Origin of the sequence: Janthinobacterium agaricidamnosum NBRC 102515 = DSM 9628 (genome assembly GCF_000723165.1) — a bacterium.
GTDB lineage: Bacteria > Pseudomonadota > Gammaproteobacteria > Burkholderiales > Burkholderiaceae_D > Janthinobacterium > Janthinobacterium agaricidamnosum.
Window position 1 is genome coordinate 5,807,919 of record NZ_HG322949.1, and the last position, 56,629, is coordinate 5,864,547.

Annotated in this window: 54 protein-coding genes (2 of these 54 only partly in view); 25 read left to right on the forward strand and 29 right to left on the reverse strand. The window is 61.9% G+C overall.

Going from position 1 to position 56,629, the window contains the following annotated elements:
* Positions 1–41, forward strand: the final stretch of a protein-coding gene (locus tag GJA_RS25125) for a LysR substrate-binding domain-containing protein (RefSeq protein WP_038497842.1). The gene continues 841 nt to the left of window position 1, outside the view; only the last 41 of its 882 coding nucleotides appear in the window; the start codon falls outside the window, past its left edge; its stop codon occupies positions 39–41.
* Here GJA_RS25125 and GJA_RS27925 read toward each other — a convergent pair.
* Both GJA_RS27925 and GJA_RS28560 read right to left on the reverse strand, forming a co-directional pair.
* Complete coding sequence (locus tag GJA_RS27925) at positions 7–168, reverse strand: hypothetical protein (protein ID WP_156484101.1); 162 nt, start codon at positions 166–168, stop codon at positions 7–9. The two genes, GJA_RS25125 and GJA_RS27925, sit on opposite strands and share 35 nt — an antisense overlap.
* The gene (locus GJA_RS28560) at positions 147–278 is read right to left on the reverse strand and encodes a hypothetical protein (protein ID WP_277914412.1); all 132 of its coding nucleotides are present in this window, start codon (positions 276–278) and stop codon (positions 147–149) included. Before GJA_RS28560 ends, GJA_RS27925 begins: the two co-directional genes overlap by 22 nt.
* A gap of 300 nt (positions 279–578) precedes the next feature.
* Between GJA_RS28560 and GJA_RS25135 the strand changes: the two genes are divergently transcribed.
* A complete protein-coding gene (locus tag GJA_RS25135; RefSeq protein WP_038497844.1) occupies positions 579–3,455 on the forward strand; it encodes a TonB-dependent receptor domain-containing protein in 2,877 nt (958 codons plus the stop codon).
* A 76-nt stretch (positions 3,456–3,531) separates the two neighbouring features.
* Here the strand turns inward: GJA_RS25135 and GJA_RS25140 are convergent, their stop codons facing one another.
* Complete coding sequence (locus GJA_RS25140) at positions 3,532–4,773, reverse strand: MFS transporter (RefSeq protein ID WP_038497847.1); 1,242 nt, start codon at positions 4,771–4,773, stop codon at positions 3,532–3,534.
* Positions 4,774–4,880: 107 nt separating this feature from the next.
* Here GJA_RS25140 and GJA_RS25145 point away from each other — a divergent pair, with 107 nt between their 5' ends.
* A complete protein-coding gene (locus tag GJA_RS25145) occupies positions 4,881–5,771 on the forward strand; it encodes a LysR family transcriptional regulator (RefSeq protein WP_038501117.1) in 891 nt (296 codons plus the stop codon).
* On the opposite strand, the gene GJA_RS25150 is transcribed toward GJA_RS25145, so the two are convergent.
* Positions 5,768–6,496, reverse strand: a complete 729-nt coding sequence (locus GJA_RS25150) for an SDR family oxidoreductase (protein WP_038497850.1) — start codon at positions 6,494–6,496, stop codon at positions 5,768–5,770. The genes GJA_RS25145 and GJA_RS25150 overlap by 4 nt on opposite strands.
* Before the next feature lie 124 nt (positions 6,497–6,620).
* On the opposite strand from GJA_RS25150, the gene GJA_RS25155 reads away from it, so the two are divergent.
* A complete protein-coding gene (locus GJA_RS25155) occupies positions 6,621–7,511 on the forward strand; it encodes a LysR family transcriptional regulator (RefSeq protein WP_038497851.1) in 891 nt (296 codons plus the stop codon).
* 19 nt (positions 7,512–7,530) lie between these two features.
* Here GJA_RS25155 and GJA_RS25160 read toward each other — a convergent pair whose 3' ends face one another.
* Together GJA_RS25160 and GJA_RS25165 are read right to left on the reverse strand one after the other, a co-directional pair.
* Positions 7,531–9,489 (reverse strand): T6SS effector phospholipase Tle3 domain-containing protein, encoded by a 1,959-nt coding sequence (locus GJA_RS25160; protein ID WP_038497854.1) that lies wholly within the window; start codon positions 9,487–9,489, stop codon positions 7,531–7,533.
* A gap of 6 nt (positions 9,490–9,495) precedes the next feature.
* Positions 9,496–10,092: a T6SS immunity protein Tli3 family protein gene (locus GJA_RS25165; protein ID WP_038497857.1), complete on the reverse strand. Its 597-nt coding sequence runs from the start codon at positions 10,090–10,092 to the stop codon at positions 9,496–9,498.
* 268 nt (positions 10,093–10,360) lie between these two features.
* Between GJA_RS25165 and GJA_RS25170 the strand changes: the two genes are divergently transcribed.
* The 9 genes from GJA_RS25170 to GJA_RS25210 all read left to right on the forward strand — a co-directional run bounded on the left by GJA_RS25170 (position 10,361) and on the right by GJA_RS25210 (position 18,544).
* Complete coding sequence (locus GJA_RS25170; protein ID WP_038497860.1) at positions 10,361–11,773, forward strand: HAMP domain-containing sensor histidine kinase; 1,413 nt, start codon at positions 10,361–10,363, stop codon at positions 11,771–11,773.
* Positions 11,770–12,315: a hypothetical protein gene (locus GJA_RS25175; protein ID WP_038497862.1), complete on the forward strand. Its 546-nt coding sequence runs from the start codon at positions 11,770–11,772 to the stop codon at positions 12,313–12,315. Before GJA_RS25170 ends, GJA_RS25175 begins: the two co-directional genes overlap by 4 nt.
* Before the next feature lie 8 nt (positions 12,316–12,323).
* Positions 12,324–13,703 carry a sigma 54-interacting transcriptional regulator gene (locus GJA_RS25180; RefSeq protein WP_144241636.1) on the forward strand — a complete coding sequence of 460 codons (1,380 nt, stop codon included), beginning with the start codon at positions 12,324–12,326 and terminating at the stop codon, positions 13,701–13,703.
* Between the two features lie 220 nt (positions 13,704–13,923).
* The gene (locus GJA_RS25185; protein ID WP_038497868.1) at positions 13,924–14,283 is read left to right on the forward strand and encodes a BON domain-containing protein; all 360 of its coding nucleotides are present in this window, start codon (positions 13,924–13,926) and stop codon (positions 14,281–14,283) included.
* Positions 14,284–14,434: 151 nt separating this feature from the next.
* A complete protein-coding gene (locus GJA_RS25190) occupies positions 14,435–15,460 on the forward strand; it encodes a bile acid:sodium symporter family protein (protein ID WP_051781317.1) in 1,026 nt (341 codons plus the stop codon).
* 103 nt (positions 15,461–15,563) lie between these two features.
* Complete coding sequence (modA, locus tag GJA_RS25195) at positions 15,564–16,322, forward strand: molybdate ABC transporter substrate-binding protein (RefSeq protein ID WP_038497872.1); 759 nt, start codon at positions 15,564–15,566, stop codon at positions 16,320–16,322.
* 3 nt (positions 16,323–16,325) lie between these two features.
* The gene (gene modB / locus GJA_RS25200; protein WP_038497876.1) at positions 16,326–17,006 is read left to right on the forward strand and encodes a molybdate ABC transporter permease subunit; all 681 of its coding nucleotides are present in this window, start codon (positions 16,326–16,328) and stop codon (positions 17,004–17,006) included.
* A gap of 40 nt (positions 17,007–17,046) precedes the next feature.
* Positions 17,047–17,748 (forward strand): ATP-binding cassette domain-containing protein, encoded by a 702-nt coding sequence (locus GJA_RS25205; RefSeq protein WP_038497879.1) that lies wholly within the window; start codon positions 17,047–17,049, stop codon positions 17,746–17,748.
* Positions 17,732–18,544 carry a TOBE domain-containing protein gene (locus tag GJA_RS25210; protein WP_038497882.1) on the forward strand — a complete coding sequence of 271 codons (813 nt, stop codon included), beginning with the start codon at positions 17,732–17,734 and terminating at the stop codon, positions 18,542–18,544. Before GJA_RS25205 ends, GJA_RS25210 begins: the two co-directional genes overlap by 17 nt.
* 8 nt (positions 18,545–18,552) lie before the next feature.
* On the opposite strand, the gene GJA_RS25215 is transcribed toward GJA_RS25210, so the two are convergent.
* The 3 genes from GJA_RS25215 to GJA_RS25225 all read right to left on the reverse strand — a co-directional run bounded on the left by GJA_RS25215 (position 18,553) and on the right by GJA_RS25225 (position 23,619).
* On the reverse strand, positions 18,553–22,029 hold the full coding sequence (locus tag GJA_RS25215) for a response regulator (protein ID WP_038497885.1): 3,477 nt from the start codon (positions 22,027–22,029) through the stop codon (positions 18,553–18,555).
* A gap of 158 nt (positions 22,030–22,187) precedes the next feature.
* Positions 22,188–22,973 carry an alpha/beta fold hydrolase gene (locus GJA_RS25220; protein WP_038497888.1) on the reverse strand — a complete coding sequence of 262 codons (786 nt, stop codon included), beginning with the start codon at positions 22,971–22,973 and terminating at the stop codon, positions 22,188–22,190.
* 202 nt (positions 22,974–23,175) lie between these two features.
* Complete coding sequence (locus GJA_RS25225; RefSeq protein ID WP_038497891.1) at positions 23,176–23,619, reverse strand: MarR family winged helix-turn-helix transcriptional regulator; 444 nt, start codon at positions 23,617–23,619, stop codon at positions 23,176–23,178.
* A 180-nt stretch (positions 23,620–23,799) separates the two neighbouring features.
* On the opposite strand from GJA_RS25225, the gene fnr reads away from it, so the two are divergent.
* Entirely contained in the window at positions 23,800–24,558 is a 759-nt protein-coding gene (gene fnr / locus GJA_RS25230) for a fumarate/nitrate reduction transcriptional regulator Fnr (protein WP_038497894.1), read from the forward strand.
* On the opposite strand, the gene GJA_RS25235 is transcribed toward fnr, so the two are convergent.
* The 13 genes from GJA_RS25235 to GJA_RS25295 form a co-directional block, all read right to left on the reverse strand.
* On the reverse strand, positions 24,545–25,099 hold the full coding sequence (locus tag GJA_RS25235; RefSeq protein WP_038497897.1) for a FixH family protein: 555 nt from the start codon (positions 25,097–25,099) through the stop codon (positions 24,545–24,547). The genes fnr and GJA_RS25235 overlap by 14 nt on opposite strands.
* Positions 25,100–25,111: 12 nt before the next feature.
* Entirely contained in the window at positions 25,112–26,503 is a 1,392-nt protein-coding gene (gene ccoG / locus GJA_RS25240) for a cytochrome c oxidase accessory protein CcoG (RefSeq protein WP_038497900.1), read from the reverse strand.
* A gap of 23 nt (positions 26,504–26,526) precedes the next feature.
* Complete coding sequence (gene ccoP / locus GJA_RS25245; RefSeq protein ID WP_038497903.1) at positions 26,527–27,438, reverse strand: cytochrome-c oxidase, cbb3-type subunit III; 912 nt, start codon at positions 27,436–27,438, stop codon at positions 26,527–26,529.
* On the reverse strand, positions 27,431–27,622 hold the full coding sequence (locus GJA_RS25250; RefSeq protein WP_038497906.1) for a cbb3-type cytochrome oxidase subunit 3: 192 nt from the start codon (positions 27,620–27,622) through the stop codon (positions 27,431–27,433). The genes ccoP and GJA_RS25250 overlap by 8 nt, the downstream gene beginning before the upstream one ends.
* 1 nt (position 27,623) lies before the next feature.
* Positions 27,624–28,238, reverse strand: a complete 615-nt coding sequence (ccoO, locus tag GJA_RS25255) for a cytochrome-c oxidase, cbb3-type subunit II (RefSeq protein ID WP_038497909.1) — start codon at positions 28,236–28,238, stop codon at positions 27,624–27,626.
* A gap of 16 nt (positions 28,239–28,254) precedes the next feature.
* The gene (ccoN, locus tag GJA_RS25260; protein WP_038497912.1) at positions 28,255–29,682 is read right to left on the reverse strand and encodes a cytochrome-c oxidase, cbb3-type subunit I; all 1,428 of its coding nucleotides are present in this window, start codon (positions 29,680–29,682) and stop codon (positions 28,255–28,257) included.
* A 141-nt stretch (positions 29,683–29,823) separates the two neighbouring features.
* Positions 29,824–29,994, reverse strand: a complete 171-nt coding sequence (gene ccoS / locus GJA_RS25265) for a cbb3-type cytochrome oxidase assembly protein CcoS (RefSeq protein WP_038497914.1) — start codon at positions 29,992–29,994, stop codon at positions 29,824–29,826.
* Position 29,995: 1 nt separating this feature from the next.
* A complete protein-coding gene (locus GJA_RS25270; protein ID WP_038497917.1) occupies positions 29,996–32,434 on the reverse strand; it encodes a heavy metal translocating P-type ATPase in 2,439 nt (812 codons plus the stop codon).
* On the reverse strand, positions 32,431–33,195 hold the full coding sequence (locus tag GJA_RS25275) for a sulfite exporter TauE/SafE family protein (RefSeq protein WP_038497920.1): 765 nt from the start codon (positions 33,193–33,195) through the stop codon (positions 32,431–32,433). The genes GJA_RS25270 and GJA_RS25275 overlap by 4 nt, the downstream gene beginning before the upstream one ends.
* Before the next feature lie 9 nt (positions 33,196–33,204).
* Positions 33,205–34,641 (reverse strand): oxygen-independent coproporphyrinogen III oxidase, encoded by a 1,437-nt coding sequence (gene hemN / locus GJA_RS25280; protein ID WP_038501123.1) that lies wholly within the window; start codon positions 34,639–34,641, stop codon positions 33,205–33,207.
* Positions 34,642–34,666: 25 nt separating this feature from the next.
* Positions 34,667–36,316 carry a methyl-accepting chemotaxis protein gene (locus tag GJA_RS25285; protein ID WP_038497924.1) on the reverse strand — a complete coding sequence of 550 codons (1,650 nt, stop codon included), beginning with the start codon at positions 36,314–36,316 and terminating at the stop codon, positions 34,667–34,669.
* 158 nt (positions 36,317–36,474) lie between these two features.
* A complete protein-coding gene (locus tag GJA_RS25290) occupies positions 36,475–38,583 on the reverse strand; it encodes an EAL domain-containing protein (protein WP_038497927.1) in 2,109 nt (702 codons plus the stop codon).
* Between the two features lie 121 nt (positions 38,584–38,704).
* Positions 38,705–39,652 (reverse strand): DUF808 domain-containing protein, encoded by a 948-nt coding sequence (locus GJA_RS25295; RefSeq protein WP_038497929.1) that lies wholly within the window; start codon positions 39,650–39,652, stop codon positions 38,705–38,707.
* A gap of 255 nt (positions 39,653–39,907) precedes the next feature.
* On the opposite strand from GJA_RS25295, the gene GJA_RS25300 reads away from it, so the two are divergent.
* The 8 genes from GJA_RS25300 to lipA all read left to right on the forward strand — a co-directional run bounded on the left by GJA_RS25300 (position 39,908) and on the right by lipA (position 47,642).
* Positions 39,908–40,543 (forward strand): LysE family transporter, encoded by a 636-nt coding sequence (locus tag GJA_RS25300; RefSeq protein WP_038497932.1) that lies wholly within the window; start codon positions 39,908–39,910, stop codon positions 40,541–40,543.
* Between the two features lie 112 nt (positions 40,544–40,655).
* Entirely contained in the window at positions 40,656–42,389 is a 1,734-nt protein-coding gene (locus GJA_RS25305; RefSeq protein WP_051781318.1) for a DUF6600 domain-containing protein, read from the forward strand.
* A gap of 422 nt (positions 42,390–42,811) precedes the next feature.
* Positions 42,812–43,741, forward strand: a complete 930-nt coding sequence (locus tag GJA_RS26380; RefSeq protein ID WP_051781319.1) for a hypothetical protein — start codon at positions 42,812–42,814, stop codon at positions 43,739–43,741.
* Between the two features lies 1 nt (position 43,742).
* A complete protein-coding gene (locus GJA_RS25315; RefSeq protein ID WP_038497934.1) occupies positions 43,743–44,534 on the forward strand; it encodes a hypothetical protein in 792 nt (263 codons plus the stop codon).
* Positions 44,535–44,587: 53 nt separating this feature from the next.
* Positions 44,588–45,352 carry a hypothetical protein gene (locus GJA_RS25320; protein WP_038497937.1) on the forward strand — a complete coding sequence of 255 codons (765 nt, stop codon included), beginning with the start codon at positions 44,588–44,590 and terminating at the stop codon, positions 45,350–45,352.
* A 146-nt stretch (positions 45,353–45,498) separates the two neighbouring features.
* Complete coding sequence (locus tag GJA_RS25325) at positions 45,499–45,774, forward strand: DUF493 family protein (protein ID WP_038501132.1); 276 nt, start codon at positions 45,499–45,501, stop codon at positions 45,772–45,774.
* A gap of 112 nt (positions 45,775–45,886) precedes the next feature.
* Complete coding sequence (gene lipB / locus GJA_RS25330) at positions 45,887–46,591, forward strand: lipoyl(octanoyl) transferase LipB (RefSeq protein ID WP_038497939.1); 705 nt, start codon at positions 45,887–45,889, stop codon at positions 46,589–46,591.
* 22 nt (positions 46,592–46,613) lie between these two features.
* Positions 46,614–47,642: a lipoyl synthase gene (lipA, locus tag GJA_RS25335; protein WP_038497942.1), complete on the forward strand. Its 1,029-nt coding sequence runs from the start codon at positions 46,614–46,616 to the stop codon at positions 47,640–47,642.
* A 130-nt stretch (positions 47,643–47,772) separates the two neighbouring features.
* Here the strand turns inward: lipA and GJA_RS25340 are convergent, their stop codons facing one another.
* Entirely contained in the window at positions 47,773–50,010 is a 2,238-nt protein-coding gene (locus GJA_RS25340) for a ShET2/EspL2 family type III secretion system effector toxin (RefSeq protein WP_081905572.1), read from the reverse strand.
* 361 nt (positions 50,011–50,371) lie between these two features.
* Here GJA_RS25340 and GJA_RS25345 point away from each other — a divergent pair, with 361 nt between their 5' ends.
* Positions 50,372–51,034, forward strand: a complete 663-nt coding sequence (locus tag GJA_RS25345) for a uracil-DNA glycosylase (RefSeq protein WP_038497948.1) — start codon at positions 50,372–50,374, stop codon at positions 51,032–51,034.
* 18 nt (positions 51,035–51,052) lie between these two features.
* On the opposite strand, the gene GJA_RS25350 is transcribed toward GJA_RS25345, so the two are convergent.
* Positions 51,053–51,607: a helix-turn-helix domain-containing protein gene (locus GJA_RS25350; protein WP_038497950.1), complete on the reverse strand. Its 555-nt coding sequence runs from the start codon at positions 51,605–51,607 to the stop codon at positions 51,053–51,055.
* Positions 51,608–51,684: 77 nt separating this feature from the next.
* On the opposite strand from GJA_RS25350, the gene GJA_RS25355 reads away from it, so the two are divergent.
* Positions 51,685–52,206 (forward strand): GNAT family N-acetyltransferase, encoded by a 522-nt coding sequence (locus tag GJA_RS25355; protein WP_038497953.1) that lies wholly within the window; start codon positions 51,685–51,687, stop codon positions 52,204–52,206.
* A 61-nt stretch (positions 52,207–52,267) separates the two neighbouring features.
* Here GJA_RS25355 and GJA_RS25360 read toward each other — a convergent pair whose 3' ends face one another.
* From GJA_RS25360 to GJA_RS27930, 5 genes are all read right to left on the reverse strand, one after another.
* Positions 52,268–54,457: a TonB-dependent receptor gene (locus tag GJA_RS25360; protein ID WP_038497955.1), complete on the reverse strand. Its 2,190-nt coding sequence runs from the start codon at positions 54,455–54,457 to the stop codon at positions 52,268–52,270.
* 79 nt (positions 54,458–54,536) lie between these two features.
* Positions 54,537–54,830 (reverse strand): hypothetical protein, encoded by a 294-nt coding sequence (locus tag GJA_RS25365; protein WP_038497960.1) that lies wholly within the window; start codon positions 54,828–54,830, stop codon positions 54,537–54,539.
* 99 nt (positions 54,831–54,929) lie between these two features.
* Positions 54,930–55,742 (reverse strand): helix-turn-helix transcriptional regulator, encoded by an 813-nt coding sequence (locus GJA_RS25370; protein ID WP_038497963.1) that lies wholly within the window; start codon positions 55,740–55,742, stop codon positions 54,930–54,932.
* Positions 55,732–56,262 (reverse strand): YbhB/YbcL family Raf kinase inhibitor-like protein, encoded by a 531-nt coding sequence (locus GJA_RS25375; RefSeq protein ID WP_038497965.1) that lies wholly within the window; start codon positions 56,260–56,262, stop codon positions 55,732–55,734. Before GJA_RS25375 ends, GJA_RS25370 begins: the two co-directional genes overlap by 11 nt.
* A 140-nt stretch (positions 56,263–56,402) precedes the next feature.
* Positions 56,403–56,579, reverse strand: a complete 177-nt coding sequence (locus GJA_RS27930; protein WP_167541075.1) for a hypothetical protein — start codon at positions 56,577–56,579, stop codon at positions 56,403–56,405.
* Here GJA_RS27930 and GJA_RS25380 point away from each other — a divergent pair.
* Positions 56,578–56,629 carry the beginning of a PaaI family thioesterase gene (locus tag GJA_RS25380; protein ID WP_038501134.1) on the forward strand. Its footprint extends 371 nt past the window's final position, so only the first 52 of its 423 coding nucleotides appear in the window; it begins with the start codon at positions 56,578–56,580; its stop codon lies off the right edge, out of view. The genes GJA_RS27930 and GJA_RS25380 overlap by 2 nt on opposite strands.

Consider the following 56,629-nt stretch of genomic DNA (forward strand, 5'->3'; position numbering starts at 1 on the left):
CCCAAGTCATCGCGGCGCGGGCACGGCATACAGCCGCATGAACAGCGCCACGCCGCGTTCGACGCGGCGGCGTACTGCGTCGGCCGACATCGGTGCGCGCGCCCGCAGATTGATTTCCAGGCTGGCAAAGCCATGCCAGATGCCGGTCAGGTCGGCGGCCGCGTCCATCGGTGTATCGGCGGCGATGTGGCCCTGCCCGACGCGATCAGCCGGTCCCAGCCGGTCAGCTGGCGCTGGCTGGCGAAGTCCATATGGCGCAGGCCGAATTCGCTAATCATGCTTTTTTGGAAGGTAATTCTATATATGCGCGCCTACCGCATGTGTTACTTTTTCGAAAAAGTTATCAGCATTTTTACAACAGTCAACAGATTCATTGATGTAAAAAACTGTAATTATTTTTTACAAATTTGACAAATAGGCATCTACAGTGTTTTGATTGTCCCCCTCAAGGACAAGCCCATTGTTTCTTCTTGAGAATAGCCGCGAAAAAGCGGACACACGGGTAGGGAACCAGGATTTTGCACAATAATTTCCGTTCTCGGCATTATCAAAACATTATGTTGTAGATGGAGAAGTGAGTGAAGAACATCGCATTCAAGCGCAGCGTCGTTGCCGTCGCGCTGACCCTGGGTTCGTCCCATGTCGTCATGGCCCAGGCTAGTCCGGCGGAGCCGGCGGTGCACAAGGTTTTTGTCACCGGTTCCAACATCAAGCGCGCTGAAAAGGAAGGCTCTTCGCCGGTGCAAATCGTCGGCGCCAGGGACATCGCGACCACCGGCGCGACCACCGTCGCCGAATTGCTGCACTCGATCCCGGCCTTCGGTTCCGGCGCCAGCGTCGACGTGATCGACGGCGGCTTTTCGCGCGGTGCGGCCACCGCGTCGCTGCGCGGCCTCGGTTCGTCCTCGACGCTGGTCCTGTTGAACGGCCGCCGCATCGCCGCGTCCGCCTATGCCGATCCGAACCAGGGCAAGTCGGCGGTGTACGACTTGAATGCGATCCCGCTGTCGGCCATCGAACGGGTGGAAATCTTCAAGGACGGCGCTTCGGCCGTGTACGGTTCCGACGCGATCGCCGGCGTGATCAATTTCATCACCAAGAGCGATTACCGCGGCCTGGAAATGAGCGCCAGCATCAGCGCCAATGGCGACAATGCATTCGGCCGCAAGAACGCCAGCGGTATTTTTGGTTTCGGCAACCTGGCGCAAGACGGCTACAACGGTTTCATCAGCTTCGACGTAGCCAAGCGCGACCGTACCGCGATCAAGGATGTCAAGGGGATCGAAGCGGCCATGTACGCCGACATCAACGGCCGCCTGAATCCGTATTCGAGCAGCTTGAGCAACCAGCCGTTCTTTTATCGCGAAGTACGGCCTGGCGCTTTCGCCACCTCGCTGAGCCAGGGCAAGGACATCATCAACCGCAGCAATTGCGATCCATCGCAGCGGCTGGTCGGCAACGCGGCGGCGCACAACCTGACGGCCACCGATCCATTGATCGGCCGCACCTTCTGCAACTACGACATCGACGATTACGCCGAAGCGCAAGGCGCCGGCAAGGACGCCAACCTGCTGTCGCGCGTTACCTTCGACCTGACGCCCAACGTCACCGCCTTCACCGAGGCCTCGTACAGCCGTTCCGAGCGCACTTATACCGGTGCCCCGCGCACGTTCCGCAGCACCTCCTCGTCCACCGCCTACAGCTTGAGTGGCTTGCCGCAGCAATTCCAGATCATCTTGCCGATCGGCCATCCGGACAATCCCTTCACCGCCGCCAACGGTTATGCCCCGTCGCGCTCGGCGGTCGGTTACCGCTTGCCTGGCGCCGCGGGCAACGACAACTTGAACCAATCCTACCGTCTGGTGGCCGGCTTGAAAGGCAGCAGCGGCGCGTTCGACTGGGAAACCGCGGTCTTGTGGAACCGTAACGAGCGTACCGAGCATTACAACGGCTTGCTGTACAAACCGACGCTGCAACGCATCATGACCGAGAACCGCACGCTGGCCGAAACCGCGGCCGATCCGGGCGCGACCTACAACGCGACCAACCAAGGTTTTTCGCAAACGACGCAAATCGACGCCAAGGCATCGACGGCTTTCGGCCAGCTGGCCGGTGGCCAGGCCGGCCTGGCGTTCGGTACCGAATTGCGTCAAGAGAAAATCGGCCTGACCCCGGACCAGGCCACCCAGGATGGCAAGATCGTCGGCCTGGCCAACTCGCTGGCCGATGGCCAGCGCAATGTCAGCTCGGCCTTTGTCGAATTGCGTACGCCCTTCGCGAAAAACTTTGAAATGGATTTTGCCGGCCGTTACGATAAATACCAGGGCATGAAAATTAACTTCGTGCCGAAAGTGGGCGCCAAGTGGACCGCGACCGACAAGATCGCCGTGCGTGGCACCTGGGCCGAAGGTTTTCGCGCACCTGCGCTGACCCAGATTTCGCCAGGCGGCGTGCAATCGTTCTCGACCGTAAAAGACCCGATCCGTTGCCCGGATGGCGTGAATCCCTTGCCAGGCGCCGAAAAAGTGGATTGCTCCGGCAAGAGTATTTCCGGCTTGTCTTCGGCCAACCCGGACTTGACGCCTGAGAAATCGAAGAGCATGTCGCTCGGCCTGATCCTGGCCCCCGCGACCAACATCGACGTGCTGATCGATTACTACCGCATCAAGAAAGTCGACGAGACCGCCTTGCTGGGCGCCCAGTTCGTGATCGACCATGCCGACCTGTTCCCTGGCCGCGTGGTGCGCGACACCAGCCCTGGCGGTTTCGTGACCGACAAGAATGGCAATCCGATCCCGAACTCGGGCCCGCTGCAACAAGTGAACCGCACCTACGTCAACCAGGGCAGCACCCAGGTCAGCGGCGTCGATTTCGAAGTTGCGATGCGTAATTCACTGGGCGAATACGGCAAGCTGAGCACCAGGCTGAACTGGAGCTACCTGATGGAATTCCGCCGCGCCGAACGTCCGGGCGCTGTCGCGGCCAATACCGCCGGTTACAACGGCGGCCTGTCCGACTGGTCCACCTCGGTGGGCGACAATCCCAAGAACCGCGGCAATATCTCGACCACCTGGACCCGTGGCGACCATGCGCTGACCGGCTCGATCGACTATGTCGGCCCGGTCTCGCTGCTGCGCCGTAGCGACAACACGGTGACGTATCCAGTCGCTTTCTGCCACTACGGCGCGGGCCAGCCAGCCGGTTCCCCTAGCTTGGGCGGTATGCCGAAGTTCTCCAACTACATCAGCAACTGCGATGTGAAGAGCTGGACCACGCTGGGCATGAACTATGCCTACACCGGCATCAAGAACCTGACCATGTCGTTTAACATCCGTAACGTGCTCGACACCAAAGCACCTTACGATCCGCGTTATCCTATCGAAGGTTTCAACAGCCAATTGCATAACGCACAAGGCCGTTACTTCCGCGTTAGTGCAAACTACAAATTCATGTAATTCGCCATCAGCTTGACTTGGGCTGAGCAAAAGCCATCCGGATATCTTTCATCCGGATGGCTTTTTTTATATGCCTTTATTGTTTACCAGGTCGCGGAAACAAGGGCCGGGCCAGCAGCGCCAGCAAGCCGGCGGCCAGCCAGACGGCGCCCCATGAAGTCGCCGCCAGCAAATGCGGTACCAGCAGCGGCGTCAGGAAGAAGCACAGATACACCGCCGTGTTGGCCATGCCCAAGGCCGTGCCCGCGCTATTGCTGCCGGCCAGCGTCGCCAGTTCGGTGTACGCCACGCCGTGCCATGCCGACACGCAGATTCCGGCCAGCACGAACAGCGCGATCAACAGCCGTGGCGGCGCGGCGCCGCCGGCCACGGCCAGCGCCAGCAGCACGAACGACAGCACCGCCACCAGCACCGACACGCGCAGATAGGCCGGCCGGTTGGCGTGGCGGTCGGTATGGCGTCCGCTCCAGACCCGCATCACCATCGCGCCCAGTTGCAGCGCCACCATGGTGCCGCTGATGCCGGCTATGCCCAGGTGCAAATGGTCGTGCAAGAACACGCTGCCGAACGACAACACCGCAGATTGCGGTGCGCACAGCAGGCCGATGCCCAGCACCACCCGCCACACGCCGCGGTTGCGCAGCGGCGAGACGGCCGGGGTGGGCGGCTGGCCGGCTTGCGCGCCGGCCGCCGGCGTGACATCCGCTGGTTCATGCAGCCACAGCCAGGCGAAGCAGGCCGACAGTCCGCACATCAGCGCCAGCAGCGCATAGACCCACGCAAAACCGTGGTGGGCCGCCAGCCATGGCAGCATTAACGCGCCCAGGCCGCCGCCGAGCGGCACGGCGGTTTGCCGGATGCTCATCGCGAAACCCTGTTCGGACGGACCGAACCAGCGCATCACGGCGCGTCCGCTCGATCCATTGACGCTGCCGCCCAGCAAGCCGAGCAGCGCCATGGCCAGCCCCAGCGCGGCCAGCGAGGTGGCCGGCGGCGCCAGCCACAAGGCCATCATCAGCAAGGTCGCGGCGGTCGACAGCAAGCCGCCAAGCAAGACCGGGCGGTCGCCCCAGCGGTCGCTGGCCATGCCCCACGGCAGCTCTGACAGGGCGACGCCGATGCCCATCGCGCCCAGTGCCAGGCCGAGTCCGGCATTGTCGAGGTGATAGCCGGAACGCAGCCAGATGGCGGTGGTTGGAATGCCGGCCGCGGCGGCGGAAAAACTGGCGTTGGCGGCGACCCCGACGCCCAGTACTTTCCAGCGATGCGCGGCGGCCGGCATGGCCGGGACGGGAATAACGGTAATGCTCTGGTGCATGATGAAAACTTGGGGGAAGTGATTGACCCGGCTAGTGTTACCCAGTAGGATCATTCTGAATATCGGAAAATATTGTAGCGATCATTCGATAAAACAGGACGATGACCATGATGCAGATGAATTTCGACGTGGCCTTCTTGCGCAGCTTTGTCGCCGGCGTCGAGCTGGGCAGCTTCGCCCAGGCCGCCGAGCAGGTCGGACGCTCGACGTCGGCGGTCAGCGCGCAAATCAAGAAACTCGAAGAACAGGCCGGCGTGCCGCTGTTTCGCAAGGCGGGACGCGGCCTGGCGCTGACCGACGCCGGCCACTTGCTGCTGGCCTATGCGCGCCGGCTGGTCGACTTGAACGATGAAGCGGCGCTGGCCTTGCGCGGCATCGAGCTGGAAGGCTGGGTGCGGCTGGGTTTGCAGGAAGATTTCGGCGAAGCCATGTTGCCCGACGTGCTGGGGCAATTTGCGCGGGCGCATCCGAAGGTGCGCATCGAAGCGCATGTGGCGCGCAATTCGGCCCTGTTGGCGGGGCTGGACCATGGCCAGCTGGATTTGGCGCTGGTGTGGGGCGGCGCCGCGCTGCGCGAACAATATCCGTCCGGCCAGACCATCGCGCAGCCGGCGATGCGCTGGATCGGGTCCGGCGCGGCGCCGTGGACTGTTGTGCCGGGTGAAGTGTTGCCGCTGGTCGCTTTCGACCGCGAATGCCAATTCCTGCGCGCCGCCACCGAGGCGCTGGAGCGGGCCGGCATCGCGTGGCGGATCGCGTTTACCAGCCCCAGCCTGGCGGGCTTGTGGGCGGCGGCGGCGGCCGGCCTGGGCTTGACGGTGCGCACTTGTTATGGCTTGCCGGCAAGCGTGCGCGCGCTCGATGGCGCCGCTTGCGGTTTGCCGGCGCTGCCATCGCTGCCGCTGTCGCTGCTGGGTTCCAGTGCGGCCGCCGCGCCGCCGGTCGAGCGGCTGGCGGCGCTGATACTGGCGTCGCTGTCGCCGGGGCGCCCGATTTAAAACGCTTGCGGCGTCGGGCGCAGCATGATTTCATTGATATCGACGCCGCCCGGCTGTTCGATCGCATAGGCCACCGCGCGCGCCATCGCCTCGGCCGGCATGGCGATGTCGTAAAACGCATCCAGCGACTGGCTGCTGCCATACCTGAGTTCGGTATCCACGGCGCCTGGCGAAATCATGGTGGTGCGGATCGTATTGCCCACTTCATAACGCAAGCCTTCCGAAATCGCGCGCACCGCGAACTTGGTGCCGCTGTAGACCGTGCCGCCGGGGCTGAATACCTTGTGGCCGGCGATCGAGCAAATATTGATGAAGTGGCCGCTGCCTTGTTCCTGAAACACGGGCAAGGCGGCGTTGATGCCGTAGAGCAGACCTTTGATATTGATGTCGATCATCGCTTCCCATTCGTCGACCTTACCTTCGCTGAGCGGCGCGATCGCCCTCAGGCCGGCATTATTCACCATCACGTCGACCCGGCCGAAGGTAGCGACGGCGCAGTCGACGAGCTTACTGACATCGCTCAATTTGCGGACGTCGGTGACGGCGACCGCCGCTTTGCCACCGGCGGCGCGGATCTCCCCGGCGATGGTATTGAGCCGGTCGAGCCGGCGCGCACCCAGCACCACCGCTGCGCCGAATGACGCCAGGTGGCGCGCGGTGGCTGCGCCGATGCCGCTGCTGGCGCCGGTGATGACGACGACTTTATTCTGGATAGGATGTTGCATGGGATTCCTGGTCTGACAGTGAAGTAATGCGTTTCAGTCAGTATCGGGGAGCCCCCAACTGCCAAACAATGGAAATGATATGATTTCAAAATTCCAGAATAAGGAACCATGAAAGGATCACCCCATGTTGAACCGGCTCGAAATGCTGCGCATTTTTTGCAGCGCGGCCGATACCGGCAGCTTCAAGGAGGCTGCGATACGGCTCGGCATTTCGCCGCAGGCGGTGACGCGCGCGGTACAGGAGCTGGAACAGTTGCAAGGAGAATTGCTGTTTCACCGCAATACCCGGCAAGTACAAATCACCGCGTTCGGCGAAGCGCTGGCCGAGCGCGCGCGTAGCGCGGTGCAACAGCTCGACGCCTTGTTCGAGCCGCATGTCGACGATGACGAACTGGCCGGACTGGTGCGCATCGCCGCGCCGGCGTCGCTGGCCAAGGCGGTGATCTTGCCGGTGCTGACCAGCATTGCCGCGAGGTATACGAAAATCAATTTCGACTTGCGTCTCAGCGATGAGCGGGCCGACGTGGTCAACGACAAGATCGATATCGGCATCCGCATCGGTCCGCTGCGCGACAACCGCTTCGTGGTGCGGCTGGCCGCCAAGATGCAATTGCGGGTGGTGGCCACGCCGGACTGCATCGCCCGGCACGGTGTGCCGGTCACTTGCACCGACCTGGACCGGGTGCCGACCGCCGCCATGTACGACAGCAATACCGGCCGGCCGTGGCCATGGATATTTGCCGGCGGCCAGCATGCCTTCCCGGACGGCGCGCGCTTCGTCTGCGACGACGCCGAGGCGGAATTGATGGCGGTGTTGGCGGGAATGGCGTTCGGCCAGGCGCCCAGTTTCCTGGCCGACCAGCACATTGCCGCCGGCCGGCTGGTGGCGGTGATGCAGGCGCTCGATCCGGCGCCATGGGATATGTATATCTACCGGCCGCAGCGCGGCCCGATGTCGGCCCGCTTGCGGCTGGTGTTCGATGCACTGGGCGCCGCGCTGGCGCAATGCGGTTGAATCCCTGGTTGAACCGTCGTTAGCGGGCGTCTTTGGGCGCCACTGTTTCGGTATCCAACCCCGCCGGGTAACCTCCCGGCGCCGGCAGTACGCCGTTTTGGTAGTACGGGTCGCTTATTTTCCAGTCCGCCAGATCGAGCAAATATTGCCAGTAATCCGCGTCCCCGAAGGCATGACCTTGGCCGATGGTGAGGTCATAGCTGAGGACTTGCTCGACCGGATGGGCCTGGCCGGGAGCGCTGCCGTAGCGCAGGATTTGGCTGTGATCGGTTTGCGCGATGGGCTGCCCGGCGTATGCCGCGAGTCTGGCTTTGAGCTCGCCCGGGTTTTCCTTGCGCGAGATGGTCTGTCCATCTGCACCGCGTACAGTGATGGTTTGCGGGACATAGTGGCGCGAGAAGGTGGCGAAATCCTCGTTTTGCTCGCTGTCGCCGGCGTCGCTCCCATCGAACCGGACTTGGCCATGCAGGTTGAAGTCTTCGGCGATATGCGCCGGAGCGGGCACGGTAGGGGCATTGATCCACACACGCTCCCTTTGCTTCGGCGTGCCTTGGAGATCGAACACGCCGAGTACCTTCCTGGGCGGCGGATTCCAGAATTCATACTCGGGCTTGCCGTCAAACGTCTTGAGGTAGGAATTTTCCGTCCGCACCGGCGTGCCGTCGGATGAAAGCAAATAGCCGCCCGAGCCGGTACGTACTTTTTCACGCACACGCATTTGCTCATGGAAGTAGCTGAACCAGTAGTTCTGCCGTTCACCGACGGCGGGTGTGCCTAGTCCCCCGCTGTTGCGGGCAAATACGCGCTGATAGACATTGGGCAAGCGATTGGCATGCTCGCTAATGATGCGTTCCGGAATACCGCGCCAGCCGATGCCCTCGACCGCGGCGACGCCGATCACCCGGTCGTGCGGATTGAAATTGACAAACACCTTGCCCCGGTTGTCGCGGCTGGCGTGCTCGCACTGCTGCCATTGGTGGCCTTCGTCGTTGACCTTGGCGGCGCCGATCTGCTGATGCCAGTCATCGCGTTCCGCTTCGTGGTGGACGTGCATGGTCGTTTGGTCCTTGATGCCAACATGCGCGCAATCGGCGTTTTTCTCATCGTCCGCGTAGTCGTCTTTGGCCGCTTTGATCTTGTCGGCGACGGCACGGAATGTTTTCAGACGCGCTTCCCCGCTCTGCACCCCGGACCAGCCATTGGTGGCCGCCAGCCAGTCGGTGATGTTGGTGTCGAAGGCGTACGGCGCACTGTTGAGGATGAGTGTATCCGGCGCGCGGCGCTTGAGGTACAGGATTGCGCACAGGGCGATCATGTTGCCTTGGCTGTGCGCCACCACGTTCAGCGGCTCATTGGGAAAATCTTCGCGGAGGGTGTCGATCAGGTTCGCCAGCCGCCTGGCGGCATGGATGTAGTAGGTGCGTGGCGGCGCATCCTCCAGTTGCCGGTTGATTTCCGGGTTGATCTTTTGCAGATCGAGCAAACCGGCCAGGAGTTTGCGCTTGAACCCGCCCTGCCAAAAGGACAGCAGGTTGTTGGTGCCGTTCTGGAACGGACCGCCGCCCCAGGCGTTATCGGCGGCATGGTAGATGCCGGGGTAGCGCTCCATATCGCCTGCTTGCAGCTTGTAGCCCCAGTAAAACGGAATGATGGGGGAATGCGCATCCGTACCGTCTGTTGCCTTTTTCGCAAATCGTTTCGTTACCGGGTCGAACTTTGCACTTTTCAAGCAATTACGGCCAAGACGCTTATTCAACCCAGCACAAAATTGCTCTGCCGCCTGTTCATACCACTCACCTTCGGAATTGACACCATGTACGAAAATGATGGTGCCTGGCATCAAGTAGGGCACATCCATGATGTGCGTGGTCAGCCGTTCGACCTCGTTGGTTTCGCTCTTGATGTAACGGGCTTGCATCCACTGGGCTTTGCCCTTGTTGGCCTTAACGCGTGGCAATGTGCTGAATTCGTCACCCATGATTTATTATTTCATCCCGTTGGAATTGCAGTGAAAACGTGTGTCGATTGGCTGCCCGGTTGGTTTGGGGAAATTCGACAGCACCCCTTCGCTCCATATCTTGTCTTCATAACCCTCCGTGAGGGCCTGAACTGACGACCTGGCGCCCGCGTAGTAAACCTCACTACGGGCCATGTACACATCGCCGCCGCCAGTCCACCTAGAAATATGAAGTTTCCAAGTCCGACCTGCATCGGTGGAATACGGTAACCTTGAGGTGCACGTGAAACTCGCCCCGTCGCCAGTCTGACACCCGGAACTACTGACAATGATCGGTGCGACCAGATACTGATCATTGGCCGCATCGATGACGAAGGCGCCATCGCTGACGCGGTCCCAGCTTGCCACGTCGGTGTGAATGCCGCGTGCCTGGTCGGTGTAGTACAGCCGTGCTCGCGCGCAGGCCATGTTTTCCAGCGGCACCACCTCAAAATAACGGTTGCCGTCAATCCGGTAAGCCACTTGCGGCGCGGCGACCTGACCGGAATAGCGGACATGGGCTGATTGACCGGTGCAAGCCGCCAGCAAGGCGGCAAAGACCACCAGGCTCATGGTTCTTGTCATGCATTTCTCCTGTTGAGCTGCAATCGTGCAAACGACGCCTGTTGCGACTCCGTTTGTGTGGATATGATTGACGTCCGGGTATGTATATTACTCTGGCATAAAATGAACGACTGCCGGTACAACACAAGACGGTTTCTTGTACTTCCTCAAGCCGATGTTTTCGGGCGCGCGCCCGAATCGGCGAATGTTGTAAGCTCAACGGCGTTGTCGGCCCAGGCGCACCGCCGCGTGCCACACCTATTCCACCCGTATTCCAATAGGCTAGCTCTTGTCCAGACTGTCATTTCGCCAACTGCTGTTCGCCGCCTTCATCCTGATCGCCGGCGTGCTGACCGCCACGTCGGTGCAAGCGTTGCTGACGCTGGAACACCTGGCCCGTCTCGGCCGCGAAACGGCGGCGCAGGCGGTGTTGCTGACCGAACAATCGCAACGCTTGTCGGAACGCACGCTGGCGATGGAGCGCAGCGCGCGCCAATTCCTGGTGCTGGATGACGTGCTGTTTCGCGAGCGCTATTTTTCCGCCTGGGACGATGCGCAAGCAGCGCTGGCGACCTTGAGCGCTGCGACGCCGGACTTTTCAGCGAAACTGCTGGCTGAATGGAAATCCCATGCCGAGGCGGCGTGGACCGTCTTGAAAGCCGGCAAGCGGCGCAACGGTGATGGCCACGCGCTAGTGTCCGCCGCATTCGCCCGCTTGCCGCTGATTAACGACAGCCTGGCGCGGGCCAGCAAGAGCCAGGTCGAACGCCGCAACGATGCGCTGCTGGCCGAGCTGGAATACCAGCGCCGCCTGCTCAGTGCACTGGTCGCCGGCGCGGTGGCGCTGGCCGCGCTGCTGGCCACCGGTTTTGGTTTTGTGCTGTCGCGTCCCTTGCGCCGCATCGAAACCGCGATCGAGCGGCTGGGCGAAAATCGCTACGACCGGCGTATCGAGGTCGGCGGTCCGGCCGACACGCGCCGCCTCGGCCAGCAACTCGATTGGCTGCGCCAGCGGCTGGCCGACCTGGATGCCGACAAGGAACGCTTTTTGCGCCATATTTCGCATGAATTAAAAACCCCGCTGGCGGCGCTGCGCGAAGGCGTGGCCTTGCTGGAAGATGAAGTGGCGGGCGGCTTGAGCGATGGCCAGCGCGAAATCACCGGCATCTTGCGGCAGAATACGGTCTCGCTGCAAACCCAGATCGAAGACTTGCTACGCTACAATACCGCCGCTTTCGAGGCGCAGCACCTGGAGCGCAGCCGCGTCGATGTGCTGGCCCTGCTGCAGGCGGTGGTCGGCGAGCAGCGCTTGCAATGGCAGGCGCGGCGCCTGTCGGTGACGGTGAGCGGCACGGCCGTGCACGCGACGCTGGACCGCGACAAGGTGGCGGCGGCGCTGGCGAATGTGTTGTCGAACGCGGTGCGTTTCAGCCCCGAAGGCGGCGCCGTCGAGTTTGTATTGAGCCGTACCCCGGGCGGCATCGCCATCGATTGCATCGACCAGGGACCGGGCGTGGCGCCGCAAGACGAACAGCGCATCTTTGAACCGTTTTACCAGGGCGCGCGGCAAGCGGCCGGCGCGCGCAACGGCAATGGCATCGGACTGTCCATCGTGCGCGAATATATTAGCGCACACCATGGCAGCGTGACACTTCTGGCGCGCCCGGCAGGCGCCCATTTTCGGATTGAATTGCCCTTATGACGACTAGAATTGTGTGCGGTGTGTGCTGTATTTGCCTGGTGCTGTTGAGCGCCTGCGCGGCCAGGTCGGCCAAACGCGAAGCGGTGGTGGTGCCGTCGGTGCGTACCGTCATCGTGCACGACCAGGCGCTGAACGATCTGTTCGCCTACCAGGCCGGCTTGCGGCTGTTGTCGCCATCCGAACTGGCCAAGACGCAAACAGACATCAACAAGCAGGATGTTTCCGCCAAGGCGGTAGTGCGGCGCGCCATGCTGCTGGCGGCATTGCATGGCAGCGGCGACCTGGGCCGCGCCCAGGGCTTGCTGGACGGCTTGATCCAGTCGGCGGTGGCCGCCGACCAGCCGTACAAGCCGCTGGCGCAATTTCTCAGCAATACTTATGCCGACTTGCGCCGCCAGGAAGACGCGAGCGAAAAACTGAACCAGCAAGTGCGCGACGCGCAGCGCCGCAACGACCAGCTGAATGACAAGCTGGAAGCGCTGAAGAATATCGAACGCAGCCTGTCGGCCCGGCCGTCGCCCTTATCCCCGGTGCCGAAATGAGCGGCGCGATGAACAGCCAGCCACACGTGCTGCTGGTCGACGACGATCCGGATTTGCTGCGCCTGCTGACCATCCGCTTAAACGCCGGCAATTACCGGGTCACCGCGGTCGGCAGCGCCGAAGCGGCGCTGGCGCGGCTGGCGGTCGACTTGCCGGCGCTGGTGATCACCGACGTGCGCCTGCCGGGCCGCGACGGGCTGGCGCTGTTCGATGAAATCCGCCGCCAGCACGCCGCGCTGCCGGTCATCTTGCTGACCGCGCACGGCACCATCCCGGACGCGGTCGAGGCCACCGCGCGCGGCGCGTTCGCCTATCTGACCAAACCGTTCGACGGCAAGCAGTTGCTGGAAAAAGTGGCGCATGCGGTCAACTTGAGCACCACCCCGGCCGCGCCGGCGTCGCCGGATGACAGTTGGCGCGCCGAATTGATCAGCCGCAGCGCGCAGATGGCCGAATTGCTGGCCGAGGCGCGGCTGGTGGCGGCGTCCGATGCCAGCATCCTGATCCGTGGCGCCAGCGGCACCGGCAAGGAATTGCTGGCGCGCGCACTGCACAATGCGAGCCGGCGCAGCAAGGCGCCGTTCATCGCCGTCAATTGCGGCGCGATTCCCGAGCAATTGCTGGAATCCGAATTGTTCGGCCACGTCAAAGGGTCGTTTACCGGCGCGGTGAGCAACCGCGAAGGCTTGTTCCAGGCGGCCGATGGCGGCACCTTGTTCCTCGACGAGATCGGCGACATGCCGTTGCCGCTGCAAGTGAAGTTGCTGCGCGTCTTGCAAGAGCGGGCGGTGCGGCCGGTCGGCGCCAACCAGGTGCAAAGCGTCGACGTGCGGATCTTGTCGGCCACCCATCGCGACCTGGACGTCGCGATGCGGGAAGGCCAGTTCCGCGAGGATTTGTATTACCGGCTGAACGTGGTCAGCCTGACGCTGCCGCCGCTGTCGGAGCGGCGCGAAGACATCGCCTTGCTGGCGAACCACTTCTTGCAAAAGCTGGCCGCCAAATACCAGAAGCCGCTGAACGGCTTCGCGCCGGACGCGCTGACGGCGCTGGTCGGCGCCGCGTGGCCGGGCAATGTGCGGCAATTGTTCAATGTGGTCGAGCAAGTGTGCGCGCTGGCGACGGCGCCGCTGGTGCCGCTGACGCTGGTGCAGCGCGCCTTGCGCGTGCCGTCGCTGGAAGCGCTCAGTTATAACGAAGCGAAGCAGCGCTTCGAGCGCGACTACCTGATCCAGCTGCTGCGCCTGACCGACGGCAACGTGGCCGACGCGGCGCGGCTGGCCGACCGCAACCGCACCGAGTTTTATCGTTTATTGCAGAAATACGAGTTGACACCGGCCCTTTTTCGGGGTGATGGCGACCCTGTCGCCGATGCGCGACAAGCTTAATTCCTTCCAAATCAATCACTTGGCTTTATGATGGGGAAACTTGTCGCTGCCAGGCGACAAGATCGGCGGTAAATCCGGGCCGATACCCGATCCATGCCAGCATAAAAATCCCAAGTGATTGATTTTAAATGGATTTATGAGGCTGGCACGCGGCTTGCTGTATGTGGTGATGTGACGCTCAACACAGTGTTGCTTTAACTTCATTACGAGAGGAACTATCATGCAAAAATCGAAACTGATGAACACCCTGGTCGCCGCTGTCCTGATGTCGGGCGCGTTTGTTACCGCATCGCATGCAGCCGACTCGGCACAACAAGCTAAACCTGCACACGACGTGGTACTGGCAGCCAACACCGCCGCGACCACCGACGAAGCCATCACCACGTCGGCCAAGGCCGCGCTGGGCGCCGATGCGCAAAGCGCCGCGTTGCCGATCAATATTACGACCCAAAAAGGCGTGGTCGTGTTGCAAGGCGACGTGCCGAGCGCCGAAGCCGGTGACCGCGTGGTGCAAATCGTCGCCGCCGTCAGCGGCGTCAAGGAAATCAAGAACGAATTGAAAGTCAAAGCGGCAGGCTGATAAACCCGCGGCAGTACCTTGATTCAGCCCCCCTGCGCGTTGGCGCAGCGGGGGCTTTTTTGCGCCGATTGAATACTGGCGCTGGCCGCCCGAGGCCGCCAGATAGGCGTAGGGTAGAATAGTCCACCGTCTATTCCTCCCTGTTAGTATTATGTCCACATCCCAAAATCCCAGCGGCGCCAGTTGGCGTCGCTTCCTGCCTGATTCTTTCACGCTGTGCTTGCTGACCACGGTCGCGATCGCCAGTTTCTTGCCGTGCACCGGCAACACCGCCGTGGTGTTTGGCAATATCACGACGATCGCCATCGGCGCCTTGTTCTTCTTGCATGGTGCAAAGTTGTCGAAAGAGGCAGTCTTGTCGGGGGTGATGCATTGGCGGCTGCACTTGCTGGTATTGGCCAGCACCTTCGTGCTGTTCCCGCTGATCGGCCTGGCGCTGCGGCCGCTGGCGCTGACCTTTTTGTCGCCTGATTTGTATATGGGGATCCTGTTCCTGTGCGCATTGCCCTCCACCGTGCAATCGTCGATCGCGATGACGGCTATGGCGCGCGGCAATGTGCCGGCCGCCATTTGCAGCGCCTCGGCGTCGAATTTCATCGGCATTTTTCTGGCGCCGGTGCTGGTCGGCCTGATGGTGGTGCAAGGCGCGCAATCGAAGTCGTCGCTGGATGCGGTGTTGTCGATTGTGATGCAATTGCTGCTGCCCTTCATTGCCGGCCAATTCATGCGCCGCTGGATCGGCCGCTGGGTCGACCGTCACAAGCCGCTGCTGAAGTATGTCGACCAGGGTTCGATCTTGCTGGTGGTCTACACCGCGTTCAGCGAAGCGGTCAGCGAAGGCTTGTGGCATACGCTGTCGGTCACCACCCTGGTCAGCCTGGCCCTGATCAGCCTGTTGTTGCTGGCGCTGGTGCTGATCATTTCGACGTTGATCAGCCGCCGCCTCGGTTTCAGCAAGGAAGACGAGATCGCCATCGTGTTTTGCGGTTCCAAGAAAAGCCTGGCCAGCGGCGTGCCGATGGCCAAGGTCTTGTTTTCGACCCGCTCGCTGGGCATGGTGATCTTGCCGCTGATGCTGTTCCACCAAATCCAGCTGATGGTGTGCGCCGTCATCGCGCAGCGCTACAACCGCCGCCTGGAAGGGCGCAGTGCCGGCGTGGAAACGGCCGGCGGCTAGGGACGGCGATCCGGGGAAAAGTTGAACGCGGAGCCTGCAAGACGCTATATATCCGTGTATATTACGGGCCTTGCTCATCTTTTCACCGATAAGGATCCCGATCATGCGCCTGCATACCCTGGCTAAATTACTCAGCAGCGCCCTGCTGGTTTCCGCCGCTAGCTCCGCCATGGCGGGCGAGCTGGTGGTATCGGCCGCCGCCAGCTTGACCAATGCGTTCAAGGACGCCGCCGCCAGTTACGAGGCGCAACATCCAGGCACCAGGATTTCGCTCAATTTCGCCGCGTCCGGCACCTTGCTGCAGCAAATCGCCAAGGGCGCGCCGGTCGATGTGTTTGCCTCGGCCGACCAGGAAACCATGGACGCCGCGCAAAAACAAGGCTTGGTGACGGCCGCCGAACGGCGCGATTTCGTCAGCAACAGCCTGGTGCTGATCGTGCCCGGCGATAGCAAGCTGGGCATCAAGAGCCTGGCCAGCCTCGGCCAGCCGACGGTGACCCGGGTCGCCATCGCCAATCCGGCCAGCGTGCCGGTCGGCCGTTATTCCGAGCAAGCATTGCGCGCAGCCAAGCTGTGGGACACCGTGCAGCCGAAGGCGATCAGCACGCAAAACGTGCGCCAGTCGCTCGATTACGTGGCCCGCGGCGAAGTCGACGCCGGTTTTGTATACGGCACCGATGCGGCCATCATGAAAGACAAGGTGCACGTGGTGTTGACGGTGCCGCTGGAAACGCCAGTGCGCTATCCGGTGGCTTCGTTGAAAGCAAGCACTCACTCTGCCGAAGCGAAAAGCTTCGTCGACTTTATTTTGTCGGCCCCGGCGCAAGCCATTTTCGCCAAATACGGTTTCGAAAAGCCCTAAGCCATGGAGGCAGCCTGGACCGCGCTGAGCCTGTCGCTGAAGGTGGCCGCCTGGGCCACCGGCCTGAATTTGTTGTTGGGCATCGGCGTCGGTTATGCGCTGGCGCGTTCGCGCTTCCCGGGCCGCGACTTGCTCGACGCCTTGCTGACCTTGCCGATGGTGATGCCGCCGACGGTGCTCGGGTATTACTTGCTGGTGGTGCTGGGCCGGCGCGGCTGGCTCGGCATCTGGCTGCAAGAGCATTTCGCGATTAACCTGATCTTTACCTGGCAGGGCGCGGTGATCGCGTCGACCATCGTCGCCTTTCCACTGGTATTCAAGCCGGCCCGGGCCGCGTTCGAGGCGGTCGACGGCCAGCTGGAACAGGCCGCGCGCATCCTCGGCATTGCCGAGATGGGCATCTTTTTCCGCGTCACGCTGCCGCTGGCCTGGCGCGGCATCCTGGCCGGCCTGATGCTGGGTTTCGTGCGCGCGTTGGGCGAATTCGGCGCCACGCTGATGGTGGCGGGCAGTATTCCGGGCAAGACCCAGACCCTGTCGGTGGCGGTGTATGAAGCGGTGCAGGCGGGCGAAGACGGCGCCGCCAATATGCTGGTGCTGATCACGTCCATCGTGTGCATCACGGTGCTGCTGCTGGCCAACCGGCTGGCGCCCGGCCGCATCGTCAACACGCAGCGTCCATAAGCCAGCGTCCATACATCAGCGTCCATAGATAAGCGATCCCATGCAACTGGAACTCGACATCAGCGCCACGCTGCGCTCCGGCAAGCGCAGTTTTAATTTGCGCGTAGTGTGCAGCTCGACCAGCCAGCGCATCGTGTTTTTCGGCCCGTCCGGCGCCGGCAAAAGCCAGACCTTGAAAGCCATCGCCGGGCTGGCCAGGCCCGACAGCGGTTTTATCCGGCTCAACGGACGCACGCTGTTCGATACGCAACAAGGCATCAACCTGGCGCCCCAGCAGCGCAAGGTGGCCTATCTGTTCCAGGATTACGCGCTGTTTCCCCATTTGACGGTGCGCCAGAACGTCGCGTTCGGCTTGCACGGCGGCTGGCTCAATCCGCCGCGCAACGTGCAGGACCCGCGCATCGACAAATGGCTGGACGCCTTCCATTTGCAGGAATTAGGCCAGCAATATCCCGGCGAATTGTCTGGCGGCCAGCGCCAGCGCACGGCGCTGGCCCGGGCGCTGGTGGCCGATCCGGCCGCGCTGCTGCTCGATGAACCGTTTGCCGCGCTCGATCCGGCGCTGCGCCTGAAGATGCGCAAGGAGCTCGACGAACTGCAAACCCGGCTGGATGTGCCGATGATCTTGATTACCCACGATCCTGAGGATGCGCGCGTGTTGGGCGAACATGTGCTATACCTGCGCGATGGACAAATCGACAGCAGCGAAGACAGGATTGAATATAATGGAAGCAGAGCTTAAGCCGATACAGTTGCGGGGTTCGGTCTGGATGACGGTGGGCGGCGCAAACCTGGGCGGCGCCGGCCGCGTCGAACTGCTCGGCGCCATCGCCGCATGCGGTTCCATCACGCAAGCCGCCAAGGCCGTCAAGATGAGCTACAAGGCGGCCTGGGATGCGATCGACGCGATGAACAACCTGGCCGGTGTCGCGCTGGTGGAACGGGCCGCCGGCGGCAAGGGCGGCGGCGGCACCCGGCTGACGCCGCGCGGCAGGCAACTGGTGGAAAATTTTCGCCTCATCGAACGCGAGCACCAGCGCTTCGTGGACCAGCTGGGCGACCAGGCCGCTGGCCTCGCCGACGATCTTTTACTGATCAGGAGAATGTCCTTGAAAACCACCGCACGCAATCAATTTCTTGGCCGCGTTTCGCAAGTGAAACAAGGCGCCGTCAATGATGAAATCGAACTGGCCTTGGCGAATGGACAAACCATCGTCGCCACCGTCACCCGCGACAGCAGCGCCAGCCTGGGGCTGGTGGCCGGCGCCGAAGCGTTCGCGCTGATCAAGGCATCGTCGGTGATCCTGGTCACCGACAGCGAAGGCGCGCGTTTCTCGGCGCGCAACCAACTGAGCGGCACCGTGTCGCGCGTGCAAACCGGCGCCGTCAATACCGAAGTGGTGCTCGACTTGCCTGGCGGCGGCAGCATCGCCGCCATCGTCACCAATGAAAGCAGCAGCAACCTCGGCATCGCCACCGGCAGCGTGGTGACGGCGATCTTCAAGGCGTCCAGCGTGATCCTTGGCGTGCCAGCCTGAGATTGACCTTACTCGGGTAGCGTTTCCAGCCAGGCCCGGGCATGTAGCAGCACCAGTTCCAGTTCCTTGCGCACATTGTCCAGCAAGGGCTGCAGCTCGGCGCCGGGCTGTTCCTTGATGGCGCGCTCGACCACGAACGACGCTTCGATCAGGCGCTTGGTGCCCAGCGTGCCGATCGAGCCGCGCATGCCGTGCAGCACGCGCCCGGCGTCTAGCGGCCGTTGCTCGCGCAGCGCGGCGCTCGCGAGGTCGACCGGTTCCATGCCATGCGACAAGGCATCCTCGACCATGCGCCGCAAGATGCCGCGCCCTTTCGCATCCTGGCCCAGCACGCGCATCAGCGCCGCCATGGAAAACACTTGTTCGTCGGCCGGCAACGGTGGCGCGAGCGGCGGCGCCTGGATGGCCGGTTCCAGCCTGGCCGGCAAGTGGCGCCGTATCACTTCCGTCATTTCCTCGACCACCACCGGCTTGGCGATGAAGTCGGTGATGCCGGCCGCGATGCAGCGGTCGCGCTCGGAGACCAGCACGCCGGCCGTCATCGCGATCACCGGCAGCGTCAGGCGCAGTTCGGTGCGGATGATGTGGGTCGCGCTGAAACCGTCCATCACCGGCATTTGCATGTCCATCAGCACGATGTCGTACTGGTGGGCGTCGCTGCGCAGCCGTTCGACCGCCTGCAAGCCGTCGCCGACCACGTCCAGCGTCGCGCCCATGTGTTCCAGGATGCCGCGCGCCACCGCCTGGTTCAGCAAATTATCTTCCACCAGCAGGAAATGCACGCCGCGCAGCGCATCGGCCAGCTGATGCGCCTGGATCACATGCTCGTCGCCGCCTTCCTTGGTGATCAAGGCCTGGTGCAGCGCGTCGAACAGGCTGGAACCGGTGATCGGCTTCATCAGCACCACGTCGGCTTCGGTGGCGCTGGAAATTTCTTCCAGCCGGTTGCGGGCAAAGGCGTTGACCATCACCACGATCGGCTGTTTCTGGCCGTGCGCGGCCTGGCGGATCGCCTTGGCGGTGGCCAGCCCGTCCATGCCTGGCATATGCCAGTCGGCCAGCACGATATCGAACGGCGCGCCGGCGTCCAGGCGCTGGCGGTACAGCGCGATCGCGGCCTGGCCGGAATCGACTTGCTCGGCTTGCCATCCCCATGCATGAATCAGCTTGCCGATCAACTGGCGGCTGGTCTGGTTGTCGTCGGCGATCAGCAGCGTCAAGTCGCCCAGCGCCGGCTTGCGGCGTTCTTCCAGCTGCTCTTGCAACACGTCGAACGGCAGCGTGAACCAGAAGGTGCTGCCGACGCCCTCTTCGCTGCGGATCTCGATCTTGCCGCCCATCATGCCGATCAAATGTTTGCTGATCGCCAAGCCCAGGCCGGTGCCGCCGAAACGCCGCGTGATGCTTTCATCGGCTTGCGAAAAGGCGTTGAACAATTGCGCCTGCTGGGCGGCCGTCATGCCGATGCCGGTATCGCGCACCTCGAAGCGCAACAGGCTGCGCCCGCCTTGCCGTTCGGCCTGGCTGACGCTGACCACCACTTCGCCCGCTTCGGTGAATTTGATCGCGTTGCCGGCCAGGTTGACCAGGATTTGCTGCAAGCGCAGCGCATCGCCGACCAGGCGGCGCGGCACGTCCGGCTCGACGCCGATCGCCAGTTCCAGTTCCTTTTCGCCGGCATTCATCGTCATCGTCGTGGCCAGCGTGTTCATCAATTCATCGAGGTCGAATTCGACCGGCGACAAGGCCATGCGGCGCGCCTCGATTTTCGAAAAGTCGAGCACGTCGTTGAGGATGCCCAGCAGCGACTGGCCCGACACGCGCACCATGGTCAGGTATTTGCGCTGTTCGCTGGTCAGCGCGGTATTGCCCAGCAAATACACCATGCCCAGCACCGCGTTCAGCGGGGTGCGGATTTCATGGCTCATATTGGCCACAAAATCGCTCTTGGCGCGGTTGGCCGCTTCGGCCCGGTCGCGTTCGTCTTCCAGTTCGGCGGCGCGTTCCTCGACTTCCAGTTGCAGACGGTAGCGTTCGCTGGTGTCGGCGATCACCGCCAGCAATTTGATGCCCTGGTCGGTGTGCACCGCACTCAGGTTCAGTTCGATCGGGAATTCGTCGCCATTCTGGCGCAAGCCCCAGAAAGCGAGTCCGTGGCTGCTGTGCAGCATGCCGTCCGCGAGACCCGGCGCCAGTTCGCTTTGCCGCTCGGTGATCAGTTGGCGCTGGTTGGCATATTCCTGGTGCAGTTTTTTCGGCAGCAGCATTTCCAGTACGCGGCCGTGGATTTCCTGGCGCGCATAGCCGAAATACTGTTCGGCGCGGCGGTTGAAGGTTTCGATGCGGCCGTCGGCGCCGGCCACCACCATCGCGTTCGGCGCGTATTCGATCAGGCTTTGCAGGCGCGCATCGGCCGCCAGCCGTTCGCTCATCAGGTTGTTGAAGGCCGACGTCAGTTCGCCGATTTCATCGTGATGCACCACCGGAATCGGCGCAAAGTGGCTGGCGTCGGTGCGCAGCGCCAGGATCGCATCGCGCAGCCGCACCAGCGGCGACAGCAGGCGCACCGTCAGCCAGCCGACCAGCGCGGCGGCGAATAGCGAGCCAAGCAGACTCAATAGCGCGAGCCGGTACAGCACGCCATCGAACGGCTCGAACGCCTCTTCCACCGGCAGTATGGCGCCCAGGATCCAGTCGACGCTCTTGAGCGCCTTGAAACTGTTCAGTGCGCGTGCGCCATGGCTGTTGGTGCTGATCAAGGTGCCTTCGAAACCGTCGCGCAGCGCGTGCGTGGCGCCCGGGCTGGCGTTCGGCGGACGCGGCTGCAGCAAGCGCGGCAAGTCAGGATGCAAGACGTAGACCGGCACTTCGCCGCGCGTGATGGCGAAATAATAGCCGGTGCTACCGACCTTGGCGGTGCGCAAGTGACCGAGCAAATTATCCTTGTACAGGCGCAGCACGCCGATGACGATGCCTTCGACCTCGCCGTCCGGCCCCAGCACCGGCGCGGCGATTTGCACCACCGGCTGTTTGCTGGACTTGCCCAGCATCGGTTCGGCGATCGTCGGCTTGCGGGTCTGCATCACAATCTTGAAATATTCGCGGTCGGCGGCGTCCAGGCCTACCCGTCCGGCTACTTTCGGCAAGTCGGAAATCACCTTGCCGTGCCTGTCGAGCACCAGCACATCGTCGAACAGCGACAGTACCGCGCGCTGCGCATAATAGTCGCGCAACCTGCCCTCGGAACCGAGCAGCTCGATCGGCTGCTGCCTGGCGGTCAGTGAAATGATGTCGACCAGCATGGTCAGTTTGTCATCGAGCTCTTCGGCGGTACGGTTGATCAGCGCGGTTTGCTGGGTAAAGAGTACCTTGGTGAAATCGTCGCGCGTGCGCTGGATTTGTACTGCCGTGACCAGCGCGATCATGGCGATTGACGTCAGGCTGGTGGCCAGTGCAACTTTCGCTTTAATGCCGAGAGGCTTCATGTTTTCCCTTGCTATGCATCGCGGCAGGGGTGGCGCCGCGCTGACATGGTTGCCGGATCTTATCTGTTAAATGTCCTATAAGTAACAGCATAAGGCAAAAAAACTCCGCGCCAGTAATGGCGCGGAGTTTTTTTATGCCGGGGGAAAGGGATACGAGCTTAACGCTTGGCGGCGGCCGCCAGGATCACGTCGGCCACTTGTTTCGGCTGCGACAGCATCGGCACATGACTGGTTTGCAATACCGTAGTCACTGCGTTCAATTTCTTGGCAAAGGCCTGTTCCAGTTGCGGCGCGATCATGCGGTCCTTGCCGGCAACGATGTAATAGTTGGGCTTGTTTTTCCAAGCCGCAACAGTTGTCTTGTCGCCGAAGGCTTTGCCCTGGATCGGACCTTGGGTGGCGGCCATCAGTCTGGTGGTCGCGGCCGGCAAATCCTGGGCAAAATTGAGGCGCACCGATTCTTCCGGCAGGTACAGGAAACCGGCGGCGTCCGGTTTCAGCGTGGCGATGCCCGGCGGCACAGGATAGTCCTTGCCCAGGTCGCCCGATGCTTCGCCTTCGGACGGCGCGAACGCCGCCACGTACACCAGCGCCTTGACCTTGTCGCTGGTGCCGGCCTGGGTGATCACGGTGCCGCCCCAGGAGTGGCCGACCAGGATCACACGGCCGCTCTGGGCGTCGATCACGCGTTGCGCGGCGGCGACATCGTCGGCCAGCGAGGTCAGCGGATTTTGCACGGCAACCACTTTCAAGCCTTTGGCTTGCAGCAGCGGGATCACTTTGTCCCAGCTGGAACCGTCGGCGAACGCGCCGTGCACCAGCACCACGGTGGTGTCGGCATTCTGCTCGGCGATGGCGGCGCCAGCGGCGTGGGCTGGCGCCAGTGCGGCGCCGGACAGGATGGCGGAAGCGAGCAAGGCGGTTTTGAGCGTGGTGTGTGACATGATGAGACTCCTTTGTTATCAGTGGAATAGCCTGCTATTGATTAGCGTGCTAAGTTACATGCAAAGAATGATCGAAATAATCGGGTTTGCCTAGTATCAATTAATCGGTGACCAGGCGACGGAGATGAGGATAGCGTACTAATTATTAGTGCGCAATACATTTTTAAGCCGCACTGGAAAATACGGCCAACTGATGTGTTCATCAACTGCCCAGTTGGACGTTCAATTTCCGCAATCCCTCCATCATGGCCTCGAACTCCTTGCCGATGACGGCGCAATTGTCGACGATGGTTTGATCGACGCTGACAATCGCGTGGCGCAACTGGCGACCGCTGTCGGTCAGCGTCAGCACGCGGTTGCGCTCGTCGCGCGGGTCGCGGCTGCGCAGCAGATAACCTTCCGCCTCCAGACGCTTGACCAGCGGCGTGATCGAGCCGGAATCCTGTTGCAGGCGCTCGGCCAGGTCCTTGATGCCCAATCCTTCCTGTTCCCACAGCACCACCATGACCAGGTATTGCGGATAAGTCAGGTTGAGCGCGCTCAGCATCGGCTTGTACAACTGGGTCATTTTCAGCGACGTCGCATACAGCTGGAAGCACAGTTTATGGTCGAGGCTGGACGGCGGAGGAGCGTTGGAGGTGGCCATGGCAAAGCAATCAAAGTACGGTGATGCCGCCAGACTAACGATAATTCGTCCGTTAAGCAAACCCGGACGCAAAAATCAAGGGCCTCCTGATTGATCTATACCGTCTCATGAGCATAATTGATCCTCAGCAATGTCTTAATGCAGTAAACTACCAGTGGCTTTTTTTACAAGGTAGACGATATGATTCAAGCGCTTCCCTCCCTCACGCTGCCCGCCGTTTCGGTGGAAATCCTGCGCGCGCGCTGTTCGACGTGCAGCATGCACCAGTTGTGCCTGCCGATGGGACTGGATATGGGCGACATGGACAAGCTCGACCAGATCATCGGCCGGCGCCGCAAGGTAACGCGCGGCAGCACGCTGTTTCGCATCGGCGACCCGTTCGCCAACCTGTATGCGATCCGCCTCGGCCATTTCAAGACGTACCAGATCAATCCGGGCGGCGAAGAGCAAGTCACCGGTTTCCAGATGGCGGGCGAGTTGCTGGGCATGGATGCGATCAGCGCCGACCGCCACCATTGCAATGCGGTGGCGCTGGAAGACAGCGAAGTGTGCGAAATTCCGTTCGCCAGCCTGGAGCAATTGCTGGCCGAAATGCCGACGCTGCTGCGCCATTTCCACCGCATGATGAGCCAGGAAATCACCCGCGAACAAAGCGTGATGCTGTTGCTGGGTAATATGCAGGCGACCCAGCGTTTCGCCGCCTTCATCGTCAACCTGGCCTCGCGTTATGAAGCGCGCGGTTATTCCGGCTTGAAATTCCAGCTGCGCATGTCGCGCGAGGAAATCGGCAATTATCTGGGACTGACGATTGAAAGCATCAGCCGGCTGTTGTCGAAATTCAAGAAGGAAGGGCTGCTGAAGGTCAGCAACCGCGAGATTGAAATCGTCGATCCGGGCTTGTTGAAAGCGATCACGGCGGGTACCGCTACTTGCGGCTAGGATGGGCATCGGCCCGCAGCATCACGCTGCGCTGCGCCGGCCAGATCCAGCTGCCGTCCAGGCGCCAGTCGCGTGCCGTGTTTTCCACTTGCACTTGCCAGCGGCTGCGTTCCAGCATGGCCAGCGGCGCGCTGAAGCTGCCCGCCGCATCCGGCAACACGTCCAGCCTGATGTCTTGTTGCGGCAGCGTGGCGTGCGCCAGGTGCAGCCGGATCGCGGCGGCATAGGGCTGGCCGTGGCTGCTGACGGCGCCGCGCAGGCGGCCCGACGCCGCGTCGTAGGTGACGCTGGTCGCCATGCCCAGGGCGCTGGCCGCGCGGTCGCGCCGCAAGTCCTGGTTGATGGCCTTGCCCTGCTTGTAATAATCGCCGACCACCAGCGCATCCTGGTGCGAAAACGCCAGCCAGCCGGTGTAGCAGCCGGCCAGCACCACGATGAACGGACCCAGCATCAGCAGCCATGGCCAGCGGTGGCGGTACCACGGCAAGACCGGCGCGCCGCCGGGCTGGCGCGGCAGGGTGTTCGAGCTACTGTGCGGCATGCGGTTCTCCTGTTAGCGCGGCACGAAAAATACCGCTTTTTCCTTGACGCGGACGCGCTCGTCGCCAAGCGCCGTCAATTCGATGAAGATCTTGTTCGAGCCCTTCAGGCCGTCGCCGTGCGCGGCGCGCAGCCGTAGCGGGAAGGCGTAGGTTTCGGTCGGTCCGACCGTCACTTGATCCGGCGTCGCCAGGCTCAGGCTGGGCAAGCCGGACACCGTCACCTGGTAGCGTTGCCGCTGTTCCGAGGTGTTCATGATGTGCAGCCGGTAGACGTTTTCGATGATGCCGTCCTCGACTTCGCGTCCCATCGCGCCGCGGTCGCGGATCACGTCCATTTTCAGCGGCATGCGCAGCCATAGCGAAGCGGCGACGGCGATCGTGATCAGGACCAGGATGGCGCCGTAGACCAGCACGCGCGGGCGCAGCGCATGGCGGCGGATTTGCCGCGCATCGTAGTGGCTGGCCAGCGCGTGGTCGGTGGTGTAGCGGATCAGGCCGCGCGGCCGTTCGATCTTGTCCATCACGCCGTTGCAGGCGTCGACGCAGGCGGCGCAGCCGATGCATTCGTATTGCAAGCCTTGGCGGATATCGATGCCGGTCGGGCACACTTGCACGCACAGCGTGCAATCGATGCAGTCGCCCAGTTTCGGATGGGGCGCCGGTCCGGCCACTTTTTTATGCAGCGCGCCGCGCGGTTCGCCGCGTTGGGCATCGTAGCTGATGACCAGCGTGTCCTGGTCGAACATCGCGCTCTGGAAGCGTGCGTACGGGCACATGTATTTGCAGACCTGCTCGCGCATCCAGCCGGCGTTGCCGTAGGTGGCGAAGCTGTAAAACACCACCCAGTACCATTCCCACGGCCCGAAGTTCAAGGTGCGCACTTCGTGTACCAGCGTGTCCAGCGGCGTGAAATAGGCGACGAAGGTGAAGCCGGTCCACAGCGCCACCGCGCCCCAGGCCAGGTGCTTGGCGGTCTTCCTGGCGCTTTTCGGCCACGACGGCCCTTGCCGGTCCAGCAGCATGCGCGCGCTGCGCGTGCCTTCGATCTTGCGCTCTATCCACAGGAAGATTTCGGTGTACACCGTTTGCGGACAGGCGAAGCCGCACCAGACCCGCCCGGCGATCGCGGTGGCCAAAAACAGCAGATAGGCGCAGATGATCAGCAGCGCCGCCAGGTAAATGAAATCCTGCGGCCACAGCACCAGGCCGAAGATATAGAACTTGCGCGCCGCCAGGTCGAACAGCAGCGCCTGGCGGCCATTCCAGTGCAGCCACGGCAAGCCGTAGAAGGCCAGTTGCGTCAGCCAGACGCACAGCCAGCGCCACGACGCATAGCGTCCCTTGGCTTCGCGCGGATAAATCTGCTGGCGCGCCGCATACATGCTGATGACTTGAGGTTCCATCGTCTGGCCGGGAAGTCACAGCATCATGGCTGCGGGTTCGACAAGCTCCACACATATGCCGACAGCACATGCACTTTCGCTTCGCCGAGGAATTCGCCGAACGCCGGCATGCTGTTGTTGCGCCCCATGCGGATGGTTTCCATGATGGTTTCGGCGCTGCCGCCATACAGCCAGATCTTGTCGGCCAGGTTCGGTGCGCCGAGCGCCTGGTTGCCGCTGCCGTCCGCGCCGTGGCACGCCATGCAGGCGCCGAACCTGGCTTTGCCGAACACCACCTTGATCGGATCGGCGTTCGAGCCGGACAGGCTGAGCACGTAATGGGCGACGTTTTCGACATCCTTGTCGGAGCCCAGCGCGGCGGCCATCGGCGGCATCACGCCGTTACGGCCATGCAGGATGCTGGTCTTGATGACGTCCGGCGCGCCGCCGTACAGCCAATCCTGGTCGGTCAGGTTGGGAAAGCCCTTGTTGCCGCGCGCATCCGAGCCGTGGCATTGCGCGCAATAAGTCAGGAACAGCCGTTCGCCGATGATGCGCGCCTTCGGATCGGCGGCCACGCTTTTCAAGTCCTGCTTCAGATACTGCTTGAACAGCGGGCCGTAGTCGGCGTCCGCTTTTTTCAGCTCGTCCTGATATTGGCTGGACGATTTCCAGCCCAGCTTGCCGGCGTAGGTGCCCAGTCCCGGATACAGGAACAGATAGGCCAGCGCAAACACGATGGTGATGTAGAACAGCCACATCCACCAGCGCGGCATCGGCGTATTCAGCTCGCGCAAGTCGTCGTCCCATACATGGCCGGTGGTGCCGTCGGCGGCCGCGCCGGCCTCGATTTTTACTTTCGATTGCGAGTACAGCAGCACGCCGCAACCGATGATGCCGAGCAGGCTCAGGACGACAATATAACTATTCCAGAATGCGCTGCTGAAGTCAGACATGGCCGCGCTCCTGTTGTTCCTGGTGCGCCTGGCCGGCGCTCTCGTCGGCGAACGGCAGCATCGCCGCGCTGTCGAAATCGCTGTCGCGGCGGCTGAACGTCCACCACAGGATGCCGATGAAAGTGAGAAAGGAAACCACCGTCATGACGCTGCTGAAGCTGTCAAACAGTTTGTCGATCGCCATATTAATTCCTTGTCTTGATGAATGTGCCGAGGCCTTGCAGATAGGCCACCAGCGCGTCTTCTTCCGTCTTGCCGGCCAGTTGCTCCGGCGCCGCCTTGATTTCCGCCTCGGTGTACGGATCGCCGAGGCGCTGCAAGGCGCGCATCTTCGGCACGATCTCGGCCGGGACCAGCCTGGTGTGCGCCAGCCAGGGATAAGCCGGCATATTCGATTCCGGCACCAGGTCGCGCGGATTGTTCAAATGGGTGCGGTGCCATTCATCGCTGTAGCGCGCGCCGACCCGCGCCAGGTCGGGGCCGGTGCGTTTCGAGCCCCACTGGAACGGCCGGTCGTAGACGAATTCGCCGGCCACCGAATAATGGCCGTAGCGTTCGGTTTCCGCGCGCAGCGGCCGTATCATTTGCGAGTGGCAGTTGTAGCAGCCTTCGCGCACATAAATGTCGCGCCCGGCCAGGCGCAGCGGGCTGTACGGCTTCAAGCCGGCGACCGCTTCGGTGGTGCTCTTCTGGAAGAACAGCGGCACGATTTCGACCGCGCCGCCGACGCTGATCACCAGCGTCACCAGCGCGATCAGCAGCCACGGGTTTTTTTCTATCCATGCATGCGAAAACTTCATCGTTCGGTCTCCAGTATCAGGCGTGCGCCGGGTTCAACGCCGGTATCCGCACCAGCGGGGTGTTGCTGCCGCGCAGCGTCATCCACGCGTTGTAGCCCATCACGCACATGCCCGACAGGTACAGCACACCGCCGCACAGGCGCACCACGTAATACGGATAAGTGGCCTTGACGCTTTCGACGAAGGTGTAGGTCAGCGTGCCGTCCGGATTGACCGCGCGCCACATCAGGCCCTGCATCACGCCGGCGATCCACATCGCCGCGATGTACAGCACGATGCCGATGGTGGCGACCCAGAAATGCAGGTCGACCAGGCGCGTGCTGTACATGGTCTGATTGCCGGCCAGCCGCGGCAGCAGGTAATAAAGCGAGCCCATGGTGATGAAGCCGACCCAGCCCAGCGCGCCGCCGTGCACGTGGGCGATGGTCCAGTCGGTGTAGTGCGACAGCGAATTGATGGTCTTGATCGACATCATCGGGCCTTCGAAGGTGGCGATGCCGTAGAACGACAGCGAGACGATCATGAATTTCAGGATCGGATCGGTACGCAGCTTGTGCCACGCGCCGGACAAGGTCATGATGCCGTTGATCATGCCGCCCCACGATGGCGCCAGCAGCACCAGCGAAAACACCATGCCGATCGACTGGGTCCAGTCGGGCAAGGCGGTGTAATGCAAATGATGCGGGCCGGCCCACATATAGGTGAAGATCAGGGCCCAGAAATGCACGATCGACAGACGGTAGGAGTACACCGGCCGCTCGGCCTGTTTCGGGATGAAGTAATACACCATGCCGAGGTAGCCGGCGGTCAGGATGAAGCCGACCGCGTTATGGCCGTACCACCATTGGATCATCGCATCCTGCACGCCGGTGTACGCCGAGTACGACTTGGACAGCGACGCCGGCATCACCGCGCCGTTGACCACGTGCAGGATGGTGACGGCCAGGATGTAGGCGCCGAAAAACCAGTTGGCGACATAGATATGTTTGACCTTGCGCTTGATCAGCGTGCCGAAAAACACCACCGCATAAGCGATCCACACCACCGCGATCAGCAGCGCGATCGGCCATTCCAGCTCGGCGTATTCCTTGCCGCGCGTCAGGCCCATCGGCAAGGTGACCACGGCCGACAGGATCACCGCTTGCCAGCCCCAGAAGGTGAACGCGGCCAGCCGGTCGGAAAACAGCCGCACCTGGCAAGTGCGCTGCACCACGTAATACGAGGTGGCGAACAGGCCGCAAATACCGAACGCAAAAATCACCGCATTGGTGTGCAGCGGCCGCAGCCGGCCGTAGGTCAGCCACGGGATGTCGAGGTTCAGCGCCGGCCATGCCAGTTGCGCGGCGATGATGACGCCGACCAGCATGCCGACGATGCCCCACACCACCGTCGCGATCGCAAATTGTTTGACGACCTTGTAGTTGTAATGCAGTGATTCGTCCACTACTTCTCTCCCGGAAATGCTGTGATGTTGTGCATCAGAGAGTAAGTGTTTGGTTGGCAAAAAACCTTGATGTGGATCAAAAATCAACAGATGATTCGGGGGCGGTGGGGGATGCCGGTGCCGCTGTGTTAGCTACCTGAATCACGGCTGTGGTCTCTCGCTTTGGATACCGCTGTCATCATCCTGCAGCACCCGCAATCCCGGGCCGACCAGGTCGTCGAACTGGCCGCTGTCGGACGCCTTGAAAAATACCCATAGCGCGATGAATACCACCACGATGCTGAGCGGGATCAGCAGATACAGGGCTTCCATGTCAGCCGCGCCGCAGCCGCAGGGCGTTGGCGATCACCACCGCCGAGCTGAGCGCCATGCCGAGACCGGACAGCCACGGATTCAGGTAGCCGAACGCCGCCGCCGGGATCGCCGTCAGGTTGTACAGCATGGCCCAAGCCAGGTTCTGGCGGATCACGCGCATCGTCTTGCCGGCGCTGCGGGCGGTCTCCATCAGCGACGATAATCGCCCCGACAGCAGCACGCCGTCGGCTTGCGCCTGCGCCAGCGCGGCGCCGCCGCCCATCGCGAACGACACGTCGGCCGCGCCCAGCACGGCGGCGTCGTTGATGCCGTCGCCGACCATGGCCACCACCGCGCCTTCCCGCTGCAATTGCTGCACATAGTGGAGTTTTTGATCGGGTAGGCAGCCGCCGCGCGCGCCGCTCATGCCCAGTTCGCGCGCCACGCCGTCGCTCAGCGCCTGCTGGTCGCCGCTCAGCAAGATCACTTGCTTGCCGGCCTTGCGGAAATAATCGACGGTCGCCTGCGCGTCGTCGCGCAGCGCGTCACTCAGCAGGAAGCGCGCCAGCCAGCGCTCTTCGCAGCCGAGGTAGAGCGCGGTCATGCCGGGCGGCGCGTCGGTTTCGGCCAAGGGATCTCCCGCCAGGCCGGCCACGAAAGTCGCATTGCCGAGCCGGTAGCAACGTCCGTACAAGCGCCCTTCGATGCCCATGCCGGGAATTTCCGCGACGTTTTCGGCGTGCCAGTCCGGTTCCACGCCGCCGGCCCTGGCGGCGTCGATGATGGCGTGCGCCAGTGGATGTCCGCTGCCCGCTTCCAGCGCGGCGGCGATGCGCAAGCACTGCCGCTGCACCGTGCCGCCGGCCGGCTCGATGTGGCGCAAGACCGGCTTGCCGAGCGTCAGCGTGCCGGTCTTGTCGAACACGACGTGGCTGGCGCGGTGCAGCGTTTCCAGCACGTGTGGACGGACGATCAGCACGCCGCGCCCCAGCAGGCGGTCGGTGGCGGCGGCCAGCGCGCTCGGCGTCGCCAGCGACAGCGCGCACGGGCACGACACCACCAGCACCGCGATCGCCACCGGCCAGGCGCGCGCCGCGTCGTGCCACTGCCAGAAGCCGAAGCTGGCCAGCGCGAACAGCAGCAGGCAGGCCACGAACCACGCGGCGGTCCGGTCGGCCCACTGGGCGATGTGCGGCTTGCCGGCGCCGGCCCGTTGCACCAGTTTCAGCAAGTCCGCCAGCGTGCTGTCGCGCGCCGCTTTCAGCACCCGCAAGACCAGTGCCGCGCCGGTATTGATGGCGCCGCCCGGTATCTGATCGCCGGCAGCCTTGTGCTGCGGCGCGCTTTCGCCGCTCAGCAGCGACAGGTCGAGTATGCCGTCGCCTTCGACGATGATGCTGTCGGCGGCGATGGCGTCGCCCGGCCTGGCCAGGATGAAATCGCCGGCCGCCAGCGTCGCGGCCGCCACCAGCGTGGATGCGCGGCTGGCCGGGAAATCGTCGAGGCGCGAGGCCGATGCCGGCAGCGCATGCTGCAAGCGTTCCAGCGCGCCGGCCGCCTTGCGCCGCGCCAGCAATTCCAGGTAGCGGCTGCACAGCAGCAGGAAGATGAACATGGTGGCGGAGTCGAAATAGACGGCGCCGTCGCCGCGCCAGGTGGCGAGCAGGCTGGCGCCGAACGCGGCGGCGATGCCGAGCGCCACCGGCACGTCCATGCCCAGCGCGCGGTTGCGCACGCTGTTCCATGCGCCCTTGAAAAACGGCTGGGCCGAATAGCAGACCGCCGGCAAGGTCAGCAACAGGCTGGCCCAGCGCATCAGGCTGGCCATGTCGTGCTCCAGCGTGCCGTCTTCGGCCAGGTAGGATGGCGCGACGTACATCATCACTTGCATCATCGACAGGCCGGCGACAAATAATTGACGGCCCAGGGTCTTGCCGGTCCGCTGCAATTGTTCGCCGTGGCGCACCGCGTCATACGGATACGCCGCATAACCGACCTGGTGTATCGCCTGCAGGATGGCGCCGGGGCTGCATTCATCCTTGTGCCAGCGCACATGCAGCTTTTCGGTGGCGACATTCAGGCTGGCCGCTTGCACGCCCGGCAGGCGCAGCAACTGGCGCTCGATCAGCCAGACGCACGCGGCGCAGCGGATGCCGTCGACCGACAAGATCGCTGCGCAGCGGTCGCCATCGCCCTCCAGCGCGAAGCGGGCATCGTCGTTATGGTACAGCTGCAGTTCGGGTGGCGCCGCTGTCGCGCTGGCCGCGAATGCCGTGCGGCTGCGGTAATAGTCAGTGTGGCCGATATCGGCGATGGTGTGCGCCACCGCAGCGCAGCCGGGACAGCACATGCTGCGCGGCTGGCCGTCGATCGCCACCGCCCAGCTGGCGCCGGGCGGCACCGGCAAGCCGCAGTGGAAGCAATCCAGCGTAACGGCCGGCGCCGGCACCGCGTTCATGGATGGGCGCCCGTGATGCACAGCGATGCCAGCCACGCCGGCAGCATGCCGTGCGCGGCGCGCAGCAGTCCGGCCACGCCAAACGCCAGCACCAGCAAGCCGCTGGCCAGCCGTATGGCACGGCGCTGCAAATGGCGCCGCAGACGCGCGCCCAGCAAGCCCATGGCCAGCAGCGCCGGCAAGGTGCCCAGGCCGAAGGCCAGCATCACGGCCGCGCCGTCGATGGCCGAGCCGCTCAGCATCGCAGCCAGCAGCACGCTGTAGACCATGCCGCACGGTAGCCAGCCCCACAGCGCGCCCAGCAGCAAGGCCTTGGCCGGGCCATCCATCGGCAGCAGCCCTTTCATCAGCGGCCTGACCTTGTTCCACAGCAGGTTGCCGGCCGTTTCCAGCCGCGCCAGGCCGCGCCAGGCGTCCATCAGGTACAGGCCCAGCGCCACCAGCATCAGGTTGGCCAGCCAGTAGCCGGCCGCTTGCAGCGCGGCGATCTGTAACAGGCTGGCGCCCAGCGTGGCGCCGGCGGCGCCGGCGATCATGTAGCTGCCGATGCGGCCCAGGTTGTAGGCGGCCACCCGCGCCAGGCTGCCGGCCCATGCCGGCCGCGCCACGGCGATGGCGATCACCGGCCGTGCATTGCCGCCGGTTGTGGCGGCGACCGGGGCGGCTGACAGCGCGCCGACGATGCCGCCGCACATGCCGATGCAATGCAGGCTGCCGGCCAGGCCGACCAGGAATACCGGAAGCAGGTTCAGCGTACTCATCAAAAAAATTTATACCGTTTTCGAGTAGCGCAGCGGCTGCGGCGCGTTGTCACGCGCGGCGTTCAGGTAGCGGTCGAACACCATGCAGATATTGCGGATCAGCAGCCGTCCTTTCGGCGTGACGGTCAGCCATTCTTCTTCGATGGTCAGCAAGCCGTCGGCCTGCAGTTCGGCCAGTTTGCGCAATTCCGCCGCGAAGTAGTGCTGGAACACGATGGGATAAGCCTGTTCGATCGCCTCGATCGACAGTTCGAAATGACACATCAGCATCTGGATGATGATGCGGCGCAGCAGGTCGTCGGTATCCAGGCGCACCCCGCGCGTGATCGGCAGGCGGCCTTCGTCCAGCCTTGCGTAATAGGCGTCGAGCGTCTTTTCATTCTGGCTGTAGACCGCGCCGACCGCGCTGATGGCGGACACGCCGCAAGCGATCAGGTCCGCTTCGGCGCGCGTCGAATAGCCCTGGAAATTGCGGTGCAGCCGGCCCTGGCGCTGGGCGACCGCCAGCTCGTCGCCGGGCTTGGCGAAATGGTCCATGCCGATGTAGATGTAGCCGGCCGCCGTCAGGCGCGCGATGCACAGGTCCAGCATGGCCAGCTTGGTGGCGCTGTCGGGCATGTCGGCATGGAGGATGCGGCGCTGCGGCTTGAACACCTGCGGCAGGTGCGCGTAGTGATACAGCGCGATGCGGTCCGGGCTGGCGGCGATCACCTTGTCCAGCGTGGCCGTCATGCTGGCCATGCTTTGCCTGGGCAGGCCGTAGATCAGGTCGATGCTGACCGAACGGAAGCCGGCGTCGCGCGCGGCCTGCATGATGGCCAGTGTTTCCTGTTCGGGCTGGATGCGGTTGACGGCCTTTTGCACCTCCGTATCGAAATCCTGGACGCCGAGGCTGATGCGGTTGAAGCCTTGTGCGCGCAAGGAATGAATCCGCTCGCGGCTGACGGTGCGCGGGTCGATCTCGATCGAATATTCGCCGTCCTGGTCGGAGGCGAACGTGAAATTGGCGCGCACATGGGCCATCAGATCGTCTATCTGGCGCTCGCTCAGATAGGTTGGCGTGCCGCCGCCCAGGTGCAGTTGCTCGACCTGGTTGATGCCGGCGAACAGCTTGCCCTGCATCGCGATTTCCTGCTTCAGGTAGCTCAGGTAAGTGGCCGCCCTGGAGCGGTCTTTGGTGACGATTTTATTGCAGGCGCAGTAATAGCAAATCGTGTCGCAAAACGGGATGTGCAGGTACAGCGACAGCGGCCGGCGGCCGCCGCGCATGCGCAGCGCGGCCAGCGCCTCGAGGAAATCGCCGTAGCCGAAATCCGGCGTAAACCGGTCGGCCGTCGGATACGAGGTATAGCGCGGGCCGGACTGGCTCATCTTGCCGATGATGGCCGCGTCGAATTCGACCAGCGGCGTCAATGCCGGCAGCTCGGGCGCGGCGGGGAGGTTCATGGTGGACATGGCGGTTTTTCAGTGATCAGGCGGCCAGGCGTTTGACGCCGTGCAGTGCGCCATTGGCGGCGGTTGCCGCGCTGCTGGCGCGCTTGGCGGCCGGCGGCTTGCCGAAGTTGAACAGGCTGACCGCCTGTTTCAGGCTGTCGGCCTCGTCGGCCAGGCTGGTGGCGGCGGCCGCCGCTTCTTCGACCAGCGCCGCGTTTTGCTGGGTGACCTGGTCCATGTGGGCGATGGCCTGGTTGACCTGGTCGACGCCGATGCTTTGCTCGCGCGACGCGATCGAGATGTCCTGCATGATGGCGGTCACCTGCTGCACCGACTTGACCACCTGCTCCATGGTGGCGCCGGCGCGGTTGACCTGCACCATGCCGGCGCCGACCTTGCCGACCGAGATGTTGATGAGATGCTTGATATCCTTGGCGGCCACCGACGAGCGCTGCGCCAGGTTGCGCACTTCGCCGGCGACCACCGCGAAACCGCGGCCCTGTTCGCCGGCGCGGGCCGCTTCGACGGCGGCGTTCAGCGCCAGGATATTGGTCTGGAAGGCGATGCCTTCGATCAAGCCGATGATGTCGACGATTTTCTTCGACGATGCATTGATGTCGTCCATGGTGCTGATCACTTCGGCGACGATGTCGCCGCCCTCCACCGCCACTTTCGACGCGGCCACCGCCAGCGCATTCGCTTCCATCGAATTGTCGGCGTTCTGCTTCACGGTGGATGAAAATTCCTCGATGCTGGAGGCGGTTTCTTCGAGGCTGGCGGCCTGCGATTCGGTGCGGCCCGACAGATCCATATTGCCGGCCGCGATTTGCCGGGTGGCGACCGCCATGGTTTCGACATTGACGCGCACATCGCGGATGGTGGCGATCAGGTTGCTGTTCATTTGCTGCAAGGCGCGCAGCAATTGGCCGACTTCATCGGTGCTGTCGGTCTTGAAACTGCCGGACAGGTCGCCGGCGGCGATGCGGCGCGCGCCGTCGAGCGCCTTGCCCAGCGGTTGCAGCACCGAGCAGCGCAGCGTGTACCACAGGAATACGTTGATCAGGAAACCGGCCAGCGTGGCGCCGAAGATCGCGTAATTGGTGAGCTTGCCGCCGCTGCTGTACAGGCTGATGATGCAGACCAGCAGCTGCAAACAGTTCACTACGCTGGTGGCCAGCCAGATGCGCAGGTTCAGCGACATATGGGCCAGCCTGGCCAGCAGGTTCGGCAAGCCGGGACGGATCACGGCGCCATGCCTGATCCGCACACCCTGGCCTTTTTGCTGGCGCAGCTCGGCATAGGCGGCGCTGGCCGCCTCGACTTCGGCTTTTTCCGGCTTGATGCGCACCGACATGTAACCGACCGTCTTGCCGTTTTCCATGGTCGGCGTGACGTTGGCGCGCACCCAGTAAAAGTCGCCGTTCTTGCAGCGGTTCTTGACCAGGCCGGTCCATGGCGTGCCTGCCTTGATTGCCGCCCACATGTCGGCGAACGCTTCGACCGGCATGTCGGGATGGCGCACGATGTTTTGCGGCGCGCCGATCAGTTCCGCTGCCGAAAAGCCGCTGACCTGGCTGAAATACGGGTTCACGTAGACGATATTGCCCTTCAAATCCGTTTTGGACACGATGGCGTGGTCATCCATCAATAGCACTTCACGGTTGGTGACGGGCAAGTTTTGGCGCATGGCGGCATCCCTGGAACAGAAAGATCAAGAAAATCTTGCACAATTGCAAGAGCTAGATCCAGTGTACGGAGTCGTCGCGGCAAATTTATTGATGTAGATCAAAATCCTGAATATTGGCCGGCATGGAAGGGCCGGCAAGCTGGCCAGGGCCGGTTTTGTCAGTCGATACCCGGACTGAGCGGGCGCAAATTACCCACCGCATAGCCCTGCGCATAATCGACGCCCAGTTCGCGCACCACTTCCAGCGTTTCCGCGTCTTCGACGTATTCGGCGACGGTCTGGATGCCCATCACGTGGCCGACTTCATTGATGGCCTTGACCATCGCGCGGTTGATGTTGTTGTTGGCGATGTCGCGCACAAAGACGCCGTCGATTTTCAGGTAGTCGACCGGCAGCGCCTTCAAATAGCCGAACGACGAAAAGCCGCTGCCGAAATCGTCCAGCGAAAAACGGCAGCCCATCGCTTTCAGGCGGCCCATGAAGATTTGCGCCTTCGGCAAATTGGCGATCACCGCGGTTTCGGTGATTTCAAAGCAGATCTGTTCCGGCGCGATTTCATACTGGACGAATTGTTCGGTGATGTAGTCTTGCAAGCCGGTGTCGGCCAGCGACATGCCGGACAGGTTGATCGAATACAGCGCCGGCTTACGGCGCCAGCTGTCCTGCAGCGCGTCGATCGGCGCCAGGCTGTCGCGCACGCTCTTGATGTGATGGCAGACCGCCTGGATGACCCAGCGGTCGATCGAAATCATCATGTCGTAGCGTTCGGCGGCTGGAATGAAGGCGCCCGGCAAGATCAGGTCGCCCTTGTTGCCGAGGATGCGCACCAGGACTTCGTCGTGGTTTTCCCGGGTTTCGCGCAAATGCACGATCGGCATCGCATACAGCCGGAACGCCTGGCGCTCGAACGCGTCGTTGAGGCGCGACACCCACATCATTTCGCCGTGGCGCTGGGTCAGCATCAGGTCGGATTCCTGGTACACATGGATGCGGTTGCGGCCCTGTTCCTTGGCCAGGTAGCACGCCTGGTCGGCGGCGACCAGCAATTCGCTCATCGACTTGCTGTCTTGGTTGATTTCGACCATGCCGATGCTGACGCCCAGCTCGAAGCTGCGCGCATCCCATACAAAGCGGAAATCCTTGACCGACTGGCGGATCTGGTTGCCGATCAGCCGCGCCTGGTCGGGCGGGCAATGCGGCAGCAATACGCCCAGCTCGTCGCCGCCCAGGCGCGCCAGGATGTCGCTGTTGCGCATATCGGTTTGCAGCATTTTCGACAGCAATTGCAGCAGTACGTCGCCGGCGCCGTGGCCGCAGGTATCGTTGATGATCTTGAACTGGTCCAGGTCCATGTACAGCAAGGCGTGTACATGGCCTTCCTGTTTCGACGAGCGCAAGGCCATCGCGATTTGCTGCTCGAATTCGCGCCGGTTGATCAAGCCGGTCAGGGTGTCGTGGGTGGCTTGCCATGACAATTGCTGGCTCAGCTTGCGTTCATGGCTGACATCGTGGAACACCACCACCGCGCCGAGGATGTCGCCGTCGCGCGACCAGATCGGCGCGGCCGAATCCTCGACTGCGAGGCTGCGCCCTTCGCGGGTGATCAGCTGGGCGTGCGACGACCCTGCGATCGCCTGGCGCTGCTGCAGGCATTTGATGGCGACATGTTCCATCGGCTGGGCGGTAATTTCATCGACCAGTTTCAGGGTTTGCCGGATATCGACGCCATGCGCCAGTTTGTTGCTCCAGCCGGTCAATTGTTCGGCGATGCGGTTCAGGTAGCGGGTCTTGCCATGCCGGTCGGTGGTGATCACGCCGTCGCCGATGGAACTTAGGGTCACTTCCGCCAGTTCCTTGCGCTCGGCGATCAGGATTTCCTTTTGCATCCGTTCGGTGATGTCCCAGATGATGCCCAGCGTGCGTTGCGGCGTGCCGTCGCGCTTGCAAAACACCTGCGCCTTGGCGGCCAGCCAGTGTTCGCTGCCGTCTTGCCACAGCACCCGGTATTCCAGGCCGTAGCCGTCGCGCCGCTCTACGCCATCCTGCAATGTTTGCACCACCCGGTCGCGGTCTTCCGGATGCACGAAGGCCAGGAAGGCGCGGAAGGAATGGGTCAGCGGCTGGTCTTCCAGGCCCAGCAGCGCGGCGCCGCGCGGCGACCAGGTGACCGAGCCCTTGATGATGCTGCCGTCCACGATACGCGAATCCCAGATCGCCATCTGCGCGGCGTCCATCGCCAAGCGCAGGCGTTTTTGCAAGTCGCCCATCCGTTTCACCTGATTCGGTTAAAAATAAGTTAAAGAATCAAAAATGCAATTTTTGCTTTGATTTACCTATTAGACGAAAAAGACGGGCTTCGGTTCCTGGCGACTGGATGCCGATGGCGGTTTATTTCGGCGGCGACGACGCTGTCAGTGCGCGCCACAAACGACTTGCGCCAGCGACTACGGCCAGCACCAGTGCCCCGGCGGCCACGCCGGCCACTGCATTGAGCAGGCTGGGCACGATCGCCCCCAGCAGCGGGCCGGCCGCGTGTTCGGCCTGGTGCAGCCAGCCGGCCGCCAGCGGCCAGCCGTGGGTCAGAATACCGCCGCCGACCATGAACATGGCGACCGTGCCGATCACCGACAGCGCCTTCATCAGTTTCGGCGCCGCCGTCAGCAAGCCGTGGCCGAAGCCGCGCAGCAAGTCCATCAGCGCACCGGGGCCGCGCCGCTGGCTCAGGTACAGGCCGGCGTCGTCCAGCTTGACGATGCCGGCCACCAGGCCGTACACGCCGATGGTCATCAGCAGCGCGATGCCGGCCACCACCGCCACCTGCTGGCCGAACGGCGCGACCGCCACCGTGCCCAGCGCGATCACGATGATTTCCGCCGACAGGATGAAGTCGGTGCGGATCGCGCCCTTGATCTTGTCCTTTTCCAGCGCCACCAGGTCGACCGCGGGATCGCTGACGGCGTGCGCCAGCTGCGCGCGGTGGGCGCTGGCCTGCTCGGGACCATGCAGGTATCGGTGCGCCAGTTTTTCAAAACCCTCGTAGCACAGGTAGGCGCCGCCCAGCATCAGCAGCGGCGTGATGGCCCAGGGCGCAAAGGCGCTGATGGCCAGCGCGGCCGGCACCAGGATGGCCTTGTTTTTCAGCGAACCGAGGCCGACCGCCCAGACCACCGGCAATTCGCGCTCGGCGCGCACGCCGGACACTTGCTGGGCGTTCAGCGCCAGGTCGTCGCCCAGCACGCCGGCGGTCTTCTTGGCCGCCACCTTGCTCATCAGGGCCACGTCGTCGAGGATGCTGGCGATGTCGTCGAGCAGCGCGAACAGGCTGGTGCCGGCCATGTCAGGCCGCTCCCGGCCGGGCTGGGTGGACGATGATCGGGGGCAGCGGCATATTTTTCATGGTTTTTTCCGGGACAGGGGGCTAATAAAATTTTAATGACTGGCAGGTATAACGATGCACGACAGATACTGCCCAATGCTTTTATTGTTAGTTAGAAAATATAGCCACGATATTACCCCAGCGGCGCTCCAAACGGCGCACCGGGACTGCTGTAGAATCGTTCCCTTAGACAACTTTTTTGAGATAGAAACAGCATGAGCTTCGCCACCTGGATCACCTTTGTCATCGCCGCCAGCATCATCGCCGTCTCGCCCGGCTCGGGCGCGATCCTGTCGATGTCGCACGGCCTGTCGTACGGCGTCAAGAAAACCAGCGCCACCATCCTCGGCTTGCAGGCGGGCTTGATCCTGATACTCATTATCGCCGGCGCCGGTGTCGGTTCGCTGCTGCTGGCGTCTGAAATCGCCTTCAACATCGTCAAGACGGTCGGCGCGCTGTACCTGATCTACCTCGGCTTGAGCCAATGGCGCGCCAGGGCCGAAGCGGTTTCGACGATGCAAGTCCAGACCGAGTTGCCGTCGGTGCGCAAGCGCGTGCTGACCGGTTTCCTGACCAATGCGACCAATCCGAAAGGCATCATCTTCATGGTCGCGGTGCTGCCGCAATTCATTACCCACGGCGCGCCGCTGCTGCCGCAACTGGTGATACTGGCGGTTACCATGTGTACCATCGACCTGATGGTGATGCATAGCTACGCTTTCCTGGCGTCGATGATGCAGCGGTTTTTCCGCGATGCGCGGGCGGTGAAAAAACAGAACCGTTTTTTTGGCGGCATGCTGATGGCGGTCGGCGCGGCGCTGTTCTTCGTCAAGCGCGGGGCCCAGGCCTGAGCGCGGGGGCAAGCCGCATGTGCAAACATTTGTAACCCTGATTGTCATATCGGCATGGGCTGCGTTCTAATGGATTATCCGACACTCGTCCGTCGCCACCTGGAGTGCGCTCATGCGTCCCACCCTGCTCAATGCGCTGGCCACGCTGCTACTGGCCTCGATTACCTCGCTGGCGCTGGCTGATCCGCCGGCGCGGGTCGGCCGCATCTCGGCCACCGATGGCCTGGTGGTGCTGCAAACCACCGAGGGCGAATACATCGACAGCGGCTTGCTGAACTGGCCGCTGACCACCGGCAACCGGATCAGCACCATGCGCGGCGGCGGCGCCGAATTCCGGCTCGGCTCCAGCGCCGTGCGCCTGTCCGGCGACGCCGAACTGGAAGTGAGCCAGCTCGACGACGATCATTTCAAATTGCGCCTGCTGCACGGCAGCGCCAGCGTGCGCTTGCGCAATCCGCAAGCGCTGCCCGGCTTCGCGCTGGACACGCCGCAGGCGCGCATACGCCTGCAGCAGCCGGGCTGGGTGCGCATCGACGCCGACCGGCCGCTCGGCACCACCGTGCTGGGGGTGCTGGAAGGCGTGGCCGAGATCGACGGGCCGGGCGACACGCTGACGGTACGGGCCGGCAAGCGCGTCGAACTGACTGACGACGATGTCCGCATCGGCCTGCTGCAGCGCGACGCCTTCGACAATTGGCCGGAACTGGCGCTGGCCGGCGCGCCGGCGCTGAGCTACGTCAGCGAAGATACCACCGGCTATGAAGAATTGGACCGTTACGGCAGTTGGCAAAACGACGCCGATTATGGCCCGTTGTGGTTGCCGCGTTCCCTGCCGGCCGGCTGGGCGCCGTACAGCGATGGCCGCTGGACCTGGGTCGCGCCGTGGGGCTGGACCTGGGTCGACAATGCGCCGTGGGGTTATGCGCCGTTCCATTACGGGCGCTGGGTGATGGTCGGCCAGCGCTGGTGGTGGTCGCCGGGGCGCGGTCGCCAGCGCCCGGTATGGGCGCCGGCGCTGGTCGGCTGGGTCGGCGGCAATCCGCATGGCGGGCATGGCCCGTCGGTCGGCTGGTTCCCGCTGTCGCCGCGCGAGCGTTATGTGCCAGGCTACCGCGTGTCGGCCGATTACCAGCGGCGCATCAATAGCGATGGCCGCTGGACCGGCAATGGCGGGCAGCGCGAGCGGCGCGACGGTTTGATCGTGCTGCCGCAAGACCAGTTCGGCCAGCGCCGCACGGTGCAGGTCGGCAGCAACACGCCGGCGACGCTGCCGCCGGCGCAAATTCATCATGTGCCGCTGGCGCCGTTGCCTGCCGCGCCGCAGCCGGGCAACTGGCAGCGGCCGAATGGCGATGAGGCGCCGCGCCGTCCGGACTGGAACCAGGCGCGCGACTGGCCGCGCCGTGCGGCGCAGACGCTGGCCACCGACAGCCCGGGCCGGCCGCCGATCCCGGCGCTGCCGGCTACGCCGCCGCTGCCGGCAATTCCGGCAATGCCGGCGCTGCCGCGCGCGGCGCCCGATCTGGAGCGTGAGCACTGGCGCGAGCAGAGGCTGTATCAGCAACAGCGCGAGCAGCGCGCATGGCAGGAGCGCGAGCGCCAGGAGTATCCGCGCCGCCGCGACGGCCGGATTGAAACCGGTTCGATGCCGGCGCTGCCGCCGGTGATCATGCCGCGCGCACCGGCGGTAGTGGTGGTGCCGGCGCAACCGTCGCAGGCCAGTCCGCCGCCGCAACCGCAGCAACAACCGCAGCCGCCGCGCCGGGAAGATGGCCGGCGCGAGCGCGGTGATCGTGGCGAGGGTAATGGGCCGCGTCGCGGCAACAATGCCGAAATGTTGCGCTAGTTTTCACTCGGGAACGCAGGAATCCGGGCCCGGCTTTACCGCCTGGCCCCGGTTTTGCGTAGTTCATGCCGCAAAAGCGGCAGTTCATCACATAGCCTTGGTACTTTGGGAGCGGTTTTTATACAGTGGCGATACTGAAAAGCAACGCGGGCCGACGCCAGCCGCGCAGCGCCGCTTTCAGCCGTACCCATTTACCCGGGCTATTTCTGGACAATAGAAATAGTTTTTCGCCAGCCGTTCGCGGCTGGTTTTTTTTTGCCGCGGCGTCCTATTCCCGTGCGGCGAACCTGCCGGGCGGCCTGCTCAGGCTAGCAAAATTGCTTATATCTCTACAAACGAGGGATAATGCAGCGCGCTAGCCGGCGTCAATCACCATGCCGGCATGGCACTTTGTCACTCCTCTTTATCTCAAAAGACTACGCATGAAGCCATTTCAGATTGCCTTGATTGCCGTCTCGTTGCTAGCGCTGGCGGGCCAATCCGTGGCCGACTCGCACCCATCGAAGAGTGGCGGCAGCAAGTCGACGTCGTTCAAGAGCGGATTTTCATCGCAAAAGAGCAGCCCGAGTCCGGCCAGGAGCAGTAGCAATGGCGCATCCAGGCCGCCGTCATCGTCGTTCGGCTCGTTCAGTTCGCGCCGCCAGGACAGCCCGGCGTCCTCGAATACGTCCGGCGACAGCCGCGCGCCCAGCCGTTCCTCTGGCGGTTTCGGTTCCTTCGGCCAGCGCGCCGCGGCGGACGATACGGCGCCATCGCGTTCCCGTTCGGCGCTGTCGCGCGACCTGGACCAGAAAAGGGCCGACAGCAACGCGCTGCGCACGCTGGAGCAGCGCCGCGCCGCGGCGAATGCGCCGGCGCCATTCGCGCCGCCGGCCGATGCCTACCGCCCGCAGCCTCAGCCTCAGCCTCAGCCTCAGCCTCAGCCCTATACCCAGCCTTACAACCAGCCTTACAACCAGCCGCAGCCCGCGCCGGTAGTGGTGCAGCGGCAAGGCAGCGGCCTAGGCAATGTGGCGGCCGGCTACGTGCTGGGCCGCATGGCCAGTGGCGGCAACAGCCATGCGGCGCCGGCCGTCACCACGCATACTGACAATGGCGGCGGCGCCAATGCGCCGGTCACGGTGCCGAATCCGGTCGGCGTCGATCAGGCCCCGGCGACCGCTTCGGCTACCGCGCCGGCGGCGGCCAAGCGTCCAGAAATATCGACCGCGGCGGCGATCATTGCCGGCCTGATCTGGCTGGCGATGCTGGTTTTTATCGGCTGGCTGCTGTACCGTGCATATCGCGCCTGCAAGGCGCTGTTCAAGAACCGGCCGCGGCGTACCGCACATTATTCTTTTGACAGGGACTGACATGGGGTGGAAAGATGCCTTCAACTATATGCGCGGCATGGCAGGCAAGCATGGCGTGGACGGCGGTCAGCGTGAAGACGACGGCTTGCCGCTGGGTGCGCGCATCGGCAGCGTCGTCACTTTGCAGCAATCGCCGCTGATCCGCGCCAACAGCAGCGGTTCGCTGATCGCGATGCCGGGCGCGAATGGCGCCGATACGCGGGTGCTGGCGGTGTCGCAGATCAAGCTGAACATGACGGGCGGCCTGTACCGCTATTACCTGGCCAAGGGCGACCTGGACGCCAAGGAAAAATTCTTGCAAGTGTTCCGCGATGACCAGGGCGAGATCGCCGAGATCATGTATTGCACCCAGCTGGCGCGGGTGGTGCCGGAAACCGCCGAAGACCAGGACGCGTACACCGGCGTTTCCGGCTACGGCCTGGGCGACAAGACTTATACGCTGTGGCGCGAGCAGCTGGGCGATATCGGCCTCGATGACGCCGACCTGGACCTGGTGTTCGGCACCGGCGACCGGCTCGATTACTGGCGCGACGCCGGCGACCATGACAGCGAATTCGTGGCGCCGTTCAGCGGCACCGAAGTGCGCATCGACGATCCGACCGGAGCGCGGGGCTTGAAGCAGGAAATGTATTTCATGCCGTATGTGCGCGACCTGGCCGATGGCACGCCGGAGTATTTGCTGATCACCACCGAGATCATCGGCAGCGTCGACGGCGATGCGTCGCGGCGCGGCATCCATGTCGATTTCGTCATCGGCATCCCGGTCGAGCGGGAGCGGCTGGCGATCCAGTAGCGCGCTGCGGGATGAGGCAGTGCGGGTTTTCATTTCAACGAGAGGAATACAAGATGGGTAATGTGAATGGCTGGGGATTGACGGCGCGTTTGATTTCAAAACACTTCGGCGTGCTGGGCGACCGCGTGTCGGAGGCGATTGCCAATTTTGACCCGGAAACGGCGACCGAAGCCGACCGCGACCGCCTGGCCGACACCTTGCGCGCGACCGCGCAAAAACTGGCTGCCGCGCGCGCCTCGTTCGACAAGGAGCACGCCGACGTGGTCAAGCTGCGCAATTTGATCGATACCGATGAAAAGGCCACCGCGACGCTGGCCGAGCGCCTGGCCGCCGGCAAGATTTCGGAAGCCACCGTGACGCTGTTCTGCGATGAGCTGGAAGCGAACAAGGCCCGCCTGCCGCAGGAAATCCAGGAAGAGGAAGACGCCCGCTCCTACATGGACGAGCTGCAAAAGATCGTCGATGCGCTGTCGCGGCAACTGGCCGATTTCGACGCCGCCGCCAGGAAAGCGCTGCAAGCGCTGGCGGCCGCCCAGGCGCAAAAGGATTTGCAGGCGCTGCGTTCCGAGCGTCAAAGCCAGCTGGCCGGCCTGCAAGGCTTGCAAGGCAATTCCAGCGCGCTGGCGGCGTTGACGCGGCGTGCGCAAACGGTCAGCAACGAAGCGGCGGGCATGAAGATCGTGGCCGACATCGGCCAGCGGCCGATCGACCAGGCGGCGCAAATCGACGCGATCCGCAAATCGGTCAGCCAGGGCGACCAGGGCGCGGAAACCGCGTTGCAGCGCCTGCAACGTTTGTCGGGCAAAAGCGGCGCATAAGCACCCGCCGCCGGGACTGTACTTTACGCCGTATCAGTAGTCGTGGCGTAATTTTGGCTACAATACCAGTCGAAATGGCGGATACATGCCATTTTGACTGGTTTTTTAATATGGCGAACACTTATTAGCATTTGATTGGAATGAACATGGCAGATATCCCACGCAGCGAATCCTTGATCGAGTATCCGAGCGATTTTCCGATCAAGGTCATGGGACCGACGCACATCGACTTCGCGCCAACCATCGTCGAAGTGGTGTTGGGCTTCGATCCGACCTTCCATCCAGGCCGTCTCGAAGAGCGTCCTTCGGCGAAAGGCAATTACACCGGCTTGACGGTGATGGTGCGCGCCACCAGCCGCGAGCAGCTCGATGCGCTGTACAGCGCGCTGTCGGCCCATCCGATGGTCAAGATCGTCATGTAAAAAACGGCGTGCCGCCGCTGGCGGCGGCATCAGCCGGCCTGAACGAAAACCGGGCCTGGCTTATAATGATGCTGTTACGGTTTCGCCAGAAACCAGCCAAGATTGAGTGCCCATGTCCACAAACGCCGAAACGGCGCTGATCCGCGATCTCGGTCGCGCCGAATACGAACCGACCTTTGCCGCGATGCGCGCCTTCACCGACGCGCGCACGCCCGCGACCCGCGACGAACTCTGGATCGTCGAACATCCACCGGTATTTACGCTGGGGCTGGCGGCCGACCGCGGCCACCTGCTGGGCGGAGCCGGGGCTGCCGACGCGATTCCCGTGGTCCAGACCGACCGCGGCGGCGAAGTGACCTTCCACGGCCCCGGCCAGGTGGTGATTTACCTGTTGATGGACTTGCGCCGCAACAAGCCGGGCGGCAAGCTGTATGCCCGCCAATTCGTGCATAAAATAGAACAAGCGATCATCAACGTGCTGGCGGCGTATAATCTGGCTGGCGAGCGCATCGAAGGCGCGCCCGGCATCTACATCGCCGGCGGTCCGGAGCAAGGCGCGAAAATCGCCGCGCTGGGCTTGAAAGTGCGCGGCAACGGCTGCACCTACCATGGCTTGTCGTTGAATGTGGCGATGGACCTGGCGCCGTTTTCATGGATTAACCCGTGTGGCTATGCCGGGCTGAAAACGGTCGACATGCGCAGCATGGGCGCCGATGCGGCGCTGGCCGACGTGCAGCAGGCGCTGGCGCGCGAACTGACCGTAGTACTCGATGCGGGCGGCGCGGCCGCTGCGGATCAACCGAACAAATTAAACTAAGCCCGTTTGGGCCACGCAGACCATGACTTCTGAAACCATTTCCAGCACCGTCCCCGTCGCTCCGGCGGCGCCCGCCCCCGCTCCGGCCTATAACCCGAGCGACAAGCAAAAAGGCGCCAGCAAGACCGCGCGCATCCCGATCAAGATCGTGCCGATCGAACAGATCGAGCGCCTGAAAAAGCCGGACTGGATCCGCGTCAAGGCGGCGTCGGCGTCGACCCGTTTTTATGAAATCAAGGACGTGCTGCGCGAAAACAAGCTGGTTACCGTGTGCGAAGAAGCGAGCTGCCCGAATATCGGCGAATGCTTCGGCAAAGGCACCGCGACCTTCATGATCATGGGCGACAAATGCACCCGCCGCTGCCCGTTCTGCGACGTCGGCCATGGCCGTCCCGACCCGCTGGACCAGGACGAACCGGCGAATCTGTCGAAAACCATCGCCCAGTTGCGCCTGAACTACGTGGTGATCACCTCGGTCGACCGCGACGACTTGCGCGACGGCGGCGCCGGCCATTTCGTCGAGTGCATCCAGAAAACCCGCGCGCTGTCGCCACGCACCCGCATCGAAGTGCTGGTGCCGGACTTCCGCGGTCGCCTGGCGAAAGCGCTGGCGATCTTCAAGGATGGCTTGCCGGACGTGATGAACCATAACCTGGAAACCGTGCCGCGCCTGTACAAGGAAGCGCGTCCGGGCGCCGATTACAAGCACTCGCTGGAATTGCTGCGCGACTTCAAGGAACTGTACCCGCAAGCGGTGACCAAGTCCGGCCTGATGGTCGGCCTGGGCGAAACCGACGAGGAAATCCTCGAAGTGATGCGCGACATGCGTGCCCACAATGTCGAGATGCTGACCATCGGCCAGTACCTGGCGCCGTCGAACTCGCATTTGCCGGTGCGCCGCTACGTGCACCCGGACGTGTTCAAGATGTTCGAAGAAGAAGCGTACAAGATGGGCTTCACCCACGCGGCCGTCGGCGCGATGGTGCGCAGCTCTTACCACGCGGACGTGCAGGCGCATGGCGCCGGCGTGGAATCGGCGCTGAACGCTTAAATTCCCGGTAGTATGGATCTTTCGCGGCTGCGGCGGTGACAGCCCGAGCACCCATCAGGGGTGCTCGGCAGCAGCTTTCACAGCGATTCTTTGGTTTTACTTCTGCCCGCGACTACCACTGTGCCGGGAATTAATCGCCTCCAGCACTTAACATGCTGACATATTCCTTCAGAATTTTTTTCATGCTTAGCTGATATTGAGCAGCGTGTTTGTTAACAGGAATGGGTTTGTCATAATTGCCATCCTTGAAGGTGCTCTTCATGCTTTCAAGTAATTCTTCGCGCTTCTTGAGGGGCATTTCAGGTAGCAAACTGCGGATAATGTCGAGATACTCTTGTGCCGCTTGTACGTGCCGGGCGTTCACATTTTCGTTTTTTAAAGTACTCAGCAATGCTTTACCGTGGTGTTCCGTTACCAAGGCCCGCGCCCAGTCTTCTTTCGGCAGAAACGATTTAAACTCGTCAAATGCCTTGACCGTATCAGCGTGCCCGTTTTCCAGAGCCTTGCAGAGTCCCGGAATTCCGGCCTCATTTTCAGCGGCCACCAGACCAGCACGATCCTTGATCGGTATCAGTTCAAGCAAGTTTACTGTTGCACGGATACTATCGGCGTGTCCTTTTTCCGCAGCATAGTGCAGCGCAGGAGGAGCGCCTTCTTCATAGGGATCGCGTGCAATGAGCAACGGCGTGCGACGCTCTTCAGGAATGCCTTGCAGCAGTGTCGCGATTACCTTGATGGTCTCGGGATGATTCATCTGGTAGCCCAGAAAGAATGCCGGTGATCCCTCCATTTTGCCTTCAAGCAGCGTGATGATATCCTCGCCAGAAAGCTTTTTTTGATGAAGATGCGTAAGCAGTTCGCCGAACGCCATGATGGCGTCTGCATGTCCGTTTTGGAAAGCACTATAAAGTCCTGGAAATCCACTGGCGGACTTCGCTGAAAGAAAACTCATCCATTCCTGAGCAGACCAGGCCGATTTATTTATTTCTTCATGCAATTGTCTGATATTGCCGGAAAATCCGTAACTCAAGAAATGATGCATCGCAGTCGCTTCCATTTTGCCAATTCCAATAATGTCGCTCAACGTCCGATTAACTTTTGCCGGATGGTGCTTCTTATTTTCGATCGGATCCTCGGGCGAAATAACAAACATTGCCGACATTTTATTGGGCCCTTCCGGGTAATACCAATCTTCATCTTCTTCAATAAATGATGTAATTTCCATGGTTTCAAACGATTTAGAGCTAACAACGGCACTACGCGCATGCGTCGTGGTTGCATTTGGATCGCTGAATCTTGCGACATAAACTTTACCACCATCTCTGGTTTTGACGGTTAGACTCAAATTCATTTCATGGATAATCGAATCTATCAAGATTTGTTTTTCACTTTCTCCCGTTGATTCCATTTTTTCGAATTGATGAAATAAAAACTTGCCGAAGTCCTGGTTTTTTACCAGATACGCCTCTTCTACCGTATTAATCAGATTTGTGCGAATGACTTCGATCTCCGGTTTGACGTGGTCGGAAATACTTTGAATGCTTTGATATTGCTCATATGGGAATTTAAATGGCCGCCATGCTTGACGGCTGGCAATGAGCTTATGGGTAGAGAGATGCCTGCACACAATGCTTTCTTCACTGCCAATGAAGGTAGCTTGAAGGTTTAATTGCTTGGGTCGTCCCCGCCTCGGGGAGTAGTAGGGCACGGTTTTCATTACTTTGCAAATCTGTGGATTCTTGATGTTGTTTTTTTTCTCCAGCAAGCGGAATCGTCGGTCCTGATCAGGTTTTTGTAAAATAAGAAATGCGCGCAGATAGGCAACATTCTTTGGTGATTCCGTTAACACGAGTTCCGCCCATACTTCCTGAATATTTTTGGTGCCAATGAAATGGTTTAGTTCTTTCTGTGCCGCATCGAATTGTCTGCCGCGTAAAAGTTTATCTAGCGATGTTTCGCTGGCAGAGACTTTTGTATCTGGATAGAGGTCTTTCCTACGCCGCTCCCGCACCAGTAGATCTTTCATGTCTTTACTGCTATGGCATGCAACTGTTTTATAGGGATTTGCTCCTTTGGTAATTATTTCTTTTGCGCTGGCGACGTCGTCATGAATAATTGCGATATCAAGCATTGTTTTTCCATCGGTACTGACGAATTGTGGATCAAAAACACGGTGATTCATGATTTTCGTCTTGATGGAGTGTAATGCTTGTTGACTACAGGCTTGCTCAAGCAGTTCAGATAACTCTTGAGAATTAATATTTGGTTTCTTTAATTTTTCCCGAATGAACGCTTCTGTCGTGTGAGTAATGGCATGGTTGGCTGCATGGGACGAGACGGGTGGCGGTAATCTTGCATGAACAGGCATAGTCGAATATTGAAGAATGGAAAAGGTGATGTTCTGAATGTAGCTAAACTAAAATGGGATCAAATGGCGGGAACTTGCTGTGGCTCTATCTGATAAGGTATGGACAGTCCGCCGACAACTTTCTAGCGAGATAGGTTTCAAGTGACCGGGCATGAGTGACAGGCATTTTGCAAGAGCCACCTGTCATACTGATTAAGTGACTGTTCAGAAATACAAAGTTCCAACTTTTGATGTGTGGCTTGTGAACGTCCGGCGCGTCACGGACATGTGATCAACCTCAAACATGCGGCTATACTTTGGTGCAAACTTGATACCCGCCTTAAAAGCACATTCCGATCATCATCATTCAACTTACGCCATCATGACCGTCCGCATCGAAGCCTCCTGGAAAGAACACCTGCAAGCCGAATTCGACCTGCCCTATTGGGACACGCTAACCGCCTTCGTCAAGGCCGAATACGCGGCCGGGCCGTGTTTCCCGGCCGGTAAGAACATCTTCCGCGCCTTCGACCTGACGCCGTTCGACGATGTCAAAGTGGTGATACTGGGACAAGACCCGTACCACACGCCCGGCGCGGCGATGGGTTTCTGCTTCTCCGTGCCAGATGGAAATCGGCCGCAACCGAGCCTGCAAAATATCTTCCAGGAGCTCGAACAAGACATCGGCGTCCGCCGCACGCAGACGGATTTGTCGGACTGGGCCGAACAGGGCGTGTTCCTGCTCAACAGCGTGCTAACGGTGCGTGCCCGGACCGCCGGTTCGCATGCCGGCAAGGGGTGGGAAAACTTTACCGACAGCGCCATCAAGCATTTGTCGGACGAACGCGACAACCTGGTGTTCATCCTGTGGGGCAGTTACGCGATCTCGAAAAAAGCGTTCATCGACGCCCGCAAGCATTTGGTGCTGACGTCGCCGCACCCGTCGCCTTTTTCAGCGCACAAGGGCTTCTTCGGCAGCAAACCGTTTTCCAGGGCTAATGATTATCTGGTTTCAAAGGGCAAGACGTCGGTGATCTGGGCGTGAGTGCACTGAGACAGGTTTTCAGCTGGCCGAGCTGACAATCAGGTAGCGGCAGGTATCTTGGCCCAGGGTATGGAATGCCAGCGGCCGGTCGACGCCGAAATCGAGGTAGTCGCCGCGTTGCAGTTCGAATACCTCACTGCCGTAAGTGATGCGCAACGCCCCTTCCAGCAGCCACAGCCTTTGGCGGTACGGCGCGCCATGCCACGGCGGATAGTTGACATCGGCTGACGGCGGCAATTCCACTTCGATCATTTCAATGCCGGTAGCCGGGTCGCGCAGGCTCAGCTGACGCCGCAGGTAGCCGGTCAGCGGGTCGCGCCAGGTATCCTGTTGCACCTGTTTCCTGAGCCGGCCGGGCGGCGCCTCCTGTTCGGCCAGTAATTTTGCCAGCGATACGCCGAGCCCGGCCGCCAGCCGGCCGAGGATGGCGGCGCTGGGACTGCTGGCATTGCGCTCGATCTTTGAAATCATCGCCTTGCTGACGCCAGACAGTTTGGCCAGCTCGGCAAGGCTGTAGTTTTTTGCTTGTCGCAGAGATAATAAACGTGTCGCAATCAGCGCATCGATCGACATCGGAGCCTTTCTGTTATTTACTTTAGGATACTCAGCGTCTATTATAGGAGACATTGTTATCCAACAGAAGGTCATTGATGAAATTCCTTGAATGCACGGAAGAACGCCACGCCCAGGCCATCCTGGATATTTTCAACGATGCGATCGTCCATTCGACCGCGCTGTACGATTACAAGCCACGGCCGTTCGAATCGATGTCAGCCTGGTTCGCGGTGAAACGCCAGCAGGGTTTTCCGGTGATCGGTATCGAGGATGACGACGGCAAGCTGCTGGGTTTTGCCAGTTATGGCACGTTTCGCGCATGGCCGGCCTATAAATACACGGTGGAACATTCGATCTATATCCACAAGGATAGCCGGGGGGCCGGGCTGGGCCGGAAATTGCTGGAGCAATTGATCACCGTTGCACAGCAAAACCAGGTACATACGATGGTAGGCGGCATCGATATTTCGAATACAGGCAGTATCGCCCTGCATGAAAAATACGGCTTTGAACATGCCGGGACGATACGCCAGGCGGCCTATAAATTCGGCCGCTGGCTGGATCTGGGTTTTTACCAACTGATATTAAGCACGCCGTCGCATCCGATTGACGGCTGAGCTTGTCTTATGCAGTTGCCAGGCGGGAGCTCGGTAGTCCCGCCTGGCGTCGCTGTTCAGATCAGAAGCTGGTCGACAGACCGGCGTAGAAGCTGCGGCGCGCGCCGTATTGCGGGGCGCCGACGCCAACGCCGGAACCGTCGCGCAACAGATACGATTTGTCGAACAGGTTGATCAGTGCCAGACGGCCTTCAACCTTGCCCAGCGGCGTATTTTTCCAGGTGTGGGTCAGCGCGGTGTTGACCGTGAAGTACTGCGGCAAGCTGCCGGAGTTCGGCGCAGCGCCGTCCGGAGTCTTGCGCAAGCCGCTGCCGTACAGGAAGTCAGCACTCACTTGCGAATCGCCGAAGTGGTAATGCGCACCACCCGAGACGGTGTAGGTCTGGTCATGGTCGAGGTAGATGTCGTGGGTGGCGATGTAGGCCAGCTCATCCACACCGAACAGGGCCTGGCCGGAGACGATGTTGCGGCCCTGCGCCTTTTGCGCGGTCAGGTTGAGGAAGGCGCCCCAGTTTTTCTCGCTATAGATACCGGACAGTTCCAGGCCCTTGGCATAACCTTCCGCATAGTTGAACGGGCTCAGTATCAGCGCCTGGCCGAACTGGCCTTCATCCAGCAAGTTGCTGATTTTCTTGTAATACGCATCGGCGGTCAGGGTCAGCCTGGAATTGACCTGGTGGCTCAGGCCGATATCGTAATAATGGGTGCGCTCAGCCTTGACGTTGTCGGATTTCGGCACTTCCGGCGCGTTGGTGGTGTTGGCGTACAGGTCGATACTCGATTGCGCGGCCAGCTCTTGCGGCGGCGGCGTGAAGTAGCGCGAATAACCGGCGTGCAGCGCGGTGCTCGGGCTCAGCTGGTAAGCCAGGTTCAGGCGCGGGCTCCATTGCTGTTCGTCGGTGTAGGCCGATACCTTGTCGAAACGCACGCCATAGTTCAGCGTCAGCGGCGCCGAGATATGCCATTCATCTTGCAGGTACAGGCTGGAGGTGGTGCCGGTCTTGCCGCCGTTGTCGACGATGGTGGTCGGAATGGTCGAATTTTGTGCGCCGTCGTCGCCGGTGGTGAATACGTTGACCGTGTTGTCGCTGGTGGTTTTTTGGCGGGTGTACGCCAAACCGCCGCGCACCGTGTGTTGCGGGTTCAATTTGTAGCTGACATCGAGCTGGGTGCCGCTGGCGGTATTGCTGCGGCGCGAGTCGGTCGAGACGCCGTTGTAGATCAGGTCGCCGATCGCATCCGGCGTGAAGTGCAGTTCGGAATATTGGTGGAAAGCCGAAATCTGGTAATTCAGGTCGCCCAGGGTTTTTTGCAGCGACAACACCAGGAAGCGGTTCACTTCGCGCTGGTTTTCATCGAGCTGCGACGATGGCAGGCTGCTGGTGCCCGCCGCGACGTCGCTCTTGCCGGCCAGCGAGAAGCCCGGCGCCTGGTCGGGATTGTTTGGAATCTGGAAACGGCCATTGTAGGTGCCGAACATCAAGCCGAGGCGGGTCGTGTCATCCAGGAAATACGACAGGTTGCCGAACGATTTAGACTGGCGGGTCTTGTCGTGGATCGCGCTGCGGGTGTTTTGCGGATTTTCGACGCCCAGCGAATCGCCCAGGTAGCTGCCCGACAGGTAGTAATTGAAGTTGCCCTGGCTACCGAAGAATTCGGCGCTCGGTTCAACGTGGTTATTACTGCCGACCAAGACGCCGACACGGCCGCCCGGCTTGGTGCCGCCTTCCTTGGTTTCAATATCGATGACGCCGGCGGTGCGCAAGCCGAATTGGGCCGGCAGCGCGCCGGTCATGAAATCGGTGCGGTCGATCAGGCGGGTATCGATCGACTGGCCGAAGCCGGTGATGCTTTCCGGCAGTTGTACGCCATTGATGCGGTATTGCACGTTGCCATGGTCGTCGCGCACATGCAGCGCGCCGGAACCCTTGGAATCCTGCGCCACGCCCGGCAGGCGCAACAGCACTTCATTGAATGGCGTATTGTCGCCCTGGCCCAGCATGTTGACCATATGCGTATCGATGCTGTAGACCGTGGTGCCGACTTTCGGCGACAGGTCGATGCGTGCGCTCTTCAAATGGGCGGCGGTGACTTCGATGCGCTGCATGTCGGGTGCGGGTGCGCTATCGGCATTCGCCACGGTGTCGGCGGTCGGTGCGGTAGCCGAGGCTGGATCGGCGTAGGCGGCGGAAACGGCGAACAGGCTAGCAATGGCGAACGTAAGCTTGCTCAGCTGTGGAGTGTGTTGCATCTTGAACCTCTGAATAGTAAACGCGAGGCACTACCGTACTGTTGCGGCAGGCCATAAAAAATAGGAACGGGCGTGAAAACTAGACGGAGGCCGGCGGACCGCAGCTAGGCGGCAACATGACGTTGCTGCTGAACACCAGGGCCAGCGGCGCCAGTGTCAACAAACGGTAAGGCAGCAGTACTGGCGCCGTCATGGCGACGGCAGGCGGTACGGTCAAATCAGCAATCTTGTCGATCACGTTGCAGCACAGCGCACAATCTTCGGCCGCCAGCGCGGTCTTGTGCAAGTGTGTCGCGGCGGTTGCCATCAGCAGTACCATGCTGATCGCCGCCACCAAGGTCACATACAGTTGCCACCAGGCGTGCGCCGACATCGGCTTTTTCAAGCCCGGGCGTGTATATGCAAGTGAGTGGCGTATCGACATTCCCGAATAATATCAAGAATCAGGCCAGATTGTTTGATCTGTCGTCGATTAAATGGCGGAACGTAGTGCGCGCGGCGATAAACCATAGTGCTGGCGGAAGCGCACGGCGAAGCGCGACGCCGAGGCATAACCGCAATCGGCGGCGATTTCACCGATCGGACGACTACTGGTTTGCAAGCGTTGCAAAGCCACACCCAGGCGCACTTCTTCCAGGATAATCCGAAAACTGCGCCCTTCCAGCGCCAACTGGCGGCGCAGCGTCGACGCACCCAGGTGCAAGCGGCTGGCGACGCCGGCGACAGTCCAGTCGGCCGCCGGGTTGAACAGTAACAGTTGCTGGATACGCGCGCCGAGCGGGTCGTTGCGGTCGACCAGCAGCGGTCCGGCATGACCGGCCAGGCTCAAGGCCAGCAGCAGGCCTTCGGCATGGTGGGTCTGGATTTCAACGGGCTCTTGCGCCGCCAGGCTGTCGGCAAGGTAAGCCCAGGCATTGTTCAGCTTGCGGTCAAGCGGCACGCACAGGCTGGCCGTCGGCGCCGCCGCCAGTTGTGCTTCGAGCAGCGCACCGTGGCGCAGCCGGAAAGCCCGCACCAGCTCGGGCGGAAAACTGACCACATCGGCCAGGTAGCCTTGTGTGCTGGGGCGATTGACGACGCCGAATTCGTACCCGGCCGGCATCAGTATCAAGTGTTGCGGGCCGGCGCGCATGCTGTGTTTGCCCCATTGCAATACTTTTTCGCCATGCCGCACGCGGCACAGGCTGGGCATGAACACCGGCACGCGGCTCAGGGAGTGCACCTGGCGCGCCTGGACGGTGTCGGTCGCTATGCGTTGCGGCTGGATGTCGTGCTCAGCGGCCATAGGTAGCGGTAAGTTGCGCCTTGCCCAGCACATTGGCGTTCAGCATGTAGCCGACCATCGCGCCGCCGGCGCCGCCATCGAGCGGCAAATGATCGACGCCCAGCGCCCATACCGTGAACTGGTAGCGGTGCGGTTTGTCGCCGGTAGGCGGGCAGGCGCCGCCGAAGCCGGCCTGGCCATAGTCGGTACGGCCTTGCACCGCGCCGGCCGGCAAGACGCCGCCGCTGGGCAGCGAACTGGTATTGGCTGGCAAGTTGACCACCGTCCAGTGCCACCAGCCGCTGCCGGTCGGCGCGTCCGGATCGTAGGCGGTGACGGCGAAACTCTTGGTGCCGGCCGGCGCGCCGCTCCATGACAGTTGCGGCGCGATATTGTCGCCGTCGCAGCCAAAGCCCTTGAAGACTTGATGGCGGCTGAGCGGCTGGCCCTCGGCCATGTCGGTACTGCTGACGGTGAAACCTGCTGCAAAGCTGGCAATCGGGAAAATCGACAATAGTCCGGCGATCAATATATTTTTCATGGCTTTCTCCTGTGAAGTAGGTATGAAGAAAGTGTAGGTTTTTTCATCAGCGCGCTGTGTGCCGTAATGCTCGCTGATGGTGCTGGAATGCTCGGCCACCCGTATATTTACCCGATTTTTGAGCGGCTAGGGCGTGATCCCTACTTTTTCTTTGTTGAGCAGGCAGGTCTGGCGCCGCGCTGAAGTTGTTGTAAATCAAGATCAGTGAACTTGCTCCGGCCTTTTTTGATGGCCGATTGTGTTGTGAAAAGCTTTAGCGGACAATAACGCCGATCCATGCCGCCGTTGGCGGCCATCGTTATTGTAAAGGCGCTCATGCACAATCCCGACATTACCCTGGAATCCTTGAACCTGCGTAGCAAGGACG

Bases quoted from the DNA above. Each gene is read 5' to 3' on its own strand.
- GJA_RS28560 (WP_277914412.1), bottom strand. From the start codon at position 278: ATGATTAGCGAATTCGGCCTGCGCCATATGGACTTCGCCAGCCAGCGC.
- GJA_RS25345 (WP_038497948.1), top strand. From the start codon at position 50,372: ATGACCGTCCGCATCGAAGCCTCCTGGAAAGAACACCTGCAAGCCGAA.
- GJA_RS25320 (WP_038497937.1), top strand. From the start codon at position 44,588: ATGGGTAATGTGAATGGCTGGGGATTGACGGCGCGTTTGATTTCAAAA.
- GJA_RS25185 (WP_038497868.1), top strand. From the start codon at position 13,924: ATGCAAAAATCGAAACTGATGAACACCCTGGTCGCCGCTGTCCTGATG.
- GJA_RS25300 (WP_038497932.1), top strand. From the start codon at position 39,908: ATGAGCTTCGCCACCTGGATCACCTTTGTCATCGCCGCCAGCATCATC.
- GJA_RS25370 (WP_038497963.1), bottom strand. From the start codon at position 55,742: ATGGCCGCTGAGCACGACATCCAGCCGCAACGCATAGCGACCGACACC.
- GJA_RS25210 (WP_038497882.1), top strand. From the start codon at position 17,732: ATGGAAGCAGAGCTTAAGCCGATACAGTTGCGGGGTTCGGTCTGGATG.
- GJA_RS25145 (WP_038501117.1), top strand. From the start codon at position 4,881: ATGATGCAGATGAATTTCGACGTGGCCTTCTTGCGCAGCTTTGTCGCC.
- GJA_RS25360 (WP_038497955.1), bottom strand. From the start codon at position 54,457: ATGCAACACACTCCACAGCTGAGCAAGCTTACGTTCGCCATTGCTAGC.
- GJA_RS25340 (WP_081905572.1), bottom strand. From the start codon at position 50,010: ATGCCTGTTCATGCAAGATTACCGCCACCCGTCTCGTCCCATGCAGCC.
- GJA_RS25155 (WP_038497851.1), top strand. From the start codon at position 6,621: ATGTTGAACCGGCTCGAAATGCTGCGCATTTTTTGCAGCGCGGCCGAT.
- GJA_RS25215 (WP_038497885.1), bottom strand. From the start codon at position 22,029: ATGAAGCCTCTCGGCATTAAAGCGAAAGTTGCACTGGCCACCAGCCTG.
- GJA_RS25290 (WP_038497927.1), bottom strand. From the start codon at position 38,583: ATGGGCGACTTGCAAAAACGCCTGCGCTTGGCGATGGACGCCGCGCAG.
- GJA_RS25220 (WP_038497888.1), bottom strand. From the start codon at position 22,973: ATGTCACACACCACGCTCAAAACCGCCTTGCTCGCTTCCGCCATCCTG.
- GJA_RS25205 (WP_038497879.1), top strand. From the start codon at position 17,047: ATGCAACTGGAACTCGACATCAGCGCCACGCTGCGCTCCGGCAAGCGC.
- GJA_RS25275 (WP_038497920.1), bottom strand. From the start codon at position 33,195: ATGAGTACGCTGAACCTGCTTCCGGTATTCCTGGTCGGCCTGGCCGGC.
- GJA_RS25270 (WP_038497917.1), bottom strand. From the start codon at position 32,434: ATGAACGCGGTGCCGGCGCCGGCCGTTACGCTGGATTGCTTCCACTGC.
- GJA_RS25235 (WP_038497897.1), bottom strand. From the start codon at position 25,099: ATGCCGCACAGTAGCTCGAACACCCTGCCGCGCCAGCCCGGCGGCGCG.
- GJA_RS25305 (WP_051781318.1), top strand. From the start codon at position 40,656: ATGCGTCCCACCCTGCTCAATGCGCTGGCCACGCTGCTACTGGCCTCG.
- modA (WP_038497872.1), top strand. From the start codon at position 15,564: ATGCGCCTGCATACCCTGGCTAAATTACTCAGCAGCGCCCTGCTGGTT.
- modB (WP_038497876.1), top strand. From the start codon at position 16,326: ATGGAGGCAGCCTGGACCGCGCTGAGCCTGTCGCTGAAGGTGGCCGCC.
- GJA_RS25365 (WP_038497960.1), bottom strand. From the start codon at position 54,830: ATGTCGGCGCACGCCTGGTGGCAACTGTATGTGACCTTGGTGGCGGCG.
- hemN (WP_038501123.1), bottom strand. From the start codon at position 34,641: ATGAACCTCCCCGCCGCGCCCGAGCTGCCGGCATTGACGCCGCTGGTC.
- GJA_RS25350 (WP_038497950.1), bottom strand. From the start codon at position 51,607: ATGTCGATCGATGCGCTGATTGCGACACGTTTATTATCTCTGCGACAA.
- GJA_RS27930 (WP_167541075.1), bottom strand. From the start codon at position 56,579: ATGAGCGCCTTTACAATAACGATGGCCGCCAACGGCGGCATGGATCGG.
- GJA_RS25315 (WP_038497934.1), top strand. From the start codon at position 43,743: ATGGGGTGGAAAGATGCCTTCAACTATATGCGCGGCATGGCAGGCAAG.
- GJA_RS25150 (WP_038497850.1), bottom strand. From the start codon at position 6,496: ATGCAACATCCTATCCAGAATAAAGTCGTCGTCATCACCGGCGCCAGC.
- ccoP (WP_038497903.1), bottom strand. From the start codon at position 27,438: ATGTCTGACTTCAGCAGCGCATTCTGGAATAGTTATATTGTCGTCCTG.
- GJA_RS25180 (WP_144241636.1), top strand. From the start codon at position 12,324: ATGAACAGCCAGCCACACGTGCTGCTGGTCGACGACGATCCGGATTTG.
- ccoG (WP_038497900.1), bottom strand. From the start codon at position 26,503: ATGGAACCTCAAGTCATCAGCATGTATGCGGCGCGCCAGCAGATTTAT.
- GJA_RS25225 (WP_038497891.1), bottom strand. From the start codon at position 23,619: ATGGCCACCTCCAACGCTCCTCCGCCGTCCAGCCTCGACCATAAACTG.
- GJA_RS25140 (WP_038497847.1), bottom strand. From the start codon at position 4,773: ATGCACCAGAGCATTACCGTTATTCCCGTCCCGGCCATGCCGGCCGCC.
- GJA_RS25190 (WP_051781317.1), top strand. From the start codon at position 14,435: ATGTCCACATCCCAAAATCCCAGCGGCGCCAGTTGGCGTCGCTTCCTG.
- GJA_RS26380 (WP_051781319.1), top strand. From the start codon at position 42,812: ATGAAGCCATTTCAGATTGCCTTGATTGCCGTCTCGTTGCTAGCGCTG.
- GJA_RS25355 (WP_038497953.1), top strand. From the start codon at position 51,685: ATGAAATTCCTTGAATGCACGGAAGAACGCCACGCCCAGGCCATCCTG.
- fnr (WP_038497894.1), top strand. From the start codon at position 23,800: ATGATTCAAGCGCTTCCCTCCCTCACGCTGCCCGCCGTTTCGGTGGAA.
- GJA_RS25285 (WP_038497924.1), bottom strand. From the start codon at position 36,316: ATGCGCCAAAACTTGCCCGTCACCAACCGTGAAGTGCTATTGATGGAT.
- lipB (WP_038497939.1), top strand. From the start codon at position 45,887: ATGTCCACAAACGCCGAAACGGCGCTGATCCGCGATCTCGGTCGCGCC.
- GJA_RS25325 (WP_038501132.1), top strand. From the start codon at position 45,499: ATGGCAGATATCCCACGCAGCGAATCCTTGATCGAGTATCCGAGCGAT.
- ccoS (WP_038497914.1), bottom strand. From the start codon at position 29,994: ATGGAAGCCCTGTATCTGCTGATCCCGCTCAGCATCGTGGTGGTATTC.
- lipA (WP_038497942.1), top strand. From the start codon at position 46,614: ATGACTTCTGAAACCATTTCCAGCACCGTCCCCGTCGCTCCGGCGGCG.
- GJA_RS25165 (WP_038497857.1), bottom strand. From the start codon at position 10,092: ATGACAAGAACCATGAGCCTGGTGGTCTTTGCCGCCTTGCTGGCGGCT.
- GJA_RS25375 (WP_038497965.1), bottom strand. From the start codon at position 56,262: ATGAAAAATATATTGATCGCCGGACTATTGTCGATTTTCCCGATTGCC.
- GJA_RS25160 (WP_038497854.1), bottom strand. From the start codon at position 9,489: ATGGGTGACGAATTCAGCACATTGCCACGCGTTAAGGCCAACAAGGGC.
- ccoO (WP_038497909.1), bottom strand. From the start codon at position 28,238: ATGAAGTTTTCGCATGCATGGATAGAAAAAAACCCGTGGCTGCTGATC.
- GJA_RS27925 (WP_156484101.1), bottom strand. From the start codon at position 168: ATGGACGCGGCCGCCGACCTGACCGGCATCTGGCATGGCTTTGCCAGC.
- GJA_RS25175 (WP_038497862.1), top strand. From the start codon at position 11,770: ATGACGACTAGAATTGTGTGCGGTGTGTGCTGTATTTGCCTGGTGCTG.
- GJA_RS25295 (WP_038497929.1), bottom strand. From the start codon at position 39,652: ATGGCCGGCACCAGCCTGTTCGCGCTGCTCGACGACATCGCCAGCATC.
- GJA_RS25250 (WP_038497906.1), bottom strand. From the start codon at position 27,622: ATGGCGATCGACAAACTGTTTGACAGCTTCAGCAGCGTCATGACGGTG.